Below are 41663 nucleotides of genomic sequence, written 5' to 3' on the forward strand. Positions count from 1 at the left end.
TTGTCAGTGACAGGTCAATGTAGCCGCTGGTTCCTTCGGCGATGGTGGTTTGTGAGGAGTGAATGCGAATGCCGGGTGTTGCGACGGAATAGAGGGCGTTTGCGATGTTGAGGGCGCCGCCGGAGGCGGCAGCGTCCTCAAAGGCCGGGAAACGGTCCACAGTGTTGAGCAGTGTGTTGCGCACATCGGTGACGGTCAAGTCCGGCTTGTAGGACCACAGCAGGGCGGCGGCGCCTGCAACCTGGGGAGCTGCAAAGGAGGTTCCGGAGGCCCTGGAAATCGTGCCGCCAACCACCACGGTTCGAATGAATTCACCGGGCGCCATCAAATCCACTACTGCTTTTCCGTAGTTGTTGCGTATGGTGCGGTGGCGTCTATCATGCGCCCCGACAACGATGATGTTGTGGAGGTCGTAGCAGGCTGGAGTGTGTGCTTGGGTCTGAGTAGTGAAGTGTCTCGCACCATTCCCGGCTGAATTGACATACAAGACCCCCTCCGCCCCAAGATCGCTTATTCCATCATATTCTGCTTGTGTGTGTGGACAATCCTCCGGACTTCCCCCGCTGTGATTCATGACCCTGATATTGACACCTCTTCTCCGCATCTTGAGAAGGTAATTGAACATGGACATCGTAAAGCCGCGCACGCTCATAATCCGGACATTCCAGGCGACGCCCGTGATTCCATAGTTGTTGTTTCCGCGGGCTCCGAGAACACTGGAAACCTCTGTGCCGTGCGGGTTCCTTTCGCCGTCTTGAATGTTGCCGTCTCCGGGTCCTATGTGGGACGTCCAGCAGCCGTGGATGTCGTCTATGCATCCATTGTTGTCATCGTCCACGTCTTCCTCGCCTTCCAGCTCCGCTTCGTTAACCCACAGGTTAGGGCGCAAGTCCGTGTTGTTCAGGTCAATGCCGGTGTCCCTCACGACGACCACGACATCGTCGCTGCCGGTGGTGTAGGCCCATGCTTCCGGGGCGTCTATGTCCACACCGAATTGGGAATCGTGGAGGTGGTACTGTTTCTCGAAATAAGGGTCGTTGGGGAAGATTCCGGGGGATTCAGCGTGCAGTACCCTTTCAGCGCTAAGGTCCACTTCTGCGTATTTCACCGACGGGTCCTGCTGAATAATTTCCAGCAGCCAGTCTGCATCCCATCCGGCCGGCACTTCAATGACGGACAGGTCGAGTTCGTCCAGGTAGTTTGTGCGTACTTCTTCCATTTGGAGGAGTATCGCCATTGGCCCGTCTGCGGGTTCGGGAATGCCGGACAGACGCTTGGCCAAGAGTATCCGGTGTTTAGTTTTTTTGTCGGGCGGGTCTTCAGGAACGATCTTGATGTTTTTCAGAATGTTCCTGAAATCTTTTTGTGCGGTGTTCGCGGTGTTTGTTCCGGGTGTTTCTGTTTCATCGCGCGGCGGTGTGGAAGATTCGGCCAGCAGTATCATCAGCAAGGCGACAATGCCCCCTCCGGTGAACCATCCGGTATTCCCTTTTTTCCACGAGGCTGTCATGCTGGTAAAGTACTTGCAAACGGCAAAAAATGCCGGTTTTTCAATGGGTATGATATATCAACGGCTGTTTGCCGGTGCCCTGGATTTCTTCTTTCGGGTGCAGTTCCGCTTCGCCGCCTAACCCGTTGCGGGGTTACGGGTCGGTCTGGATGATGGTGGTGTTTGTGAGCACCGCGCCTTCAAGGAAGACGCGCAGGCGCAGGTAGGTGGAGGAGTCTCCGTCGTCGTCTCTTGTGATCAGGAGGGCACGGTTGGGTTGGCCGAGTCTTGCGGCGGCATCAGGGGGGAGGGCCGGAGACAAGCGTATCCAGTGGGTTCTGCCCTCTATATCGTCCTCGTCTATTGAGTGGATGATGATTTCGGTTGCGGTGGCGTCCTCTACGATGGTTGCGGTTACGGGCCAGGTGTTGCCGCTGATGTTGTTGAACAGGTGGTTGATGTCGCCGCCCCCGATTGGTCTTGCGTTGAGGGAGAAAGTCACATCTTGCACGGCCATGCGGTCGAGTGTGATGGTTGCGGTGGCGGTTGGGGCGTTTGTTTCTGTGTTGCTCTGTGTGATGGTGCGGGGCAGGACGGTGATGGTCATGATGGGGGTGTCGCTGTCTTCTATGGTCAGGGTGGCTTGCAGGGGCAGGGCCTGGGGCGAGATGCGGGGGTTTTCGGTGGTGACTTGCAGGTGGATGGTTTTGTCGGGGCCGTTGTAGCCTGGATTGTTGATTGTCTGGATGGTGAAGGTGGCGGAAGTGGAGTCGGCTTCGGCTGTGATGGTTTCGGGCAGCATGTAGTCTGTGTTTGCGGTTGCGGTGCCGGTGGCGGTGATGGTGAATTGTGCGGCGTTGAGCAGCCGGTCGCTGAATTGGATGGTGGCGGTTGCAGTGTCTCCTTCGGTGATGCGTTGGGGTATGTGCAGGGTTGGCCTGATGCCTTCGCTTTGCAGTGTCATGGTTGCGGTGCGTACCATGGTTCGGTAGTCTGTGGTTGAGCGTTCGTCGTTGACCGAGACTTGCAGTGTGATTTCACTGCCGCTGGTTCCAGCGGCGCGGACGGTCATTCTCTGCGGGATGTGCCAGTTGCGGGAAGTGAAGGTCAGTGTGGAGGGTGTGACGACGGCATCGGCGTCAGAGAGCGGGGTGGCGACGCCTTCCAGCACAACGACCTCGCCGGAGGAGGGCCGGACGGGTTCTCTTGTCAATGACAGGTCAATGTAGCCGCTGGTTCCTTCGGCGATGGTGGTTTGTGAGGAGTGAATGCGAATGCCGGGTGTTGCGACGGAATAGAGGGCGTTTGCGATGTTCAGGGCGCCGCCGGAGGCGACGGTGTCTGTGATGACAACGCTTGGAACACCGTCTATAACAACAGTGGCAGTGGTTTTGAATGTATCGAAGCGGTCCACGGTGTCAAGCAGCGCACTGCGAACCTCAGTGACGGTCAAGTCCGGCCTGAACGACCACAGCAGGGCGGCGGCGGCGGCGACATGAGGGGTTGCAAGGGAAGTTCCCCCGACACTACTTTTTCTGTAGCCAGCCGGTGCGAAACGAGTCAGGACATGCAAATTCTCGGCGGGCGCGTACAGGTCGCCAATATTGGTGCCGTAATTGGAGCCTTGGTCTGCGAAGCTAGTACTCACCCAACGAGTCCGGGAAGTCTCACTCTGTCCCGCGACAACAATCATGTTATCGGTTTTGAGGCAGCCCGGGCTGAGTTGCCTCGTCGCCTGTGTTGTGCTGTTGTAATTTATATCGCCGTTTCCAATTGCCTGGACAAACAGGATTCCCTTCTGCCCAGCATCTCTAATTGCATTGCGACGATCGCGATCACGATCGCCCGGATCAAGTGGGTCGCAACCTTCTTCGATGGCTCTGCTGTTATTGACGACCCTGACATTGACCCCTCTATCCCGCGTTCTCATGACATACGCTAATCCTTCCAGAAAAGGGCCCCGCACATACATAATCCGGGTATTCCAGATAACGCCTGTGAGTGCGTAATTGTTGTTTCCTCGCGCCAGAATACTGGAAACCACTCTGCCGTGGTGTTGATGCTCATCAAAAATCCTGCCATCTGCGGGGGTGTTGCGCACATTACAACCATGCATATCGTCTATGCATCCATTGTTGTCATTGTCTATGCCGTCGCCTGCGATTTCACTGCTGTTGACCCAAAGATTGGGGAGCAGGTCTGGAGTAATGTCAAGTTCGCGGTTCTCGAGTACCGCAATGATGACTTTGTCGCTGCCGGTGGTGTAGGCCCACGCTTCCGGGGCGTCTATGTCCACATCGCGGACGGGGTCGTGAAGGTTTGTTTGGGCGTTGAAGGCCGGGTCGTTGGGCCAGATGCTGAAGGATTGCATCTTTTGCTCCTTGTATGCGTGCTTCACTGAAGGATCTTGCCGAATAATTTCCAAAAGCCAATTTGTATCCCATGTGGTGGGTACTTTGACAGCAGTAATGTCGAAATGGCCAAGGTAGGGTGTGTGAACCTCTTCCATTTGGGAGAGTACCGCCATCGGGCCGTTGGCGGGTTCGGGTACGCCGGACATGCGCTTGGCCAATAGCGTCTGATACCCGGCTTTTTCTTCCATGAGATGTTCGGGAACTGTCTTGATGTTTTTCAGGATGGGGCGATAATCTTTTTGTGCGGTTTTTGTTCCGAATGTTGCGACTTCATAACGAGGCGGTGTTGAAGATTCAGCCAGCAATATCATCATCAGAGCGGCAACAGCCCCCCCGATGTACCACCCGGTGTTCTTTGTTTTCCGCAAAAAAGTCATACAGGAAAGGTGCTTGCGAACGGCCAAAAATGGCGGTTTTTCAATGGTTATAATATACCATGCCAAAGGGCGGTTTCTATGGTAGTATCGGCCATCCGTATGAACGGGACATTCATATGAAACCGACTCTTGCAGCAGCGAGACTGCTTTCCATATCAGCGGCATGGGCAATCCTGCCGTTTGCGACGCCCCTGCATGGTGCGTCGCCGGGCTTTCCCTTTGCCGAGGACTTTCAGTCACAATCCCTCCTTAACAGCACCGATACCACTGCACGGTGGACCAGCAGCGTTGTAACGCTTGGGCGTGCGCGCGGCGTTCATGAGTCGGTTTTTACGATGCAGGACAGGCCGGTGGGCGCTGTGGGTAATGCCGAGATTTTTGACATTGCGCTGCAGGATATCAATGGCGACGGTCGTCTGGATATCGTTACCGCCGGCCCGAACGGGGTTGTGGTTTATTTCAATGACCCGGCTTCCGGTTTTTCTCTGGCCAGTTCAACCGTTGTTACGACTACTTCTTCCCACCTGCTGACCTTTGGCGATTATGACAGGGACGGCGACCTGGATATCATTGCCGGTTCCTGGCTCAGGCGTTCCAATGTGATACTGCACAAGAACGACGGGCGCGGCGGGTTTGACAGCGCCGCCATTGATTCCTCGGTTCCGGATCTGGTCGCCAACGGTCTTGCGACAGCGGACATTGACGGCGACGGCCATCTGGACCTTGCGATTGCACTGCAAGGGCGCGAGGGCGGAGTTGACCTTTACCGCAACGATGGCAATGGGGGCTTCAGGCACCAGGACACGGTTGATTCAGGCGGCCCTCACCGGGATATACAGATGGGCGACCTCAACGGGGATGGCCGCCCGGATATTGTGCTTGTCAAGGATGGCGTCGGCGGGTTTCATCTGAACAGTTTTAATCCTGCAAGGCCGGATGTCTGGAGGTTTGAGAGCATGACATCGTTCAGCAGCCGCACAGGCACCCGTCTTGTGCTGGGCGATGTGAACAATGACAGCCATCTGGATATCGTGGTGAGCGTGAGATCGGCGCGCAACAGCGTGCATCTGAACAATGGTTCGGGCGTTTTTGGGTCGGCGTTTATCAGCCCCAACCGCACATCACTGGATGTGGCGCTGGGAGACATTGACGGAGACGGTGATCTGGATGTCGTCGAGGGGAACATTCGGCATCGGCGGGGTTTTTCGTTTATCTACACAAACGACGGCAGCGGGAACTTTGATACAAACGGCTCACGCATTCTTTTGGCCCGCTCAAGGGCGGTGGCGCTTGGTGATGTGGACAATGACGGCGACCTGGACATTGTTTTTGGCAATCAGAACGCCGCGCTGAGAGTCAAAGTGAACCCGGGAATCACCGCCGCTGACGCGCCAAGCGACAGCCTGTTTGACACCGGGCACGGGCGGGTGGTTTCGGGCAAGGTCAATGGTGATGCACAGGTGCCGCATATCGTTTTTCTGACTGCGACGGAAGTGCAGCAGGCGCATACGGAGATTGAATATTACTTGTCCAACGATGGCGGCGAACACTGGGTTCGCGGTTATCCCGGCGAGAGTGTCCGGTTTCTGGCGAGGGGCAATGATTTGCGCTGGCGCGCCGAGTTGAAGTCCCGCTCGTCCACGCTGACGCCGACACTGACGCGGGTCGGCATTGAGAATGTGTTGCAAGTGTCCATTGACGGCGATGTTTTCAGGGGCAACGAGATTTACACCGCAACCAGCCAGACCACACAGAAAGCATCCACGCCGGTGACAATCAGGCTGCTGAACCGAGGCGACCGGGCGCTCACGATTACCGGGATTGAAACCGTTCGGGAAGCATTCGTGTTGCAGGACAGGCAAGGTGAGACTCTGCCTCAACCCTTGTCCATAGAGATAGAAGGCAAGAGCCATGCAGATTTCCGCCTGGTGTTTGAACCGGAGCGGCGGGGAACGACTGACTCAACGCTGACGATTTTTGGCAGTGAGGGAGACCGTGCTTTTCCCGAAGTCAAGGTGGGGTTGAGGGGGCGGGGGCTTGCGCCGGAGATAGGTATTCTGGATATTGATGTTGTTCCCATTGGCGTCCGCGTCGGAACCAGCGGCAGCCAGACTGTAACAATAGAAAACAACGGCGAGGAACTGCTGCGCGTCAGAACTCCAACGATAACGAATCCGCAATATTCACTGGCTAATCCCGCTGCTTTTCCTGTAACCGCGACTGCCGGCAACTTTGTGGAAATTGGATTCTGGTTTGAACCGGAGAAGCCCGGCACCGCCACCACCGACATCATCTTCCCCAGCAATGCGGATAAAGGCACCCAGACAACAACACTGGAAGCCAAGGGCGTCGCCCCGGTGATAGAAATCCCCCCGCCCGCCCTTGTCAGTGTCCGCGAGGGCGGGCGCACAACCGGCGAGATAGTGATAAGAAACACAGGCGACTGGAATATGGCCATCACCGCCGTTACGGGAACAGACACAGTCTTCGATTTTGTCTCCCCCACGACGGCCAGCATCAACGGGTTCGGCCTGATGGTGCCCAGGGAATCATCGGAGACAGTTGTGTTCAGTTTCAGGCCGCAGATGAACGCGCGTTCATCCCCCACCGCCAATATCGTCTTCACCAGCGACGCCTTCAACGAAACGCAGACAGAAGTAATACTGAAAGGCAGGGGCACCGCGCCGGAGGTTGGTTTTGACAAATCGCAACTTCCGGTTGATTTCGGCAATGTTCGTTTCGGTCAAAGCGTCACCCGGACTGTGGTGATAGAAAACATCGGCGACGAGCCGCTGATTGTCAGCGGAGTGGTGTCGGCAGTGACCGACAGTGTGCCGGGCGTGTTCTCGTGGGAGCCTCCCACCGAAGGGGCCGCCAGCCAGACAGTGCCCGCCGGTGAAAGCGCGCTGCTGGGCCTGCGTTTCACGCCGGCGGGCAAGGCGGACTTTGATGACCAACTGATGATAGACAGCGACGCGGTCAACATGTTTAAAGAGCGCCTGACTGTTGAGGGTGAAGGCGTGGCGTCTGTGATGGCCATTGCCATCACCAGCACGGACGCCGGAAATCCGAAGGGCAGCACCGCTTCGGTCGTGTTGCATGATTTCGGGGATGTGACAATCAACGACGATAGATCGAGAAAGGTGATTATTTCCAACGAACTCGGCACTGCGTCGTTGACGGCCGGGATTCCCGCGATTACCGAAAGATTCTTCCAGTGGAAGACACCGCCTCCGGACACGATTGTCCTGGCGGAACACGATTCAACATCCAGCCTGATTCTGGTTTTTGAGCCGGAAGAACGCGGGCCGCGCAGCGCCACGCTGGTTTTTCCCAACGACGCGCTGAATGGCACTCAGACCGTCATACTGAGGGGCCGGGGCACGGGGGCGGAGATGGAACTGCGCGTGGGCGGCGAGATTCTTCTCCCGAACACAACCCACACTGTCAGCGGCATCTGGGTGAACAGAAGCACCGAGGTTCGCGTGGAGGTGCGCAATATCGGCAATGTGTCCATGAAGGTGAACGAGCCGATGAAGGAAGACAGGACCGAAGAAGGGTTCATGCCGCTTGGAAACCATGGCCAGCCGCGTGTTGTGACCGAGAATCAGTCGGTGATTTTCATATATGAGTTCAAACCGAACAAGCGCGGAACCGCCACCACCCTTGTAACTTTCAAAAGCGATGCGGTGAGCAGCGGCGAGCAGACCATCATACTGCACAGCAAGGGTGTGGGGCCTGTGATTTCCACCGTGCCCGGCGCAATCCTGGGCGTACGGTTTGACGATGTTCGCGTCGGCAAAAGCACCGACGAGGAAGTGTTGATAACCAACAAGGGCGATTTTCCGCTGATGATTACTTCGTTGGCGGTGACTAACACGGGTGCCAAGGAAGTGAGCGAATCGGTGATTACGGTGGTGAACCCTCCGGAGTTTCCCAAAGAGTTGTCAGTCGGCACGACCCTGTCGCTCACGCTGCGCTTCACGCCGGAAGACAGGGACGGGGTTGGCGGTCTTCTGCTTATCGGGAGCGATACAGTCGATGGCGGCGGGTTGCTGCCTATTTTTGGCCAGGGCCTTGCGGCGGAGATTTCCATTATCATTACCGCCACCGATGCGGTTGTGGCTCATGACGGTTCCAACCAGCTCATGCTTGAGACGGTGTCATATGGTTTTGGAAATGTGCCGGTTGGCACAAGCGCATCCGCGAAAGTGTCCATTGCCAACGAGCACGGCAATACGCCACTGCGGGTTGGGATTGAAGAGATTAACAACCCGCATTTCAGGTGGGAGAACTATCCTGAAGGCGGCGTGGTTGACTTGGACGCCAGAACAAGCTCCAGCCTGATTCTTACTTTTGAGCCGAAAAGCCACGGGGTGAAGACTGCCGGGTTTGTGGTGGAGAGTGATGCATACAACGCCACCCGGACGGATGTGACGCTGACGGGCGAAGGTTTGGGGGCGGTGATGGAACTCCGGGTGGGCGACAAGCGCCTTGTTCCAGGCATGGCCCACATCATCAGCGCAACCAGAGTGCATGCGAGCACGACGGTTGCCGTGGCGGTGCACAATCTTGGCAATGCGCCGATGGAGATAGACCCTCCGGCGAAGAGTGACAGAGGCGCAATAGAAGGGTTCGCGCTGGTTGGAGCCGATAACATGCGCAAGGTTGTGACCGGCGGCCAATCGGTGACTTTCAGATTCCGGCTCAGCCCGGACGAGCGCGGAACCGCGGTTACCGACATCACCTTTGCCAGCGATGCGGCCAGCAGCGGCAACCAGACCATCACGCTGAATGGCAAGGCCGTGGCGCCGGAGATGGTTGTGTGGGTTGGCGGCGAGAGGCGCGAGTCGGGCAGGGCGCCCTACGACTTCGGGAAAGTGCTGATTGGCAAGACCGCAAGCCGGACAGTGGTGATACGCAATGATGGCGATGCGCCGCTTGAGGTCAGTTCGGTTGTTGCCCGCCTGGTGAGGTTTGGGCACATCTTTACGGTTTCCAGTGACCACCGCACCTGGCCCGTTGTGATTGATGTCGGTTCGTCCAAATCATGGACATTGTCTTTTGAGCCTCTCGATGACAGGACCAGGGTTCCCCATGGAGCACTGGAGATTGACAGCGACGGCTTCGCGGCACAGGACTGGAGCCTGGATTTGGAGGGGCGGGGTGTTGAGCCTGTCATTGAGGTGATGGCCGGCGGCATGACATTGGGATTGAGCGAAACCATTAACCTTCGCACGCCGCCGAATGTGGCGGTGACGACGGATATCATCGTCTGGAACCGGGGGAGTGCCGATTTGACGGTGCATGACATCGGCTTGTGGCGAAGCGATGGTCTCATTGTTGATGCGCTCGGGCACTACAACCTGCCCGGTGGCGGTATGACAATCCCGGAGAACTCTTCCCATACATGGACACTGCACTTCATTCCGCCCGATGTTGCCACCACGCACGCAGAGTTAATCAGGATAGTCAGCAGCGACAAGGCCAGCCCCTTTGATTTGAAGGTGCGCGGTGTTGGTGTGGGGCCTGATTTGGTCACCAGTTTCAGAGGGTGCAGCAGAGAGCAGGACATTCATTGTCATCTGGATGACATACGGGCGGGGGCAACGACTTCTGTGGAATTGACCATAAGCAACCGGGGCAACGAGTTGCTTACGGGCACGGTCAGGATGACACCCGGCAACCGGGATTACCGCGTTTACAGAATAAACGGTTCCGAATTCTTTCGGATTAATCTTGGGCCGGACGAAATAATAACGCGGACAATAACCTTTTCCCCATGGGATGCCAACCCCATACCCCCGGGGCAAAGCTCAAAACACCGACGCGCGGTGTGGGTCAAGATAAGAACCAATGACCCCGTTGAGCGGGAGAGGGTGATAGATGTGTGGGGCCAGATTGTCGGCCCCGAGATGCATGTGGATATTGGCAGTCCGGTTTCAATCTATACCGGAAGCACGGAAACGCGGAAGCGGGAGCATGATTTTGGCGATGTAACGGTGGGCACATCGGCAACCGTGCCGTTGACCATCAGAAATGTGGGCAACCGGACGCTGACGGCGACGGTGAGCGTGAGCGGCGGCGCCTATCGCCTGCTCAACGAGGACGGCAGTTCCGCCAAAAACCGGCTCATCACGATTGGCGCCGGTCTCAACGAACCGCTGGATTTGCGTTTTGTGCCGCCAATCGCCCCCGCACCCTATGAGGAGACGCTGACCATCACCAGCAACGACCATGACGAGGGCGTTTACGAGGTGGCGCTGACAGGCCGGGGGACGGGGAATCCGGCGATGGTGGTCAAGGTTGCCGGGAGTGTGCGCCGGTCCGGGGGAGAGTTCCATTTTGGCGAGCGGCAGGTGAGCATGACAAAAAGCGTGATGGTGAGAATCGAGAACATGGGGAATGCCACTCTTGATCTTGATATGACGAAGCCGGTCAGGGTTGAGACAACCGGGACGGACTTTCTGTTTCTTGAACGCCCTGAATTGCCGGTTTCTAAACTGCGTCCCACCGTGGACGAGCGCCGCGAGCGGCCTTACCGTGTTGGTGAGAGTGCGCCGACGATTTTGGCGGGGAGTTCATCCACCTTCATGCTGCACTTCACACCGGGTGTGCCGTCCAGGGAAGACAACGGCCGGTTGGTGATAAACAGCAACGACCCGAATCATCCGGAATGGAAACTGAACCTGGAAGGCAGCGGCAGAGGCGCTTTGATGCGTGTTACCTTGATTGCCGACGATAAAGTTTACATCCACCCGACGCAGACCCATGTCCATGATGTGGGAGACGTTCTCGTTAACGAGAGGCTGGGCGGGAATGATTTATTCGTGCGGCTCCAGAATTTGGGCAATGAAAACCTGGATGTCACTTTAGGGATGGCTGAAGGCAGCGAGGGTTTTCAAATTAAAAGCGGAGAGGAACGCCATATCATGGGAGAGAATTGGGTTCGACGGCCCCCGATTATTTTTCAACCGACACGGCCCGGAAACCACACGGGGACGGTGGTGATTAGCAGCAATGACGATTTCTTGAGGGAATTCAGGATACAGTTGAAGGGCGAGGGCCTTGCACCGGACATTGATGTTCAGGCCGTTGATTTTGGCGATGTGCAGATTGACGGAAGTTCATCCGCTGAAGTGGTGGTGCACAACAGGGGTGGGGCGTTGCTGACCATCACCGATGCCGTGAGGAGCGCCAACAGTCAATTCAGCGACGATATCAGGCCCCTCCTGCCCATTTCCGTGCAACCCGGGGAGTCTTCTACGCTCAGTGTGTCCTTCTCGCCGACGATGTCGGGAGTTTCCAGCACCACGCTGACTTTCACCAGCAACGCTTATGGCAAGAACAGTTATGCGGTGACACTGGAGGGCCGGGGGAGAGGGAAGCCCCGAATGGAAGTCACCATTGACAATGTTGTGCGGCGGCATGAGGGGGTGCCCTATCAGTTTGCCCCGCAAAAAGTCGGCACGACGGCCAGTGTGGAGGTGACTATCAGTAACAAGGGGAATGACGATCTCAGGATTACATCCATTGAGACGACTCCCACGAGTTTCCGGTTTCTTGACCGCCCCCCGGCGGGAATTTCAGTGTTGCACCCTTCTCTGCCCGAGCGCCACAGACTGGGCTACACCACCACCGGCGATATTGGGCAGCCGGTTGCGGCGGGCAGTTCTGCTACTTTCATGCTGCATTTCAGCCCGAGTTTGCCGTCCAGCGAAGACAACGCCTTGCTGACGATAAGAAGCAACGACCCGGACCATCCGGCCTGGAGCCTGAATCTGGAGGGTAGGGGAACCAGCCGCATGTTGCGCGTGAGGTTGTTTATTGGTGATGACGCCTACGACAATTTTGCCGATACCGAGGTTTATGATGTTGGGGACGGGGTTGTCAGCCAAACATTTTCTTTGTTCAGCGGGCATGTACCAGCTTACAAGGCGAGAGCGAGTGCAGGATTCAAGCCGCCAAAAGCTTCTGCAAGGGTACGCCTCCACAGCATGGGCGACATTCCTGTGACCATCGAGAGCGTTGGGCAGGATAACAACAGCACAGGTTTCTCCCGAATTGAAGACGGATGGAGAGGATCCAGTCCGAACGGGACCTGGGCACAATACAAACTGGTGTTTTTTGAGCCGACGCAACGGGGGATTCATACCGGAACAATAGTAATCAAGAGCGATGACGACCTTTCACCGGTGATGAAAGTACGGTTGAGGGGTCGGGGCATTGCGCCGGGGATTCACACCCGGGTTGACAATTTCGGTGATGTGCCCGTCGGCGGCAGTTCGGTAACCGAGGTGGCGGTGCTCAACGATGGCGATGCGCCGCTGACCGTCAAGGGGGTTGCGGTTGCCGCTGACAGCCCGTTTGAAGCCGATGTGGTTCCATCTGAACTCCCCGTTGTGCAGCCCGGCCTTTCTTCCACATTTCATGTGTCCTTTGCGCCGGTGGAATTGGGTGTTTCGACCGCCGCGCTGATTTTGACAAGCGATGCGCTGGGTGAGCCTGAACATCGGGTGGTGCTGCGGGGCAACGGTGTCAAGCCCGAAAACACGCTTGATATTGAGGTTGGCGGACAGGCGATGACATCGCACGCGCCCTTCAACTTCGGGCGTGTGCGAGTGGGCAAGACAACGGCGGTCGCGGTGACGGTCAGCAACAGGGGCGTTTCCGGTTTAAGGCTGAAGCCGCAGGTGGAAGGCCACGGCTACAGTCTTGCTGACAGCGCCGCCAAGACGGTTACGCAAGGTGTTCCCGGCACCTGGATACTGCGTTTTCAGCCGGAAATTCGCGGCGCCCATCAGAGTACATTGACCATTGTGGATGTGGACAATCCCCTCAATTCCCGGGCATGGGGATTGACGGGTTTCGGGCACGGGCCGCAGATTAAAGTGGCGGTTGGCGACAGCGCGTACAACTCTGGCACAGATTATGGCTTTGGCACGATAAGTTACGGTTCGGCCACAACCGCCGTGGTGAAAATCACAAACAAAGGCAACTCTGCCCTGAACATCAAATCCATCAAGGTGACTCCGGAAAAACTGGAATATTCGGCCCACTTGAACCTTGATCCGGAAGAAGATCGTACAATATCTGGCAACGGGGCGATTGACACTGGTTATAGCCTCGTCAACAGCAACATCCGGATAATCCCGTCCAGCAACTCCGCTTCTTTTGAACTGCATTTCACGCCGGTCATACCGATTGCCAATGACAGTGTTTTGACGATTGTCAGCGACGATCCGGAACATCCCGAGTGGAACCTGAATTTGACAGGGCGCGGGACCGGGCCTTTTCTGGCATTTTTCAATTCAGGGCGTATTCGCGCCAATAATACTCTTTTTATAGTATCCGCCGATGTTGGTTCTGAATACAGCCCGAATTATGTTAACTTTGATTATGTGAATCTTGGTGATTCCGTGTTGAGGGAAACTGCTCCTTCCAGGATTGCAGGTGAAGGTTTCAATTTGGAATACGGTCCGTGGGGCAGCCTTTCCCCGAATCAATCACCTCTTTTTATTGCATGGCCGCAAATTACTTTTGCTCCGACGAGAGCGGGTATTCACACTGGTACTCACACGCTTTACAGCAATGACAGAATCAACCCCGAATTCACGATACGTTTACAGGGCATCGGTCGCGCTGCGGGGATTGCCGTAGCAGCAGGCGGCAGTTCCATAGACTCGCTTGAGGAATACAATTTTGGCGATATTCCCGTCAACGGCAGTTCACAAACGCGGGTGGAAATCAGCAACGGCGGCAATGGCCCGGTTTTGAGCATCACCGACATCTCGGTGAACGGCAATGAGCAGTTCAATGCAAGAATCACGCCTTACCCACTGTATCCTGTCACCATGTCGTCCGGGACTGACTCCTGGTCGTTTGACCTGTCTTTTGCGCCGACTGAAGTGACTTCGGTCAGCGCCCGGCTGGTCATTTCCAGCAATGCCCACGAAGAGGGGACTTTCGTAATCCGGTTGCGCGGCAAAGGCGTTCCTGCGGAGCCTGCGCCATCGGCCTGGGCGGACGGCGTGCAAAGACCTGCGACACCGGCCTTTGCCGAGTCTGAACCTGATGGCGCCCCGCGTTTTGTCGGTCTTGGGTATGCGGACGGGCAAAGCCGTTTGTGGCTGGCGTTTGATGAACCGGCGCAGATATTGAGCGGCGCCGATGCGCGCACGCTGTCGGACGGCGCCTTGTTGTCGGGGTTTGAGGTGCTGCCGAATTACGATGGGGGCGACAGCGGCGAAGACATCGGCGTGCTGCGCGCCCGTTACCGTAGCGGCGGCGTGGTGATGGACCTTGCACGCAACATTGTTCCCGCCGATGCGTCGGTGTGGGTGCGTTACACGCCGCCGTCCGATGGCGTGTCGGGCATTTACGATCTGGCCAGCCCGCCCAACCGGATTTCGTCGGTTCGGTTGTTCATGCTGCCGCGCAGCGCGGTTCTGGATTATGACGGCGACGGTTTTCCGGATGCGCTGGAGGCGCGTTTGGGCGGCAATCCGCTGGTGGCGGGCGATATGGTTGGTTTGCCGGAGGTTGCGTTGTTGCGGGCGGGCGCTGCGGGCAGTCCGGCGGCGGTTGCGTATTCGGGCATTCGCGCGGACGGCGTGGCGGCGCATCTTGGCGTGGTGACGACCGGCGCAAGCAGTCTTGCGGCGTATTACCTGTCGGATACCTTCGGTTACAGCGGCGGTTATGCGCTGGGTGTGGACGGTTACGGGTGCGCCGGGCGGTTTCCGGCGGATTATGCGTCGCCGTTGTTCGGCGGTGGCTGTGCGGTGGTGGATTTCAACAACATCCGCGCGGGCGTTGAACACCGCATCGGCTGGCTTGCGACAAATGATGCCGGTTACTGGGCGGTTGCACAAGGCACGGCAAGCCGTTTGCCGGAACAGGTTGTTTTGCGCGTTCCGGAATTCAACATGAAGCGTCGCAATGTGTTTGTGTCCAACTCCGCCGCTGATGCGCCGGTGGTTGTGGGCGCGTTCCATGACGGGCCTGCGTCTTCGCAGTCGTTGACGGTGTCGTTGAGCAATGTGGCCGCCGTTGACAGTCCGTCTTCAAAGGAGCCGGATGGTTTCAGTGTGTCCGTCGTGGGCGTGACGACAGACACAACCAGTTATGCGATTACCGGCGTGCAGTCGGGCGAAGACGGCAAGTTGTGGCTTGCGGGCGACCCGCTGTCGTCGCTGACGCCGGACAAGTATTCGCTCGGCAAGGTAACGCAAACCGATGTGGTGCGCCTTGGCGACGACAGCCTGCCGCCGCTGTTTGGCCGCGTATCGCTGTATGAGGGCAGCACGGCAAGCGAGAACGAAAGGCACGCAGTGGTGGTGCGCGGCACGGAGAATTACATTGCGCTGTTGCCGGTGGTGCAGGGTTCGGCGCAGACAGCGTCTGCGTTTGAAGTGTCGCCGTGGGATGGCGCAGGTGGTGGGCCGGTTGCCGTGGACGACAGGATACTTGCGGTGAATGAGACATCGCCGGTGGCGGACGGCGCGTTGGTGAGGATTGCGTTCACGGCGTCAAACCCGCCCGCGACGGTCAGAAACACGGTGTCGCTTGAAGTGGCGGCGTCGTCAGCGGGTGCGGACACGGCGACAACAGTGCTGACCTGGCCGGTGATAGACAGCGCCGATGCGCTGGCTTCCATTGCGGGCGATGGCGACAACGACGGCATACCGGATGCGCGCGACAGTTACCGGTTGCTGAACCGCCTGCCGGTTTCGGTGGCGGGCGGCGTCAGCGGCTACCCCGACCGCAGTTCGGCGGGCGCGGACGGGTGGCATCACATTCGCCCGCTGTCGCCGTTGCACAGCCAGCATGTCGGCAGTTATGCGACGCGCGCAGGTTTGTCGTTCCAAACCGGCTTTGCCGAGGACGGGCAGATGCTGGTGCAGCTTTATATCACAACGCCTGAAGAGCAATCTCCGCTTGCGGCGGACTACCAGCCGGGCGTTCCGATACAGATGAATTACGCTGATTTTGCGGCGTCGCTGTCGCATGGTGAGTTCAACGCGATGGCGCGGCAGTCGCGGCAGGATATTGCGGTGGTGTATAACTTCCGCTTGCATGGTGTGGAGCCGTCGGTTGCAGAAGATACATCACTCGCCGGAGGCCGTGCAGGTGTGGTCATCCCGCTGCCGGAGTCATTGCGCGATGACACCAACATACTGCCGCTGCACTACGCCGGCGGCGCGTGGATTGGTTTCAGCACCGAACCTGACACCCCCGCCGCGGCAGGCTTCGCTCCATTACAGGCAGGCGTCTGCCCGGACGACAGCGGCGTTGCCGGCAGCCCCTACCGCACTGAAAACGGCGTCCTGAACACCCGCAAGCGCACAGGCGACGCCTGCATGGTGCTGTATCTGACCGACGGCGCCGCCGCCGACCGCGACGGCAACATCAACGGCGTTGTGGAAGCGCTGATTGGCCTCGCCGTTATCGTGCTGCCGCGCACCCATCCCACCGCCGCTGTCCCGCATAGTCACTGACGCCAATACCCCGGTTTCCTGTTTGGCAGGAATGGCGGCAAGGTGGCGTTCTGAATTCCCGCCAACCGCCGCCCGGTTTCCTGTATAGTTTCCCTCCGTCGGCGGGCGACCACCGCGCGCCTCAACCCGGAAACACTCATGAAAGACAACCAACAGCCGCCGCTGGTGCTGGCGTCGGGTTCGCGTTACCGGCGTGATGCGCTGCGCCGTCTTGGGCTGGCGTTTGAGGTGCGCGCGGCGGACATTTGCGAGACGCCGCTTGAAGGTGAGTCCGGCGCGCAACTGGTCGAGCGTCTGGCGAAGGCCAAGGCCGACGCCGTCGCGCCGCATTACCCCGGCGCGCTGATCATCGGCTGCGACGAATGCGCCGCCGCCGGCGACGCGCTGCTCGGCAAGCCCGGCGACTTTGATTGCGCGCGCCGCCAGTTGCTCGACTGCGCCGGGCGCACGGTGGTCTTTCACAGCGGCGTGTGCGTGCTGGATACGCGCAACGGCAACCGCCGCTTCGCCGATGTGCCGACGCGCGTGCACTACCGCCGCCTGAACGAGCGGCAAATTGAGTCCTACCTGCGGCGCGACAAGCCGTACGACTGCGCCGGCAGTTTCCGTTCGGAAAGCCTCGGCGCGCTGCTGTGCGAACGCATTGAAAGCGAAGACCCCAGCGCACTGCTCGGCCTGCCGCTGATTGCGCTGGCCAACATGCTGGAAGAGGCCGGTTTCAAGATGTTGTAAAGCGGCGCGCCGCCGTTCGCCGCGCTGTCGGCGTGAAAGCGGGCTGCCGTTGCTTGTTGCGCCGACGCAAAAGCCGTGCGCGCCATTCGCCGCGCCGCGGTGCAGGCAAATACCCGCGTCAGTGCAGCGTCGGCGTCGCCAGATGGTTCAGCAGCGTGTGCGCGGCTTGCTGGCCGAATCTCTTTGAGACCACGCTCAGCAGCGTTTCCGGCGGCTGGTATTCCACGACCTCTTCGGCGCCGATGATTTCGCGCGCGACATAGCGCACATCGCCGATGCCGTCGGTCAGGCCGAGCGTAACGGCCTGCTCGCCGCTCCACACCAGGCCGGAGAACAGGTCGGGGTCGTCGCCGAGGCGCGCGCCGCGGCCTTCGCGCACGCGCCGGATGAATTGCTGGTGCACCTCGTCAATCACCGCCTGCAAATGCGCCGCCGCCTCTTCGTCGCGCGGCAGAAACGGGTCCAGCATGTCCTTGAAGCGCCCGGCCTTCAGCGTGCGCCGCTCAACGCCGAGTTTCTCGATGGCCTCGACAAAGCCGAAACTGCTCGCGGTTACGCCGATGGAACCGATCAGACTGGCGGCGTCGGCGTAAATCTCGTCGGCGGCGACCGCCGCGTAATAGGCGCCCGACGCGCAAATATCAATCGCCACCGCGACGATCATCTTGTCCGGGTATTCCCCGCGCAGGCGGCGGATGGCGTCGTTAATCTGCGCCGACTGCACCGGGCTGCCGCCGGGACTGTTGATGTGCAGCACCACGCCCCTGGAGTTCTCGTTCTCAAACGCCTGTTCCAGCGCCTTGACAATGCGGTCGCCCGACGCCGGCGCGCCGTCAAGGATGATGCCCTCCAGTTTCACCAGCGCGGTGTGTTCGGCATGGCGCCCGAGCGCCTGCATGCCCTGCGGCTGAAACGAGGCCGCCACCAGCACGCCCGCTATCAGCGCCAGCACCGCGAGCCGGAAGAAAATCTTCCAGCGCCGCGCGCGGCGCTGCTCGTCCAGCGTGGATTGCAGCAGTTTGCGCAGCACATCGCGCTCCCACCGGTCGTTGTCGTTTTCCATTTTTGGCCTTTTCGTCGCGTGCGCCGATAGCGGCGCCCGCTTGCCCCTGCATTTTGGCACAATGCCGCTTGTTTTGACAGGGCCTTTTCAGCGCGTGCGCCGCCTATTCACCGCGTGCGCCGGTAGCGGCGCACGCTAACACCGTTTGTTTTGGCATGGCGCTGCCGGTGTTGAACCGAACCTTTTATAGTTGTTTCAATAAGGCTTCCAGTTCGTCCGGCAGCGGGGCCTCGCACGCCAGTGTCTTGCCGTTCCATTCAAACGCCAGCCGTCGGGCGTGCAGGAACATGCGTTTCAGGCCCATCTTTGCGAGGGTGCGGTTGGCGGTGAAATTGCCGTATTTGCGGTCGCCGGCCACCGGGTGGCCGCAGTGTGCGGCGTGCACGCGAATCTGGTGCGTGCGCCCGGTCAGCAGTCGCACCTCGACCAGCGTGTGGCCCTTGCAGCGGCGCAGCACCTTGAAGCGGCTGGTCGCGGCCTTGCCGTCGTCGTCGGCATGCAGGCGCTGCGGGCCGCGCGCCAGCGCCTGCGACACCTCGCCCGGCGCGTCCCAGCGCCCGATAACCAGCGCGTTGTAGCGCTTGTCCACATCGCCCGCGCGAAAGGCGTTGTGCAGACGCAGCAGCGCGGCGCGCGATTTGGCGGCGGCCAGGCAGCCGCTGGTGCTTTTGTCGAGGCGGTGGGCGAGTTGCACATCGTCGTCCGGGCGCATCCGGCGCAGCACATCCACGACGCCGTAATTGTGGCCGGTGCCGGCGTGCGCGGCGCGGTTGGCGGGCTTGTTGATGACGATGAGTTCGCCGTCCTCGTGCAGAATCCGCCGTTCCAGCGCGGCGATGTCGCCGTCGCCGACGGATGTTGCGCGCACCGGCGCGGCCTCCAGCGGCGGCACGCGAACGCGGTCGCCGGCGCCGAGGCGCTGGTGCGGTTTCGCGCGGCGGCTGTTGACGCGCACCTCGCCGCTGCGGATTGTGCGGTACAGGCGGCTCTTCGGAATGTGTTTGTAGCGCGCCAGCAAAAAGTTGTCCAGCCGCTGCCCGTCGCCGGCATCGCCGACCTTTAGGTAGCGCACGCGCCGCCCGCCGTCCGCCTCCGTTGTGTGGTTCGTCTGCACCTTGTTCATCTGCATCGGTTCATCTGCACGGGCCACTGTACCAGCCATTGCCCAAAGGCGGCAATCCGGCGGCAATCCGGCGCGTGGCGGCGCGTATCCGGGCGCTGGCCGGGGCGCCGTGGCGCGCGGATTCAGGCGGCCCGGAATCTGTGTTACAATAAGCCATTGCCCGCGTTGCACCCGAACAGGGATGCGCGGGAGAACAAGCAAATGGCTATCCCCGGACAACAGACGGAACAGCGACAGTGGCGGCAACACCGCGTGCCGCGCATTGCCCCGGTTTCATCCGTCTGCGCGGGCCGTCGCACGCCGACCGCCGTCCGCCGCGGGGATTCGCAAAGGGCATCAATGATTAACCGGACCACCAACGCCACGGGCTCTTTCCCGACCCTTATTCCAACTCCGTCGCGCCGCCCGGCGACGGCGCCGCTCCACGGTGAGCGCGGCCCCGCGTTGTGTCCCATCAAAGTGGAAAAAAACAAAATCAATGAAAAGAATTTTAGTCAATGCGACTCAGCAGGAAGAGTTGCGCGTGGCCGTCGTGGACGGCCAGAAATTGTGCAACCTGGACATCGAAACCCCCGCCGACCGGCTCAAGAAGGGCAGCATCTACAAGGGCGTCGTCACATCGGTGGCGCCCAGCCTCAACGCGGCGTTTGTTGACTACGGCGCCGAGCGCCACGGCTTTCTGCCGTTCAAGGACATCGCGCGGGCGCGCGGCGGCGATTCGGGCCGCGGCCCGGTCAAAGAAGGCCAGCAACTGGTCGTGCAAATCGCGCGCGAGGAGCGCGGCGACAAAGGCTCGCTGCTGACGACCTACATCAGCCTCGTCAGCCGCTACCTGGTGCTGATGCCGAACAACTCGAAAGCGGGCGGCGTGTCGCAGCGCATCGAGGGCGAAGACCGCGAAGAGGCGCGCGACGCGCTGCAAAAACTCGACCGCCACGACGGCGAGGGCGTTATCGTGCGCACCGCCGGCATCAACCGCGACGCCGGCCTGTTGCAGCGCGACCTCGACTACCTGCGCGTGCTGTGGCGCGCCATCTGCAAGGCCGGCGACGAGCGCGCCGCGCCGTTTCTGATCTACCAGGAAAGCAACATCGTCGTCCAGGCGATGCGCGACTATATGCACGAGGACATTGACGAAATCCTGATAGACGACGACCAGGTGTACCGCGAGGCCAAGGAGTTTTTCCGGCTGATTGCGCCGCAGGATTCAAGAAAACTGTCGCTGTACGACGGCACCGCGCCGCTGTTCAGCGACATGCAGGTCGAGAGCCAGATTGAGAAGGTGTTCGACCGCAAGGTCTCGCTGCCGTCCGGCGGCGCCATCGTCATTGACCACACCGAGGCGCTGACGACGATCGACATCAACTCGGCGCGCGCGACGCGGCGCGGCAACATCGAGGAGACCGCGCTGCACACCAACCTTGAGGCGGCGGACGAGGTGGCGCGCCAGTTGCGCCTGCGCGACCTCGGCGGCCTGATTGTGATTGACTTCATCGACATGACGCCGCCCGCCAACCAGCGCCGCGTCGAGAACCGGCTGGCCGACGCCTTCAAGCAGGACCGCGCGCGCATCCGCCTCGGGCGCATTTCGCGTTTCGGCCTGTTTGAGATGTCGCGCCAGCGCCTGCGCCCGTCGCTCGGCGAATCAAGCCAGCAGGTGTGCCCGCGTTGCAGCGGCCACGGCTTTATCCGCACGGTCGAGTCGAGCGCGCTCGCGGTGCTGCGGCTGATGGAGGAAGAGGCGCTGAAAGAGAAGGTGCGGCGCGTCGTCGCGCAGGTGCCGGTCGAGATCAACAGTTTTCTGCTGAACGAGAAGCGCGCCGCCATCAACGAGATTGAGAACCGCCACGGCGTCAGCCTCGTCATCGCCGCCGACATCCAGATGGAGACGCCGCATTACCGCGTCACCTGTTACCGCGAGAGCGACCCGACCAACAAGGACAAGAGCAGTTACCAACTGGTGGCGGCGAGGGAGCCGCGCCCGATGCGCGCCGCGCCGCGCCCGCAGGAAGCCGCCGAGGAAGCGGCGGTTACGCTGATGTCAACCAACGGCAAGTTCCCCGGCAAGGGGCTGCTCTCGACCTTGTCGCGCCTGTTCAGGAAGAAGCCGGAACAGGAGGGCGCGCGCGCGCAGCCGGCGGACGGCGAACGCGGTTCGTCGTCGCGGCGCGGGCGGCGGCGGCGCGGCGGCCAGCGTGGCGGCGCCGGCGCGCGCGAGCAGCGCAGGGAACAACGGGGCGAACAGCGCGGCGGACAGCGCGGAGAACCGCGTGATGAACCGCGGGGCGAGCAGCGGGGCGAGCAACGCGCCGAACCGCGGGGCGAACCGCGCGACCGGCGTTCCGGCGACGGACGGCAAGAGCAGCAGGCGGGCGACGGCCAGCGCGGACGGCGCGGACGCCGCCGCGGCCAGCGCGGCGGCCAGCGCCACCGGCGCGACGGATCAGGCCGGCACGAGGAAGGCGAGGCGCGCGCCGAGTCGCGCGACCGGCAGCGCCAGCGCGCCGACAGGGGCGCGTCCGCGCGTCCGCGCGATGACGACAGGGTGCGGGAGCGCGGGCGGGACGCCGCGGCGGTTGAAACCGCGGCGGTCGGGAGCGCACCCTTCATGCCGGCGGATGACACCTCGCTGCCGCGGGAATCACAGCCGCCGTACGAATCCGGCGCATTGCATGAGTCGTCGCACGAATCCGATGCGCCGCATGAGCCGTCGCACGAATCACAGCCTTCGCACGAGTCCGATGCGCCGCATGAGCCGTCGTACGAATCACAGCCTTCGCACGAATCCGGTGTGTCGCATGAGTCGTCGTACGAATCACAACTCCCGCACGAATCCGGCACACCGCATGAGTCATTGCACGATGCACAGCCCGCGCACGAAGACTCGCCGCCGGACGAACCGCCGCGCGAGCCGCCGCAGCCGTCGTATCCGGCGCGTGAAGTCACACCCGACACCGCCGCCGGCCTCTCGCATCTGCCGGAAAACGCCATCGGCAAGGCGCCGCCGAGGGACGCGCCGCTGCCGTCGGCGCCGTCCGGCCTGACCCAGGTGGAGACCAAGGAAAAAAATTCCGCCCCGGTGGAATGAAAATCCGCCTGTCGAACACCCTCAGCGGCGGCAAGGATGAATTTGTCCCGCTGAGGGAAGACCGCGTCACGATGTATGTGTGCGGGCCGACGGTCTATAACTACATCCACATCGGCAACGCCCGCCCGATTGTCGTCTTTGATCTGCTCTACCGGCTGCTGAAAAGTCATTACCGGATGGTGGTCTATGTCCGCAACATCACCGATGTGGACGACAAGATCATCGCCGCCGCCGCTGCCGAAAAGGTCGCCATCGGCGAACTGACGCGCCGCTACACCGCCGCCTTCTACGACGACATCGCGCCGCTCGGCGTGCTGGCGCCGGACATCGAGCCGCGCGCGACCGGCTACATCCGCCCGATGATCAAGATGGTCGAGCGCCTGCTCGCCGGCGGCCACGCCTACGAGGCCGGGGGCCATGTCCTGTTTCATGTGCCGGCGATGCCGGACTACGGGAAACTGTCGCGCCGCGACCTCGCCGGGTTGCAGCCCGGCGCGCGCGTTGAGGTGGAGTCGTACAAGCGCCACCCGTCCGATTTTGTGCTGTGGAAACCGGCCTCCGGCGGCGAAACCGGCTGGGAAAGCCCGTGGGGGCGGGGCCGTCCGGGCTGGCATCTGGAGTGTTCGGTGATGGCCGGCGTCCACCTCGGCGAGACGATTGACATTCACGGCGGCGGGCGCGACCTGGTGTTTCCGCACCACGAGAACGAGATCGCGCAAAGCACCTGCGCGCACGGCGGCAGGCCGTTTGCGCGCCACTGGGTGCACAACGGCTACATCACCGTCGAGGGCGAGAAGATGTCGAAGTCGCTCGGCAATTTCCTGACGCTGCGCGATGTGCTGAAAAAACACCACGGCGAATGCGTGCGCCTGGCGCTGCTCGGCGTGCATTACAAGAAGCCGCTCGACTGGTCGGACGGCGTGCTGGAACAGGCGCGGCGCGCGCTCGAGAAATGGTACCGCCTGCTGCTCGACGCGCGCCCCGGCGTCGCCGCCGACGCCGACCCGGCGGTGACCGAGGCGCTGTGCGACGACATGAACACGCCGCAGGCGATCGCGCGGCTGCACGAGATCGCGCACGCCGCCTCCGCCGCGCCCGCCGCCGACCGCGCGCGCCATCTGGCGTCGCTGCGCGCGTCGGCGGCGGCGCTCGGCCTGCTCGGGCACGACCCGCAGGCGTGGCTGCGCTGGCGCCCCGCCGCCGCCGCCGGCCTCGGCGACGCCGAAATTGAGGCGCTGATTGCCGAACGCAACCGCGCCCGCGACAACCGCGACTACCCGGCGGCGGACCGCATACGCCAACGCCTCGCGCAGGCCGGCGTCGTCCTTGAAGACGGCGCCGAAGGCACGCGCTGGCTCAGGCAGTGATGCTGCGCCTGCTGACTTTTCTGATCAAGGGGTTTCGCCTGCTGCTGACGCCGTTCACCGGCGCGCGCTGCCGTTTTTATCCGACCTGCTCGGACTACGCATTGCAGGCCGTCGCGTTGCACGGGCCGCTGAAAGGCGCGTGGCTTGCGCTGCGCCGGCTGCTGCGCTGCCATCCGTTCTCGCCCGGCGGCGTTGATCCGGTGCCGCCCGGCGGCGGGCGCCGTGCTAAAATGAACCGCATGACCAACGCCGAATCACACAACGCCAATCCGCCCGACGCCGAATCACAATTCGCGGCGCGCGACAGCATAGAACAGGTGGAGGAGGGCGATCGCCTCGCGCCGAAGTTTGACGACAACGGCCTGCTGCCCGTCGTCACAACCGATTACGCCAGCGGCGAGGTGCTGATGCACGGCTACATGAACCGCGAGGCGCTGGCGCGCACCATTGACACCGGCGACGCCCACTACTGGAGCCGCAGCCGCCGCCGCCTGTGGCGCAAGGGCGAGACCAGCGGCCTGGTGCAGAAAGTCCGCCAGATTCTGATAGATGACGACCAGGACGCGGTGTGGCTGCGCGTTGAAGTCGGCGGCGACGGCGCCAGTTGCCATGTCGGCTACCGCTCGTGCTTCTACCGCGAAGTGTTGACCGGCGCGCCGTCCGGCGGCGGCGCGCGCCTGCGCTTCACGCAGACCGACAAGATGTTCGACCCGGAAGTCGTCTATCGCGGCCAGCCCAACCCGACGCGGTTGTAGGCTGCGGGCTTTGCCGGCGGCGCTAAAAGCCCGCTTTTTTCATCCAGTGTTTCGCCAGTTCGGGGTTTTTCCCGACCAGCGCGCCTTCCTCGTAGAGCATCGCCAGCGTCGTCTGTGAACCGGCCAGGCCCTGTTCGGCGGCCTGCGTGAACCAGTGCACGGCCTGTTCGCCGTCCTGCTCGACGCAGTCGCCCTCCATGTACATAAAGCCCATGCCGTGTTGCGCCAGCGCGTGGCCGCGTTCGGCGGCGGCGCGCATCAGGCGCTCGGCGTTGGCGGCGTGCACCTGCACGCCGAGGCCGTTCTGGTACATGATGGCGCAGCGGTACATCGCCTCAATCTCGCCGCTTTCGGCCAGCGGCGACAGCAGCCGCAGCGCGCGCGTGAATTGCCGCGCCTCAAACGCGGCGATGCCGCTGGCCATCGCCGTCGTGTCGGCGGCGACGCCGGCGGCGGCGCCGCTCACGCCGCCGCCCGCAGCGCCATCCGCAGTGTCGCCCGCGCCGCCGCGCGCAGCGTCGTCATTCGCAGCCATCACGGGCCGCCGAGGTTGGCGCCTTCCTTTTTCGGCGGGATGACATTCTCGCGCGTGACGCCGAGCATCAGTATCGCCGTGCCGGCGACATAGATGGACGAATAGGTGCCGACGACGACGCCGACCATCAGCGCGATGGTGAAGCCGCGGATGACCTCGCCGCCGAACACCAGCAGCGCCAGCAGCACCAGCATCGTCGTCAACGAGGTCATCAGCGTCCTGCCGAGCGTGTGGTTGACGGACTTGTCTATCGTGACGACGGTCTCGCCCTTCAGTTTGATGAAGTTCTCGCGGATGCGGTCGAAGACGACGATGGTGTCGTTCAGCGAATAGCCGATGACCGCGAGTATCGCCGCCAGCACCGCGAGGTCGAATTCAATGCCGGTGATCGAGAAAAAGCCGATGGTGATCAGCACATCGTGGGCGAGCGCGATGATCGAGCCGAACGCGAAGCGGTGCTCAAAGCGGAACGCGACATAAATCAGGATGCCGAGCAGCGCGTAGAGCATCGCAAAGCCGCCGTCCTCGCGCAACTCCTCGCCCACCTGCGGGCCGACGAACTCAACGCGGCGCAGCGTCACATCGGCCTCGTGCTGTTGCAGCGCGGCGAAAATCCGGTTGCTGAGCTCGGCCTGCGAGACGCCGGCGTCGGGCGCCACCCGAATCAGCACATCGCGCGCGGTGCCGAAGTGCTGCATCTGCACATCGGCGAAGCCGGCGCCGGCGAGGTGGCCGCGCAGCGGCGCCAGTTCCACCGGCTGCGGGTAGCCCAGTTCAATGATGGTGCCGCCGGTGAAGTCCACCCCGAACGACAACCCGCGCAGCGCCAGCGACACGACGGCGGCGGCCATCAGCAGCGCCGACAGCGCCATCGCCGCGCGCCGGTGGCGCATGAATTCAAAATTCGTGTTTTTCAGCAACTGCATCGCCGCCGCGCCCCTAAATGGCCAGACTGCCGGCCTTGCGCCCGCCGTACACCAGGTTGACGACGGCGCGCGTGCCCATGATGGCGGTGAACATCGAGCACAGAATGCCGATCGACAGCGTCACCGAGAAACCCTTGATCGGGCCGGTGCCGAAGACAAACAGCACCAGCGCCGCAATCAGCGTCGTGATGTTGGCGTCGGCGATGGTGGAAAGCGCGCGCCGGTAGCCGTTGTCTATGCTTGATTGCACGCTGGCGCCGGAGGCCAGTTCCTCGCGGATGCGCTCGAAGATCAGCACATTGGCGTCCACCGCCATGCCGACCGTCAGCACGATGCCGACGATGCCCGGCAGCGTCAGCGTCGCCCCCGGTATCAGCGACATCACGGCGACTATCAGCACCATGTTGGCGGCCAGCGCGAGGTCGGCGATGAGGCCGAACAGGCGGTAATAGACGGCCATGAAGACGATGACCAGCAGAAAGCCCAGCAGAATCGAGCGCATGCCCTTGTCAATGTTCTCCTGGCCGAGGCTCGGCCCGACGGTGCGCTCCTCGACAATCTCAATCGGCGCCGCCAGCGCGCCGGCGCGCAGCAGCAGCGCCAGTTTGCGCGCCTCCTGCGTTGAATCAAGGCCGGTGATCTGAAAGCGCTTGCCGAGTTGCTCCTGAATGCGGGCGACGCTGATGACCTCCTTGACGGTGCGCGTGCGCCGCTGCAATTCACCGGCGGCGTCGCGGCGCGTCTCGGTCTTGTTCTCGATGAACACCACCGCCATCAGGCGCTTGACATTCTCGCCGGTGATGCGGCTGAAGATGCGCGCGCCCTTGCCGTCGAGCGTGATGTGCACCGCCGGCTGTCCGGTCTCGCCGTCAATGCCGGAGGCGGCGTCAATGATGTATTCGCCGGTGATCATCACATCGCGCTTCAGCAGCACCGGTTCGCCGTTGCGTTCGCGGAACAACTGCGTGCCCGGCGGCGCACGCCCGCTGGCGACGGCGCGCGCCGGGTCCGACTGCTCGGCCACCATCCGGAACTCAAGCGTCGCGGTGGCGCCGAGTATCTCCTTGGCCTTGGCGGTGTCCTGCACGCCCGGCAACTGCACGGCGATGCGGTTCTTGCCCTGGCGCGTGATGACCGGCTCGGCCACGCCCAGTTCGTTGACGCGCTTTCTCAGCGTCAGCACATTCTGCTGCACCGCGAAGTCCTGCACCGTGCGAATCTCGTTGCGTTCCAGCGCCAAATCCAGCAGGTAGCGCCCCTCGCCGTCGCGCTCCTCAATCGAGAACGCCAGCGGCATCTGCCGCTGCACCAGGTCAAGCGCCTTGTCGCGCTCGGCGGCGTCGGTGAACAGCACGCTCAGCGACAGTTTGCCGGCGGATTCGGTCACGCCGCGGTAGCGCACGCGCTCCTCGCGCAGCAGGTTGCGAATCTCGTCGCGGTAGCGTTCCAGCGCCTTTCGCAGCGCCGCGTCGCTGTCCACCTCAAGCAGAAAATAAACGCCGCCCTGCAGGTCGAGGCCGAGGTTCATCGGCGTCGCGTTGAGGCCGCTCAGCCACGGCGGCGTCGCCGGCGCCAGGTTCAGCGCGGTGATGTAGCGGTAGCCGAGCGCCTCGCGGATGCGGTCGGCGGCGGTCAACTGGTCTTCGGGGCGGCGGAAGCGAATCAGCAACTGGCCGTCGCCGGTGTGCTCGATGGCCTTGTATTCGAGGCTTTCACCGCCGTCGCCGCCGTCGCCGGCGCCGCCCAGCAGTTTGCGGATGCGCGCGGCGGCGTCGCGCCCGACCTCGCCGCCGGTGTGCGACACCTGCACCGCCGGGTCTTCGGGGTAGATGTTGGGCAGCGCGTAGGTCGCCGCCGCCGCCAGCACCAGCGCAATCAGCAGGTACTTCCACAGGGGGTAGCGGTTCAGCATCGGGGGGGTGGCCGCCTACTTGCGAATGTCTTTTTTCTTCGGGTCTTCGTCCACCATGCCCTTCGGCATGACTGAACTGATGGCCTGCTTCTGCACCTTGACGATGACGCCGTTCTGCACCTCAAGGCGCACGAAACTCTCGTCCACTTGCGAGATTTTGCCGAACAGGCCGCCCGATGTGACGACCTCGTCGCCGCACGACAGCGACGCCAGCAGTTGCTTGTGGTCGCGGTTGCGCTTGTTTTGCGGGCGGATGATCATGAAGTACATGATCAGGAAGAAAATCCCGACCATGACCAGCAGTTCCATGCCGCCGCCACCGCCGCCGCCGCCCTGCGCCCAGGCGTTGGAAATCAGAATGTTCATGGCCGCCTATTATCGCACACTTTTGTTACACACTTTCGCCGGGCGCCTCGCCGCACGCCTCGCCGCCGCGCAGCCGGTGGAAATCGCGCGCGAAGTCGTCCAGGCGGCCCTGTTGTATCGCCCGCCGCAGGCCCGCCGTCAGTTGGCGGTAATAGTGCAGGTTGTGCAGCGTGTTCAGCATCGGGCCGAGCATCTCGTTGCAGCGGTCCAGGTGGTGAAGGTAGGCGCGCGAGAAGTGGCGGCAGGTGTAGCAACCGCATTCGTCGTCCACCGGCGCGGTGTCGTCGCGGTAGCGGGCGTTGCGAAGCCGCAGCACGCCGCGGCGCGTGTAGAGAAAGCCGGTGCGCGAGTTGCGCGTCGGAATCACGCAGTCAAACAAATCCATGCCGCGGCGCACCGCCTCGACGATGTCCTCGGGGCGGCCCACGCCCATCAGGTAGCGCGGCTTGTCCGGCGGCAGCCACTCGTGCGCCGGTTCCAGCACGGCGTTGCGCTCGGCGGCGCTCTCGCCGACCGACAGGCCGCCGAGCGCGTAGCCGTCAAAGTCCATCGCCGTCAGATGCGCCGCCGACTCGCGCCGCAAGTCCGGCCAGACGCCGCCCTGGACGATGCCGAACAGCGCCGCCGCGCCGTCGCCGCGCGCGCGCAGCGAGCGTTCGGCCCAGCGCATGGACAACTCCATCGAGCGCCGCGCCTGTTCGCGCGACACCGGCCACGGCGTGCATTCGTCAAAGCACATCATGATGTCGGCGCCGAGGGCGCGCTGAATTTCCATTGAGCGCTCGGCGTCGAGAAACACCTTGTCGCCGTTCACCGGCGAGCGGAACAGCACGCCCTGCTCGGAAACCTCGCGCAGGCCGGCGAGGCTGAAGACCTGAAAGCCGCCGGAGTCGGTCAGTATCGGGCGGCGCCAGTGCATGAAGCGGTGCAGCCCGCCGCAGCGCCGGATGACATCGGCGCCCGGGCGCAGCATCAAATGGAAGGTGTTGGCGAGCACCAGGCTCGCGCCGGTTTCCTCCAGCATCGCCGGCGTCATCGCCTTGACGGTGGCGGCGGTGCCGACCGGCATGAACACCGGCGTCTCGACGGCGCCGTGTTCCAGGTGCAGCACACCGGCGCGCGCGCGCCCGTCGGCGGCCTCAAGCGTGAACTTCACGCCGCGCCGCCGTCGTTCTTGTCCAGCCAGGTGGCGTCGCCGTAACTGAAAAAGCGGTAGCGTTCGCCGATGGCGTGGCGGTAGGCGGCGAGCATGCGCTCGCGCCCGGCGAACGCGCACACCAGCACAAACAGCGTCGTGCGCGGCAGGTGGAAGTTGGTAATCAGCGCGTCCACCGCGCGAAACCGGAAGCCCGGTTGGATGAACAGGCCGGTCTCGCCGCTGAACGGGCGCGGCAGCGCGGCGCCGTTGCCCGCCGCGGTTTCCAGCCCGCGCGCGACCGTCGTGCCGACGGCGACGACGCGCCCGCGCCGCCTGCGGCAGGCGGCGACGGCGTCGCACAGCGCCTCGCCCACATGCAGCACCTCGCGGTGCATGCGGTGTTGTTCGGCGCCGCCGCGCAGCGGCTGAAAGGTGCCGGCGCCGATGTGCAGCGTCAGCGACGCGGCGTCAACGCCGTTGTCGCGCAGTTGCGCCAGCAGTGCGCGGTCAAAGTGCAGTCCGGCGGTCGGCGCCGCCACCGAGCCGGGGTGTTTCGCGTACACCGTCTGGTAGCGTTCGGCGTCGAGCGCCTCCGGTTTTCTGCGGATGTAGGGCGGCAGCGGCGTCTCGCCGTGGCGTTGCAGCAGCGTGTTGAAGTCGCCGTCGTCGAGCGACAGCGTGAACAGGTCGCGGCGGCGTTCGCCGACGCGCAGTTCGCAGTTGCCGATGTGCAGCACGGCGCCGCGCCGCGGCGGGCGGTTGGCGCGCAGGTGGGCGAGCGCGCGGCGCGGCCCCGCCAGCCGCTCAATCAGTATGCTGACACCGCCGCCGCCGGCCTTGCGCGCGTGCAGGCGCGCCGCGATGACGCGGCTGTCGTTGACGACGAGCAAATCGCCCGCGCGCAGCAGCGCCGGCAGTTCGGCGAAGCGCGTGTCGCGCAGGCCGCCGTCGGCGCGCACATGCAGCAGGCGGCTTGCGCTGCGCGCGCGCGCCGGGTAGTCCGCGATCAAATCGGCGGGCAGTTGGAAGTCGTACGGGTTGTGCGGCGCGGTCTGCGGCATCCGGCCAATTATACGGAAGGCGCCGCGCGCGTTATACTTTGCCGATGATTTCGGTGGTGGTTCCCAACTGGAACAGGGCCTGGAACCTGACGCACTGCATCCTGCCGGTGCTTGAGCAATGCGCCTGCGTGGATGAGATTATCATCACGCACGGGCGGCGCGACACGGTGTTCGACTACGACAGCGCGCGCTGCCGCATCGTGCACCGCCGCGACGACGGCGATGTCAACCGCCGTTACGGCCTCGCGCGCCGCTTTGTCGCCGTCGCCGCCGCGCGCAACGACACCGTGCTGTCGCTCGACGACGACATCATCGTTCCCGAGTCCAGCCTGCTGGCTCTGCACGAGCACTACCTGCGCGACCCGGACATCATCCACAGCCTCTACGGGCGCGACCCCGACCGCGAACTGGGTTACAGCAACCGCGTCCGCACCGGCGCCGTCACCTACGCGCTGACCGGCGCGGCGCTGCTGCCGAAGCGCCTCGCCGACGCTTTCTTCGAGCACGCGCCGCTGGTCGAGGCGCTGGTGCGGAGCAGGAGCGAGCCGCTGTGGAACGGCGAGGATTTGTTCATGTCGCTGGTCGCCATCCAGCGCAACCGGCGGCTCAACCGCGCGTATCCGCTGCCGCGCATTGAGTTGCGCACCGACGGCGATGGCGCGCCGGCGGCGGTCAGCGGCGGCGCCGCGCATCTGGCGTGGCGCAGCCTGTTGTCGCAGTGCGCCATCAGGGCGCTTGCGGTCGGCGGCCTGGTGCGGGTGTCGCGCGCCGACCCGCCGCCGCCGCGGCTGGCGTCGTCGCTGGCGCGACTGGCGCGGCGGCTGGCCGGCGCGCGCGCGTGACCATCGTCTCGCACAAACACCGTTTTATCTTTGTGTGCCCGCGCAAGGTCGCCGGCACCAGCATCCGCCTGAGCCTCGCGCAGTCGTGCGCCGCCGACGACACCATCGTCGGCGGCGAGACCTTCCGCCCCGGCGTGGACGCCGACGACTACGCCGCGCTGCGCGAACGCAACGCGCACGGCTATTCCACGCCGCACACGCTGCCCGACGATGTGCGGCGCAAGGTCGGCGAGCGCGTCTGGAACGACTACTTCAAGTTCACCGTGGTGCGCAACCCGTGGGATTTGTTCGTGTCGCTTTACTGCTACAAGTTCGCGGTGGACTGGCCGAACCTGGTGCGCGACGCCGGCGGCGTCCTGCACCGCGGCGGCCTCGCCAACGCCCGCGCGCATCTCAATCTGCGCCGCGCGCGCCGCCGCTTCCTGCGCGGGCGCCACCGCGAAGGCATTGAGTTTGTGCTCGGCAGGGGCCTGTTCGCCAGGGTGGTGGATGAAATTCCGGCTTTCTGTTTCAGCCGCGGCGAACCGTTCGCCGACCGCTATCTGCGCTTTGAGAACCTGCAAGACGACTACGACGAGGTGTGCCGCCTGCTGCGACTGCCGCACCGCGCGCTGATCCGCACCAAGACCGGCGTGCGCGACAGGGGCCGGCCTTACCGCGACTACTACACCGGTTATTCAAGAGACTTCATCGCGCGCCGCTGCGCGCCGATGGCCGACGCCTTCGGCTACCGTTTCGACTGAGCGGCGCCGGCGGTGCCGTCTTTGTCGGCGTCCGCACCGCCGCTTGCGCCGCCGGCGCTTTCCCGCAAATAACGGCCTTCGCCGCTAATCGGCGTCGTCGCCGACGCGGGTGCGCGTGTTGAACGCCTGCGCCAGCGTCGAGGCGTCCACATATTCCAGTTCGCCGCCGACCGGCACGCCCTGCGCGATGCGGGTGGTCTTTGTGCGGCAGCGCGCCGCCAGTTCGCCGATGACATGCGCGGTGACATCACCCTCGACGGTGGTGCCGGTGGCGAGTATCAGTTCGCGCACGCCGTTTTTCCTGAGCGTCTCTTCCAGCAGGTCAAGGCCGATTTCGCGCGGGCCGATGTTGTCGAGCGGCGACAGTTTGCCGTGCAGCACGAAGTAGAGGCCGCGGTAGTTGGTGTTGGCCTCGAGCGCCATCAGGTCGGCGGGGTTCTCGACCACGCAAATCAGCGCGCGGTCGCGGCTTTTGTCGCGGCAGATGGCGCACAGCGGGTGCTCGGTGAACATCCGGCAGCGTTCGCAGTTGCCGACTTTCTCGACCGTCTCGCGCAGCAGTTCGGCCAGCGCCGCGCCGCCGGGGCGGTCGCGCTCGAGCAGGTGATAGACGAAACGCTGCGCGGTCTTCCTGCCGACGCCGGGCAGGCAGGTGAAGGTCTCGATGAGTTGTTTCAGCAGTTCCCGGTTGGCCATCGGTCGCGGGCGGCGGGGCCGGTTGCGGTGCGGGTTGCGGTGCGCCGCGGCGCGCTCAGCCGTCGGATTCGACGGGCTGCGTCGAGTCGGGGATGGTCTGCGCGTTGAAGCGTTCCTTCAGGGAATGCACCTGCGGGTTTTTCTCGATGGACAGCGCGGCCTTGCGGCGGCGTTCCAGTTCGCGGCGTTTCCTGGCCTGCGCCGGCGTTTCGTCGGACGCCGCCGTCTCAAAGCGCAGCACCGCCTCGGCGCCGATGAGGCGGCTCAGCGCGCGCCGGATTTCCTCCTGGCGCGGCGGTGTGCACAGGCCCTCGATGCGCGCGTCCACCGCCAGCGTCGCCTCGGTTTGCGACTGCGGCGTCAGCAGCGAGTTGAAGCAGATTTCACGCAGCGGCCCCTCAAAACCGGCGGCCTCAATCAGCCGCACCCAGCCCTGCGCGTCGCCGCAGTCGGCCAGCTGAAAACCGCCCTGCGGCGCGTTGGCGGCGGTGGCGGCGTTGGCGGCGTTGGCGGCGTTGGCGGTGGCAGTGGCAGCGGCGGCGGCAGCGCCATCGGCGGCGGCGTCAGCGGCGGGCGGCGTCGGTGCTTGCGGTGCGGTCGCGTCTTGCGCCGGTGCTTGCGCGGCGGCTTTGCTCTGCGCCGGTGCCCGCGGCACGGGCGGGCGTTGTGCTTGCGGCGGTGTGTCTTGCGCCGGTGTTTGTGCGGCGGCTGCGCGTTGTGCTTGCGACGCGGGCGCGTCTTGCGTTTGCGCTTGCGCGGCGGCTTTGTTCTGCGGCTGCGTTTGCGGCGGGCGCTGCGGCTGTGCGCCGCCTTGCGGCGCGCTGTCGGTTTGCAGCGGCGTGAAGTGCATCATCCGCAGCATCGTCATCTCGAACGCCGCCTTGTCGTCGGGCGCGAACGCCATGTCGCGCTTGCCGTTGAGCGCAATCTGGTAGCACAGTTGCAGGTCTTCCGGCGCGACGGCGGCGGCCAGTTCGTCCACATCCCGCTCCTTCAGTTGCGGCGAAATCGCGGCGCCGGGCAGCGCCTGGCGCAGCGCCACCTGGTGCAGCAGCGCGATGATGTCCTTCAGCAGCGTCTCAAAGTCCACCGCCTTGCGGTACGCCAGTTCAATCAGTTCAAACAGTTTTTCGGTGTCGCGCGCGGCGATGCAGCGGCCCATGTCGGCGATCTGCTGGCGCGCGGCCAGCCCCAGCATCGCTTCCACCTCGTTGCTTTTCAACTGGCCGTCGCCGTAGGCGATGGCCTGGTCGAGCAGGCTCAGCGCGTCGCGCACGCTGCCCTCGGCGGCGACCGCAATCTCGCCGAGCGCGCCGTCGTCGTGCGTGATGTTCTCGGCGTCGAGCAGCGCGGCGAGGTGTTCGTGTATCAGCCGGTGGGGCAGGCGCGTCAGGTTGAATTGCAGGCAGCGCGACAGGATCGTCACCGGGATTTTGCGCGGGTGCGTCGTCGCGAAGAAAAACTTCACATGTTCGGGCGGCTCCTCCAGCGTTTTCAGCAGCGCGTTGAAACTGTTGACCGACAGCATGTGCACCTCGTCAATCAGGTAGATCTTGAAGCGCCCGGCGCCGGAGGCGTACTGCACATTGTCGAGCAGTTCGCGCATGTCGTCCACGCCGGTGCGCGATGCCGCGTCCACCTCGATCAGGTCAATGAAGTTGCCGGCGTCCACCTGGCGGCAGGCGGCGCATTCGCCGCACGGCGCGGCGCCGACGCCCTGTTCGCAGTTGAAGCATTTGGCGAGGATGCGCGCGATGGTGGTCTTGCCGACGCCGCGCGTGCCGGTGAACAGGTAGGCGTGGTGCAGGCGGCCCATTTTCAGCGCGTTTTCCAGCGCGCGGATGACATGGCGCTGGCCGATGACCTGCTCGAAGTTGCGCGGGCGCCATTTGCGCGCCAGTACCTGGTAACTCATCGTGCCGTTCGCTGCGGTTTGGTCGCAAGCCCCCCGCAGCAGCGGTTCTCCGGCACGCGGGAAGACTGTTACCGTTGCTTTCTTCCGAACCTGGCGGGATTGGCAGTCCCCCGCTGCAAAGGCGCCGCTGCGAAAGGCCGCCGCTATTATGCCCGCTTTGGCGGCCAAAAGCACGCCGCCCGCCGCCCGCCGCCGGGCGCAAACGGCCTGCGGGGGTTTGGCGCCGGCGGCGGCGGCGCGGCGGCCCCTAATCGCGCGCATTTTCCGTTCGTCCGCCAAGGGCCGCCGTTCGTCGGCTGGCGGGTGTGCTACACTCCCCACAAGCGCAAACTGCTCTTTTCATCAACCAGTGAAAGGAGCACACCATGAAAAACAACCATCATAAACATGTGACAAAAGAAGAACTGGAACAAAGCCTGTCCGGACTGGAACAGCGGATGGACCAGAAAATGGACCGCTTTGCCACCCGGGAAGAACTGGCCAAGGCCGAGACGCACATTGTGTGCTGGGTTGTCGGGCTGTTTCTGGGCACGGTGGTTCTGATTGGCACGTTGGTTGGCGTTTACGCAACGCTGTTGCTCGGCAAACTCTGAACCGCCCCCGTTGAATCTGTCTTCCACACAAGGCAAGCGTGTCGTTTCCGGCATGCGTCCCACCGGGCCGCTGCACCTGGGGCATTACCACGGCGTTCTGAAGAACTGGGTGGACTTGCAGTTGAGCCACGAGTGCTTCTTCTTCGCCGCCGACTGGCACGCGCTGACGACGCACTACGAGGACACCGGCGGCGTCCGCGACCATGTCTTCGAGATGGTCATTGACTGGCTCGCCTGCGGCGTCAACCCGGGCACGGCGACGCTGTTTGTGCAGTCGGAGGTGCCGGAGCACGCCGAACTGTTTCTGCTGCTGGCGATGATCACGCCGCTCGGCTGGCTTGAGCGGGTGCCGAGCTACAAGGACCAGCAGGAAAACCTGTCGGGCCGCGACTTGACGACCTACGGCTTTCTCGGCTACCCGCTGCTGCAAACCGCCGATATCCTGATGTACAAGGCCGACCGGGTGCCGGTCGGCGAGGACCAGGTCGCGCATGTCGAGTTGTCGCGCGAGATTGCGCGGCGCTTCAATTATTTCTACGGCGGCGAGCCGGACTTCGCGCGCCGGGTGGAAAGCGCGATTGACAAACTCGGGCGCAAGAACGCGCAACTCTACCGCGAACTTCGCAGAAAACACCAGGAGCAGGGCGACGAGCGCGCCCACGATGTCGCCGTGGCGCTGGTGGAATCGCAGCAGAGCATCTCCATCAGCGACCGCGAGCGGCTGCGCGGCTACCTCGTCGGCATGTCGCGGGTGCTGCTGCCCGAGCCGCAGGCGCTGCTGACGGCGTCGCCGAAGATTCCCGGCGTGGACGGGCGCAAGATGTCGAAGTCGTACGCCAACACCATCTCGCTGCGCGAACCCGAGGACTCGATTGAAAAGAAACTGCGGACGATGCCGACCGACCCGGCGCGCAAGCGCCGCGACGACCCCGGCGAACCCGAAAAATGCCCGGTGTGGCAGTGGCACAAGGTGTATTCCGACGACGCCCGCCGTGACTGGGTGCAGGAAGGCTGCCGCACGGCGGGCATCGGCTGCGTCGAATGCAAGCGCCCGCTGATTGAGGAGGTGCAGCGCGAAATCGCCGGCATCCGCGCGCGCGCGCGCGAATACGCCGACGACCGCGGCACCGTCGAGAAGATCATCGCCGAGGGCAACGACGCCGCGCGCGAAATCGCGCGCGACACGCTGGAAGAGGTGTGCCGCGCAATCAAACTGACGAACGGGCGCCGATGAGCGGCGAACTGCAACGCGAGATGTCGTTCGCGGTCGTCGCCGGCGAGCCGCTCGACGCGCCGCCCGAGGACTTGTACATCCCGCCCGACGCGCTGCGCATCTTCCTCGAGACCTTCGAGGGGCCGCTGGATTTGCTGCTCTACCTGATCCGGCGCCAGAATCTCGACATCCTGAGTTTGCCGGTGGCGCAGGTCACCTCGCAGTACATGCGCTATATCGGCATGATGCGGGAGATGCAGATGGAACTCGCCGCCGAATACCTGCTGATGGCGGCGGTGCTGGCCGAGATCAAGTCGCGCATGCTGCTGCCGCGCGCGCCCGACGAGACCGGCGAGGAGGAGGACCCGCGCGCCGAACTGGTGCGGCGGCTGCTGGAATACGCGAGGTTCCGCGAGGCCGCGCACAACCTCGACCAACTGCCGCGCGTGGCGCGCGAACTGCACGAATTCGAGACGCCGTGCGCCGGCCTCGCCATCGTCAAGCCGCTGCCGCGCGTCGCACTGGACGAGATTGTCAATGCCTTCGGCGAGGTGCTGCGCCGCGCCGCGTTCCACCGCGGCCACGCGGTGGCGCGGGAGCCGCTGCCGGTGCGCGAACGCATCACCAACATGCTGGAACTGCTGCGCGGCGGCGGCCCGGTCGCGTTCGCCGACTGCTTCACGCCGCAGGAGGGCGGCGCCGGCGTCATCGTCACCTTCCTCGCGCTGCTGGAACTAATCAAGGCGGGCATGGCGGTGGCGGTGCAGAACTCGCCCTATTCGCCGATTTACCTGACGGCGGCGTGAAGACGATGGACGCGCAACGGATGAAGAGGCGCCGGCGTGGAGCGCCGGTGTCGGCGCCGGGTGCGGCGTGAAAACGATGGACGCGCAACGGATGAAGAAGGTGGTCGAGGCGCTGCTGATGGCGTCGCCGCGCCCGCTGCAATTCAACGAGTTGGCGAAACTGCTGGCGCACGACGGCAAGGCGGCGGACCGCGCGACACTCGGCGAGGCGCTGGCGGCGCTCGAGGCCGAGTGCGACGGGCGCGCGGTTGAACTGACGCAGGTGGCGTCGGGCTACCGCTACCAGACGCGCGAGGAATACGCGCCGTGGCTCGCCAAACTGTGGGAGGAAAAACCGCCGCGCTACTCGCGCGCGCTGCTCGAGACGCTGGCGCTGATCGCCTACCGCCAGCCGCTCACGCGCGCCGCCATCGAGGAGGTGCGCGGCGTCTCCGTCAGCACCAACACCGTGCGCACGCTGGAGGAACGCGGCTGGATTGAGGTCGCCGGCCACAAGGAAACACCGGGCCGCCCGGCGCTCTACGCCACCACCCGCGCCTTCCTCGACGACTTCAACCTGCGCTCCCTCGACGACCTGCCGACCCTGGCGCCGCTGCCCGACCCGCAAGACATGCTGAAAGACGGCGAAATCCCCGGCAGCGAAGGCATGACCGCGCCGCAAGACACGCCCGAAGACGGCGACACCCGCGACAACGAAAGCATGACCGCGCCGCAAGACACGCCCGAAGACGGCGACACCCGCGACAACGAAAGCATGACCGCACCGCAAGACACGCTTGAAGACGGCGACACCCGCGACAACGAAGGCGAAGCGTCCGCGCCTGTGCAGTTGGCGCCGCCGCCGGATGCGGGGGACGGGGCAGAGCAGGGCGCGAACGACGGCGGCAAGGATGATGGCGTCCTTTAATGCGGCGGGAAAAGAGGCGTAAATGAAAAAGTTTGTTGCCGGTCTGCTGGCCGGGGTGGTTGCCGGCGGCGCAGCCGGGTTTGCCGGCGGTATCTTTGTGTTTCCGTACTGGTTTCCGCCGCCGCCGGTTCACGAAGTGGTCGCGGACGAGGCCGCCAGGCGGGTTGTCGCGCGCGGGCGTTTCATTCACGCCGACCCGTCCGACCCGGTGCACTACGGCGGCGGCGGCGTGACGGTGTACGACGATTTGCTGCATCTTGAGCCGGACTTTCGCGTCGGCCCCGGCCCCAAATACCATGTGTACCTGGTGCCGCAGGCCGGCATCACACCCGACACGCCGGTGGCCGACAGCGGGTTTGTGGACCTCGGGCGGCTGAAAGCCTTCACCGGCAGCCAGAACTACGCCGTCCCGGCGGGCATCCGCGCCGCCGACTACCCGTCGGTCGTCATCTGGTGCGAACAATTCAATGTGCTGATTTCGCCCGCCGCGCTGACGCCGCACCGCTGACACCGCCGTGTCGCCGCGCCGCCTTGCGCCATGTCGCCGCCGCCCGTCCCGCGCCGCTGACGCCGACGCCATGACGACTCTGCCCGCATTCGTTTTCCCCGGCTGACGCCGCCGTGCCCGGCAAGGACAAGCGGATTTTCTTCGGCATTCAGCCGGATGACGATGCTTTGCGCGCGCTGTTGCGGGCGCAGGCGGCGATTGGCGCCGACGGGCGGGCGATGGCGGCGGAGAACCTGCACTTGACGGTCGCCTTTCTCGGCTCTTGCGACGGCGCGCGCGAAGCGTGCGCGCACCGCGCCGCGCTCGGCGTGCGCGGCGAAGCGTTCCGACTGCGCCTCGACCGCTGCGGCCACTTCGAGCGCCCGCGCATCGTCCACATCTTTCCGCAGGAAACGCCGCCGCCGCTGCTGTCGCTGCACCGCGGCCTGTGCGCCGCGCTGCGCGCCTGCGACTTCCGCACGCCGCGCGCGTTCAAGCCCCACCTGACGCTGTTTCGCGGCGTCACCCGCCCGCTCACGCCGGGCGAGTTCACCGCCGCCGAATGGACGGCACGCTCGTTCTGCATGGTCGAGTCGCGCCTGACCGAAAAGGGCGCCCGCTACACGACGCTGCACGAATACCCGCTGACATGAACCGCCGCCGCCTGGCACATCGGCGGCCATGACTGAAATAACGGCGCAGCTCCGCCGCTGGCGGACCGTCCGGCCTTATCCGGCGTCGCCGTTGCCGAGTTTGGTTCGCTGCATGATGGCGCGGTCAATCAGACCTTCGACCGTTACATCCACATTGAGCATCAGGATTTGTTTCATGAAGGCGCGCGGCCCCATTTCCACGAACAGGCGTCCGAACACCTCGTCGGCGAAACTGCTTGAGATAACGCTGACGCCGTCAAAGTCGAGGACGACCGGGCGGCGTTCGCGCAGCAGATTCCCGATGATGCCGCGAATCCGCCGCCCGCCCTCGCGGGAGCCGAGATCGTGCCGCGCCTCTTGCTTCACATTGAAAATCAGATGGCCCGCGTCGTCTTCAAAGCGGCGTTCAATGTGGTCGTACGGCGGGTCGTGAGGCTCGCCCTTGAACTGGAGCGCCTTGTCGAGAAGTTTGCCTTCGCCGAGGCCGATGCCGCACCGCACCGATGTTCCGCCGTAGGGGACTTTCTCGCTGTCATTGACGATTTCACCCTTGGGCAGTTTGCCCTTCGGTGGTTTGCACAGAAGAAACCCTCTCAAAGAGTGAATCTCGAGTATTCCGCCCGAAAGGCTCGCGACCCGGTAACTCCCGTAAAGCCCGTTTCCGGCGTTTTTCTCCGCGTCCCGGGTAACCCCCTCGTTAATCGCGTTCAGCAGCGCCGCCGCATGATTGCGCACGCCCATGCTACCGGGAATGCCGATGCCGGCGTCCGCGACGACAAACTCGACCCGGTTCATGCCCTGGTATGCCGTCGCCTGAACAAAGCCGCCCACCGGTGATTCGGCGTGGTTGGCGACATTGTCCATAATCTCCCACAGCGACCATTCAACGGCCTTCAGCGCCGTCCGCTCCACCGCCAACTGGCCCAGCACCATGTCCATGACCCTGTTGAGAATGGCGGTCGCTTCCTCCATTCCGTCACCGTCCGTCTCGTCGCCGCCAAAGCGGAGGGCGGGCACATGGCCGCCCTCATGCGTTGCCCGGGGATAGTCGCCGGGGCTGATATGGTGCGCCCAGTTGGCGTTCAGGAAAAGTCTTTTCAGTTTTTCGTCTTGTGGCAGAAGACATTCAAAACTGACGCCTTTTTTGCGGTAACCTGCAATCAGCGGCATCACCGGGAGCATCACCGCCTCGGTGATTCCGTCGCACACGGAAAAATCCAGGATGATGTCCTGGAAACCCCTCTTTTCCACCGCGCCATGGAGCCGCGCGCACAATTTCCGCAGGTGAAAGGGCGCTATGTCGCCCTTCACATAAATGCGGTTTCCGAGCCGTTCAACAGGGTAGGTCATTCCAATGTTTCCCGGGGCCGGGGCTGTGTCCCGGCCGCCTTCCTGAACATTATAAAACCTGTTGCCGGATGATGCCCGCGCCGCGAACGCGCCGCCCGCCCGCCGCCGCCTGGCACATCGGCGGCCATCACTGAACCGCCGCAGCCGCCGCCGCGCTTGTCATATCGGCGGCATTGGTTATCATGATTGAAATGGCGGCGCAGGCGGAAAAGATGAATTCGGCAATCGGGCGGACGATGGCGGGGGCCGACATCGTCATCGAGACCCTCGCCGACCTCGGCGTGGACACCGTGTTCGGTTACAGCGGCGGCGCCATTCTGCCCACCTACGACGCCATTTTCCGCTTCAACAGCGAGCACGACGGCGGCGCCGGCGACGCCATTCAACTGGTGGTGCCGGCCAACGAGCAGGGCGCGTGTTTCATGGCCTCGGGCTACGCGCGCGCCGGCGGGCGGCCCGGCGTGTGCCTCGTCACCTCCGGCCCCGGCGCCACCAACTGCGTCACGCCGGTGCGCGACTCGCTCGCCGACTCGGTGCCGCTGGTGCTGCTGTGCGGGCAGGTGCCGACCAGCGCGATGGGCACCGACGCCTTTCAGGAGGCGCCCATCGTCA

29 protein-coding genes, 1 other RNA gene and 1 pseudogene are annotated in these 41663 nt (G+C 63.5%); 17 read left to right on the forward strand and 14 right to left on the reverse strand.

All coding sequences use genetic code 11. The features are described from left to right. On the reverse strand, nucleotides 1–1444 hold a 1444-nt coding region (locus OXU50_07205; GenBank protein ID MDD9869661.1), incomplete at its 3' end, for a S8 family serine peptidase. On the opposite strand from OXU50_07205, the gene OXU50_07210 reads away from it, so the two are divergent. Beyond that, a complete protein-coding gene (locus tag OXU50_07210) occupies nucleotides 1419–1631 on the forward strand; it encodes a hypothetical protein (protein MDD9869662.1) in 213 nt (70 codons plus the stop codon). The genes OXU50_07205 and OXU50_07210 overlap by 26 nt on opposite strands. 12 nt (nucleotides 1632–1643) lie before the next feature. Here OXU50_07210 and OXU50_07215 read toward each other — a convergent pair whose 3' ends face one another. Beyond that, nucleotides 1644–3605, reverse strand: coding sequence for a S8 family serine peptidase (locus OXU50_07215; GenBank protein MDD9869663.1), 1962 nt, complete (start codon nucleotides 3603–3605; stop codon nucleotides 1644–1646). Here OXU50_07215 and OXU50_07220 point away from each other — a divergent pair. From OXU50_07220 to OXU50_07230, 3 genes are all read left to right on the forward strand, one after another. Continuing rightward, entirely contained in the window at nucleotides 3543–3890 is a 348-nt protein-coding gene (locus tag OXU50_07220) for a hypothetical protein (GenBank protein ID MDD9869664.1), read from the forward strand. The two genes, OXU50_07215 and OXU50_07220, sit on opposite strands and share 63 nt — an antisense overlap. Nucleotides 3891–4396: 506 nt before the next feature. Next, nucleotides 4397–16780, forward strand: a complete 12384-nt coding sequence (locus OXU50_07225; GenBank protein MDD9869665.1) for a choice-of-anchor D domain-containing protein — start codon at nucleotides 4397–4399, stop codon at nucleotides 16778–16780. Nucleotides 16781–16918: 138 nt separating this feature from the next. After that, on the forward strand, nucleotides 16919–17512 hold the full coding sequence (locus tag OXU50_07230; protein ID MDD9869666.1) for a Maf family nucleotide pyrophosphatase: 594 nt from the start codon (nucleotides 16919–16921) through the stop codon (nucleotides 17510–17512). 118 nt (nucleotides 17513–17630) lie between these two features. Here OXU50_07230 and OXU50_07235 read toward each other — a convergent pair whose 3' ends face one another. Further along, complete coding sequence (locus OXU50_07235) at nucleotides 17631–18575, reverse strand: S49 family peptidase (GenBank protein ID MDD9869667.1); 945 nt, start codon at nucleotides 18573–18575, stop codon at nucleotides 17631–17633. 184 nt (nucleotides 18576–18759) lie between these two features. After that, entirely contained in the window at nucleotides 18760–19704 is a 945-nt protein-coding gene (locus OXU50_07240; protein ID MDD9869668.1) for an RluA family pseudouridine synthase, read from the reverse strand. A 472-nt stretch (nucleotides 19705–20176) separates the two neighbouring features. Here OXU50_07240 and OXU50_07245 point away from each other — a divergent pair, with 472 nt between their 5' ends. From OXU50_07245 to hisI, 4 genes and pseudogenes are all read left to right on the forward strand, one after another. After that, entirely contained in the window at nucleotides 20177–22786 is a 2610-nt protein-coding gene (locus OXU50_07245; protein ID MDD9869669.1) for an Rne/Rng family ribonuclease, read from the forward strand. Then, entirely contained in the window at nucleotides 22783–24153 is a 1371-nt protein-coding gene (gene cysS, locus OXU50_07250) for a cysteine--tRNA ligase (GenBank protein MDD9869670.1), read from the forward strand. The genes OXU50_07245 and cysS overlap by 4 nt, the downstream gene beginning before the upstream one ends. Beyond that, nucleotides 24153–24296, forward strand: a pseudogene (gene yidD / locus OXU50_07255) (membrane protein insertion efficiency factor YidD). Before cysS ends, yidD begins: the two are co-directional and overlap by 1 nt. A gap of 96 nt (nucleotides 24297–24392) precedes the next feature. After that, complete coding sequence (gene hisI / locus OXU50_07260; GenBank protein MDD9869671.1) at nucleotides 24393–24908, forward strand: phosphoribosyl-AMP cyclohydrolase; 516 nt, start codon at nucleotides 24393–24395, stop codon at nucleotides 24906–24908. Between the two features lie 22 nt (nucleotides 24909–24930). On the opposite strand, the gene OXU50_07265 is transcribed toward hisI, so the two are convergent. The 6 genes from OXU50_07265 to queA form a co-directional block, all read right to left on the reverse strand. Further along, the gene (locus tag OXU50_07265) at nucleotides 24931–25332 is read right to left on the reverse strand and encodes a tetratricopeptide repeat protein (GenBank protein MDD9869672.1); all 402 of its coding nucleotides are present in this window, start codon (nucleotides 25330–25332) and stop codon (nucleotides 24931–24933) included. 110 nt (nucleotides 25333–25442) lie between these two features. After that, nucleotides 25443–26369, reverse strand: coding sequence for a protein translocase subunit SecF (secF, locus tag OXU50_07270; protein ID MDD9869673.1), 927 nt, complete (start codon nucleotides 26367–26369; stop codon nucleotides 25443–25445). A gap of 13 nt (nucleotides 26370–26382) precedes the next feature. Further along, nucleotides 26383–28281: a protein translocase subunit SecD gene (secD, locus tag OXU50_07275; protein MDD9869674.1), complete on the reverse strand. Its 1899-nt coding sequence runs from the start codon at nucleotides 28279–28281 to the stop codon at nucleotides 26383–26385. A gap of 15 nt (nucleotides 28282–28296) precedes the next feature. Next, nucleotides 28297–28647, reverse strand: a complete 351-nt coding sequence (yajC, locus tag OXU50_07280; protein ID MDD9869675.1) for a preprotein translocase subunit YajC — start codon at nucleotides 28645–28647, stop codon at nucleotides 28297–28299. Between the two features lie 25 nt (nucleotides 28648–28672). Beyond that, nucleotides 28673–29803 (reverse strand): tRNA guanosine(34) transglycosylase Tgt, encoded by a 1131-nt coding sequence (gene tgt / locus OXU50_07285; GenBank protein MDD9869676.1) that lies wholly within the window; start codon nucleotides 29801–29803, stop codon nucleotides 28673–28675. Continuing rightward, entirely contained in the window at nucleotides 29800–30846 is a 1047-nt protein-coding gene (gene queA, locus OXU50_07290) for a tRNA preQ1(34) S-adenosylmethionine ribosyltransferase-isomerase QueA (GenBank protein MDD9869677.1), read from the reverse strand. Before queA ends, tgt begins: the two co-directional genes overlap by 4 nt. A 44-nt stretch (nucleotides 30847–30890) precedes the next feature. Here queA and OXU50_07295 point away from each other — a divergent pair, with 44 nt between their 5' ends. Both OXU50_07295 and OXU50_07300 read left to right on the forward strand, forming a co-directional pair. Continuing rightward, a complete protein-coding gene (locus OXU50_07295; protein ID MDD9869678.1) occupies nucleotides 30891–31688 on the forward strand; it encodes a hypothetical protein in 798 nt (265 codons plus the stop codon). Continuing rightward, entirely contained in the window at nucleotides 31685–32431 is a 747-nt protein-coding gene (locus OXU50_07300) for a sulfotransferase family 2 domain-containing protein (GenBank protein MDD9869679.1), read from the forward strand. Before OXU50_07295 ends, OXU50_07300 begins: the two co-directional genes overlap by 4 nt. An 84-nt stretch (nucleotides 32432–32515) precedes the next feature. Here OXU50_07300 and recR read toward each other — a convergent pair whose 3' ends face one another. The 3 genes from recR to ffs all read right to left on the reverse strand — a co-directional run bounded on the left by recR (nucleotide 32516) and on the right by ffs (nucleotide 35172). Further along, nucleotides 32516–33127, reverse strand: a complete 612-nt coding sequence (gene recR, locus OXU50_07305; GenBank protein MDD9869680.1) for a recombination mediator RecR — start codon at nucleotides 33125–33127, stop codon at nucleotides 32516–32518. A gap of 55 nt (nucleotides 33128–33182) precedes the next feature. After that, nucleotides 33183–35042 (reverse strand): DNA polymerase III subunit gamma/tau, encoded by a 1860-nt coding sequence (dnaX, locus tag OXU50_07310; protein MDD9869681.1) that lies wholly within the window; start codon nucleotides 35040–35042, stop codon nucleotides 33183–33185. A 33-nt stretch (nucleotides 35043–35075) separates the two neighbouring features. After that, an RNA gene (ffs, locus tag OXU50_07315) (signal recognition particle sRNA small type) lies at nucleotides 35076–35172 on the reverse strand. A gap of 235 nt (nucleotides 35173–35407) precedes the next feature. Here ffs and OXU50_07320 point away from each other — a divergent pair. The 6 genes from OXU50_07320 to thpR all read left to right on the forward strand — a co-directional run bounded on the left by OXU50_07320 (nucleotide 35408) and on the right by thpR (nucleotide 39701). Further along, nucleotides 35408–35635, forward strand: coding sequence for a hypothetical protein (locus OXU50_07320; protein MDD9869682.1), 228 nt, complete (start codon nucleotides 35408–35410; stop codon nucleotides 35633–35635). A 16-nt stretch (nucleotides 35636–35651) separates the two neighbouring features. After that, on the forward strand, nucleotides 35652–36869 hold the full coding sequence (locus tag OXU50_07325) for a tryptophan--tRNA ligase (GenBank protein MDD9869683.1): 1218 nt from the start codon (nucleotides 35652–35654) through the stop codon (nucleotides 36867–36869). Then, nucleotides 36866–37654, forward strand: coding sequence for a ScpA family protein (locus OXU50_07330; GenBank protein ID MDD9869684.1), 789 nt, complete (start codon nucleotides 36866–36868; stop codon nucleotides 37652–37654). The genes OXU50_07325 and OXU50_07330 overlap by 4 nt, the downstream gene beginning before the upstream one ends. Before the next feature lie 76 nt (nucleotides 37655–37730). Then, nucleotides 37731–38561 carry an SMC-Scp complex subunit ScpB gene (gene scpB / locus OXU50_07335; GenBank protein MDD9869685.1) on the forward strand — a complete coding sequence of 277 codons (831 nt, stop codon included), beginning with the start codon at nucleotides 37731–37733 and terminating at the stop codon, nucleotides 38559–38561. Nucleotides 38562–38583: 22 nt separating this feature from the next. Next, a complete protein-coding gene (locus OXU50_07340; GenBank protein ID MDD9869686.1) occupies nucleotides 38584–39069 on the forward strand; it encodes a DM13 domain-containing protein in 486 nt (161 codons plus the stop codon). A 113-nt stretch (nucleotides 39070–39182) separates the two neighbouring features. Beyond that, nucleotides 39183–39701, forward strand: a complete 519-nt coding sequence (gene thpR / locus OXU50_07345; protein MDD9869687.1) for an RNA 2',3'-cyclic phosphodiesterase — start codon at nucleotides 39183–39185, stop codon at nucleotides 39699–39701. A 75-nt stretch (nucleotides 39702–39776) separates the two neighbouring features. On the opposite strand, the gene OXU50_07350 is transcribed toward thpR, so the two are convergent. Then, entirely contained in the window at nucleotides 39777–41051 is a 1275-nt protein-coding gene (locus OXU50_07350) for a DUF4325 domain-containing protein (protein ID MDD9869688.1), read from the reverse strand. A 212-nt stretch (nucleotides 41052–41263) separates the two neighbouring features. Here OXU50_07350 and OXU50_07355 point away from each other — a divergent pair. Continuing rightward, a partial coding sequence (locus tag OXU50_07355; GenBank protein MDD9869689.1) for a thiamine pyrophosphate-binding protein occupies nucleotides 41264–41663 on the forward strand: 400 nt, incomplete at its 3' end.

The sequence above is a fragment of the Gammaproteobacteria bacterium genome (genome assembly GCA_028817225.1).
Taxonomy (GTDB): Bacteria; Pseudomonadota; Gammaproteobacteria; order Poriferisulfidales; family Oxydemutatoraceae; genus Oxydemutator.

What these genes read in the sequence shown, in the direction of transcription:
- OXU50_07330 (MDD9869684.1), top strand. Translation starts at nt 36,866, where the DNA reads ATGAGCGGCGAACTGCAACGCGAGATGTCGTTCGCGGTCGTCGCCGGC.
- OXU50_07350 (MDD9869688.1), bottom strand. Translation starts at nt 41,051, where the DNA reads ATGACCTACCCTGTTGAACGGCTCGGAAACCGCATTTATGTGAAGGGC.
- OXU50_07240 (MDD9869668.1), bottom strand. Translation starts at nt 19,704, where the DNA reads ATGCAGATGAACAAGGTGCAGACGAACCACACAACGGAGGCGGACGGC.
- OXU50_07340 (MDD9869686.1), top strand. Translation starts at nt 38,584, where the DNA reads ATGAAAAAGTTTGTTGCCGGTCTGCTGGCCGGGGTGGTTGCCGGCGGC.
- OXU50_07320 (MDD9869682.1), top strand. Translation starts at nt 35,408, where the DNA reads ATGAAAAACAACCATCATAAACATGTGACAAAAGAAGAACTGGAACAA.
- OXU50_07230 (MDD9869666.1), top strand. Translation starts at nt 16,919, where the DNA reads ATGAAAGACAACCAACAGCCGCCGCTGGTGCTGGCGTCGGGTTCGCGT.
- OXU50_07225 (MDD9869665.1), top strand. Translation starts at nt 4,397, where the DNA reads ATGAAACCGACTCTTGCAGCAGCGAGACTGCTTTCCATATCAGCGGCA.
- yajC (MDD9869675.1), bottom strand. Translation starts at nt 28,647, where the DNA reads ATGAACATTCTGATTTCCAACGCCTGGGCGCAGGGCGGCGGCGGCGGT.
- hisI (MDD9869671.1), top strand. Translation starts at nt 24,393, where the DNA reads ATGACCAACGCCGAATCACACAACGCCAATCCGCCCGACGCCGAATCA.
- scpB (MDD9869685.1), top strand. Translation starts at nt 37,731, where the DNA reads ATGGACGCGCAACGGATGAAGAAGGTGGTCGAGGCGCTGCTGATGGCG.
- queA (MDD9869677.1), bottom strand. Translation starts at nt 30,846, where the DNA reads ATGCCGCAGACCGCGCCGCACAACCCGTACGACTTCCAACTGCCCGCC.
- OXU50_07245 (MDD9869669.1), top strand. Translation starts at nt 20,177, where the DNA reads ATGAAAAGAATTTTAGTCAATGCGACTCAGCAGGAAGAGTTGCGCGTG.
- secD (MDD9869674.1), bottom strand. Translation starts at nt 28,281, where the DNA reads ATGCTGAACCGCTACCCCCTGTGGAAGTACCTGCTGATTGCGCTGGTG.
- OXU50_07265 (MDD9869672.1), bottom strand. Translation starts at nt 25,332, where the DNA reads ATGGCCAGCGGCATCGCCGCGTTTGAGGCGCGGCAATTCACGCGCGCG.
- OXU50_07235 (MDD9869667.1), bottom strand. Translation starts at nt 18,575, where the DNA reads ATGGAAAACGACAACGACCGGTGGGAGCGCGATGTGCTGCGCAAACTG.
- dnaX (MDD9869681.1), bottom strand. Translation starts at nt 35,042, where the DNA reads ATGAGTTACCAGGTACTGGCGCGCAAATGGCGCCCGCGCAACTTCGAG.
- OXU50_07215 (MDD9869663.1), bottom strand. Translation starts at nt 3,605, where the DNA reads ATGCATGGTTGTAATGTGCGCAACACCCCCGCAGATGGCAGGATTTTT.
- secF (MDD9869673.1), bottom strand. Translation starts at nt 26,369, where the DNA reads ATGCAGTTGCTGAAAAACACGAATTTTGAATTCATGCGCCACCGGCGC.
- OXU50_07295 (MDD9869678.1), top strand. Translation starts at nt 30,891, where the DNA reads ATGATTTCGGTGGTGGTTCCCAACTGGAACAGGGCCTGGAACCTGACG.
- recR (MDD9869680.1), bottom strand. Translation starts at nt 33,127, where the DNA reads ATGGCCAACCGGGAACTGCTGAAACAACTCATCGAGACCTTCACCTGC.
- cysS (MDD9869670.1), top strand. Translation starts at nt 22,783, where the DNA reads ATGAAAATCCGCCTGTCGAACACCCTCAGCGGCGGCAAGGATGAATTT.